The following is a 57671-nucleotide window of genomic DNA, read 5'->3' as shown; positions in this document are numbered from 1 at the left end:
CTCAAGTAGCCAGTGTTGATCCGGTCGGCTTAAGTGTATTGCGTGATAGAAACCAGCTATTTAAAACCAACAGCAATGGTGAAATTGAGAACACTTACACCTTGAAAGTCATCAACAAAACTCAGCAAACGCAAGAGTATAAGCTTGACGTGAAAGGGCTATCGGACGTCTCTTGGTATGGTAAACAAACCATTCAAGTCAAACCAGGAGAGGTATTGAACCTACCAACCAGCCTTGGCGTCGCTCCTGACAAACTCAGCTCTCCTATAGCGACGATTCAGTTTATACTCACGGACAGTAACCAATTCACGATAGAAGTTGAGAGTCGGTTTATTAATAAACTCTAACTTCGTAACGAATGGAAAAGGGCTCAGTAATGGGCCCTTTTTAATCATGACCAAAGCTTCTTTCCATTTTGATGCACTCACCCCTGATACCATGTGGTATGCCTTAGAAAGCATCGGCATTCGTGCTGAATCAGGATTTCTGGCACTCAACAGTTACGAAAACCGCGTTTATCAATTCATCGATGAAGAACGCCAACGCTATGTGGTGAAATTCTATCGACCTCAGCGCTGGAGTGTTGAGCAAATTCAAGAGGAGCACGATTTCACACGCGAGCTGTACGCGGCGGAAATTCCGATTGCTGAGCCATTACTCATCAACGGGGCAACCTTACATCACTATCAGGGCTATCATTTCGCGCTGTTTAACAGTGTGGGTGGGCGGCAGTTTGAAGTGGACAATATGGACCAATTAGAAGGCGTGGGCCGATTTCTTGGACGCATTCATCACATCAGTGCCACTCGTACATTTGTTCATCGCCCGACCATCAGCTTAGATGAGTATCTTTATCAACCCAAACAGCTATTGGAAAATGCGTCCTTTATACCTCAGCACTTGCAAAATACCTTTTTCAGTGACTTATCGTTATTGATCAACAAAATTGAACAGCAATGGCCAGCAAAATCCGCGGCCATCCGCTTGCATGGTGATTGCCATCCAGGCAATATTTTGTGGCGAGATGGGCCCATGTTTGTCGATTTAGACGATGCTCGCAATGGACCAGCAGTACAGGATTTGTGGATGCTACTCAATGGCGAATTGCAAGATAAGCGAATGCAGTTGGACATTATCTTAGAGTCGTATCAAGAGTTTCACGATTTTAATCCAGCCGAATTGAAACTAATTGAACCGTTACGCGGTCTACGAATGGTGCATTACATGGCATGGTTGGCCAAACGATGGCAGGACCCTGCTTTTCCACTCGCCTTCCCTTGGTTTAATGACCCTAAATATTGGGAAAGCCAAGTGCTTGCGTTTAAAGAACAAATAGCAGCATTAGACGAGCCTACGCTCTCACTAATGCCACAATGGTAAGTCACCTTGAAGCAATAAATGGAGTACACAATGAAGAAGCTGTTTGCACTGGTTGCAACCTTACTGCTGAGCTTATCGGCTCATGCGGCCCAATTTAAAGAAGGTGAGCATTATAAAGTGCTTGATCTTGAACCCTCTAAAAATCCAACCGTGACGGAGTTTTTCTCCTTTTACTGCCCACACTGCAATACCTTTGAGCCGATCATCGCCCAACTGAAAAAGCAGCTCCCACAAGGGGTTACTCTGCAGAAAAACCATGTTTCTTTTATGGGTGGCTCTATGGGTAAATCAATGAGTAAAGCTTACGCCACCATGCTTGCCCTCAAAGTTGAAGACAAAATGGTGCCCGTGATGTTTAACCGCATCCACACGATGCGTAAACCACCAAGAGATGATGCGGATCTACGTCAAATCTTCCTAGACGAAGGTATTGATGCGGCAAAATTTGATGCCGCCTTTAATGGTTTTGCCGTCGATTCAATGGTGCGCCGCTTTGACAAACAGTTCCAAGAAAGCGGCCTTTCAGGTGTGCCTGCTGTCGTGGTTAACAATCATTATTTGGTGCAGGGACAAGGTGTTAAATCGACCAATGAATACTTCGAACTGGTCAATTACCTACTGACCAAGTAATCATTCAAAAATGAGGAGCAACGGCTCCTCATTTTTACTTAATCAAGTTCAACCTTGCAGCGCTTTCTCATACAACCAATATTGAAACACAAGCCATCGCAGCACAAAACTGTGTATGCTTAAGACAAAGCTCACCCTTCATTCATAAAACGGTCAGATTAGTTTTATCGTGTCGTCATCCAAGTTTATTCATATACTTAACCACTATTGAATCAAAGTATGGAAACTCCTAATGAATAAATACCTGTCCATGACGCTTGTTAGCGCTCTGGCTTTTCATGTATCTGCCGAACTGGCTCCAGAAACAGGTTTAAGTGGTGAGATTGCCATTAATACTATTTTTGCATCTTCTCAATCTCAATTTGATACGAACGGTGATGAACGTATTACATCACTCGAAACAAAGAGTAGCACGCAGTCAAACTTTGCCGTTGGGCCTTTGGGTAACCTTGCTTACACCTTCGGGGACAAACGTCAACAACAGGTTTATCTAGGCACCTCACGTGATGATATTGCCGTCGGCACTTTAGCGCTTCAGTTGGGGTATCAATATGAGATGGAGACAGGCACCGTGGTTGATGTGGCTTTTTTGCCGACCGTGATGTCTGGAAAAACCTGGGCCAATCCTTACCAACTCAACAGTCAGCGCCAAGAAACCGATGAGTCAGGAAATGCCTACCGATTAACATTCAATAGTATTCAAGGCAGCCCATGGACTATCGATGTCGCTTACGCGACCAAAGAGATCGACAACGATCAGTTTCCAAGCCCTGAACTGGCTCGTGATGGTAAAAGTTACTACCTAAAAGGGCAGTACCGTTACTCTCTGAGCCCAACCAGTTTGTTACAGCCCTCCATCACTTATATCAACCACCAAGCGGATGGCGACGCCAATACTCATCACTCTTACGCCGCCGATCTCTCCTACTTCACGTTTATCAATCGCCATAAACTGGCGCTGACCGCTGGTTATACCAAGCGCGACTATCAAGGTGGAAATTCACTGTTTAATCACACTGTGCGTAATGACGATGAACTGAGCCTATTCTTCGCGTACGAATACAGTCAATTTATGGATTGGGATGATTGGTCATTAATCGCTTTAGCCGGTTATAACCAATCGAGCTCAAACCTCTCGTTTTACGACGAATCGTCTCTCTTTACAGCGCTAGGGTTAAATTACCAATTTTAAGTTCATTACACCGCTTGTGCGGTCAGTTGTTTCAACAAGCGGTCCATCGCTCGATAGCCGAGTGCTTCCGCTAGATGGGGCTTAGCAATCTGCTCGGCCCCTTCTAAATCCGCAATCGTACGCGCCACTTTGATAATGCGATGATACGCGCGGATGGAGAGCCCTAGGCGGTGCAGTGCATTTTCCAAAAATTCGGCGTCAGCCTTAGTTAAAGGGCAATACTGTTCAATTTCTCGGCTCCCCAACAAAGCATTAACCTTGCCATTACGAATCACCATCCGTTCACGAGCAATCAACACTCTTTCTTTAACCACAGCCGTTGCTTCACCTCTTTCGCCGCCATTTGCCAGCATTCCTTTGGGAAGCGAGGGGATTTCTATCGACATGTCAAAGCGATCAAGCAGTGGCCCCGATAAGCGTCCCAAATAGCGCAAAATACTCTGCGGGTTGGCTCTGGCTTGCGTGCCTTCGTAATAACCAGTTGGGCTGGGGTTCAACGCCCCCACTAATTGAAAGCGAGCTGGAAAACGAGTTTTGCCTTGCGCTCTTGAAATAATAATTTCACCTGACTCTAATGGCTCACGCAATGAGTCGAGCACTTTTCGTTCAAATTCCGGCATTTCATCAAGAAACAATAACCCATTGTGTGCCAAAGAAATTTCCCCCGGCCTCGGAATAGAACCGCCACCGACCAGCGCCGCCATTGAACTGGAATGATGAGGCGAGCGAAATGGCCTTTGCTTCCAGTTGTGCTGGTTGATGTCTTGTGGAGTCAGAGAAGCAACCGAAGCAGTTTCCATCGCTTCATCTTCATTCATTTCTGGTAATAAATCACACAACCGAGAGGCAAGCATGGTTTTACCCGTTCCGGGTGGACCGAGAAAAAGCAGGTTATGGTTGCCCGCAGCTGCGATTTCTAACGCTCGCTTTCCTTGCTGTTGACCAATGATATCTTGCAGATCGCGAGTATTTTTCGCTCGGCATGGTTTAGGTTCGGTTTGAAAAAGAGAGAGGATTTGCTGGCCACACAAATCAGCACACACCTCAAGCAGTGTTTGCGCCGATTTATGCTGATCCTTTGCCACTAACGCAGCTTGATCACCATTACCATGAGGCACAACCAAACAGCGCTTGGCTCGATTCGCAGCTAAAGCGGCGGGTAATACACCTTTAACAGGACGCAACTCACCAGATAAGGCTAATTCACCAATAAACTCATACCCATCTAACTTCGTTAGCGCTATCTGCTGTGAGGCCGCCAAAATACCCAACGCGATCGGTAAATCAAATCGACCGCCCTCTTTGGGGAGATCCGCAGGGGCTAGATTGACCGTGATACGCTTGGCGGGAAACTCAAAGCGGGAATTAATGATAGCGCTGCGCACGCGATCACGAGACTCTTTAACCGTCGTTTCTGGCAAGCCGACCAACGTAAAACCGGGCATACCATTGCTAATATGTACTTCAACTGTCACTGTCGGTGCTTGCACGCCAACACTGGCTCGGCTGTGAATAATTGCGAGTCCCATTTCATTCCTTTGTGGTTGTTTAAAAAGTGTTCGTTCTGTTTCTGCGCCCTTATTTGCACACGAGAGATTGTTATATAGCTTGTTGTGATGCTGAAAGAATGTGAAAAAAGAATGAGTTTTTGCTTGTCATTTAACGGAATTGTGTGTTACCACTAGAGACGCAAACAATTTCGTAAGATATTACGCCAACTATTTTAAGAATTAAGTGATGAATTTGAACGCTCACATTAACCTACTGCTAAGCCTGATTATCGTGGTCATTATTGATTCCGCGCGGGGGCTAGTGGGCGCAAAATAACCACCAGATTCAAAAGACCCCCGCACTGAAAAGTCCGGGGGTTTTTTTACAACTATTAAACTAAAAAGTTCATACTGGTTGGCGATTATCCAACCCGATATGACAGGAAGAATGGGAGCGCACATGAAGTGCAAACACAACATGGTTTACTGTGCCATACACAGTTTGGGAGGGTTACGATGACAGGAGCACAACTGGTTGTAGCCGCATTAAAGCAGCAGGGAATCAAAACCGTTTTTGGTTATCCCGGCGGCGCTATTATGCCAATCTATGATGCATTATACGATGGCGGTGTAGAACACATTCTCTGTCGCCACGAACAAGGTGCAGCCATGGCGGCGATTGGCATGGCGCGCTCGACACAAGATGTCGCGGTGTGCATGGCCACCTCAGGACCCGGAGCGACCAATTTGGTCACCGGTCTTGCCGATGCATTTCTTGACTCAATCCCCCTCGTCGCCATCACCGGCCAAGTCGCAAGCTCACACATTGGTACCGATGCTTTTCAAGAGATGGACGTGATTGGTATGTCACTCTCTTGCACCAAACACAGCTACCTCGTTACCGATATCCACGATCTCGCACCCACCCTTGCCGAAGCCTTTGAAGTAGCGAAAGCGGGTCGCCCCGGCCCGGTGATTGTGGATATCGCCAAAGATGTACAACTGGCAAAAACCCCCGTGACTGAGCTACCTGCGTTCACTGCGCCAGCCATGCCAGTTGCCAGCCAAGAGCAGCTTCACGCAGCGCAACAACTGCTTTCACAAAGCTCTCGTCCTGTATTGTATGTTGGCGGTGGCGTTCAATTGGCCAAAGCGACCGATTCCGTACGCGAGTTTTTACGCCTCAATCCGATGCCATCAGTAAGCACCTTAAAAGGCTTGGGCACGATTGAGCGTCATGATCCGCATTACCTTGGCATGCTTGGTATGCACGGGACTAAGGCGGCAAACTTGGTCGTTCAAGAGTGTGATTTGTTGATTGTGGTTGGAGCGCGCTTTGATGACCGAGTAACGGGAAAACTGGATACTTTTGCACCACACGCCAAAGTGATTCATATCGATATCGATGCGGCCGAGTTTAATAAACTCCGTATCGCCAATGCGTCACTACGTGGTGACATCAATCTCATTCTTCCACAACTGGAACTGACGCGTGATATCGCACCGTGGGTTCACCACAGTGAAAGTTTGCGCAGTGGCTTTAAGTGGCGCTATGACCACCCGGGCGATCTCATTTTTGCACCATTGTTACTCAAACAACTGTCCGACATGATGCCCGATTCAGCCATCGTCTCAACCGACGTTGGCCAACATCAAATGTGGGCCGCGCAGCACATTCAGCCGCGTGCTCCACAGAACTTCATCACCTCAGCTGGCCTTGGAACTATGGGCTTTGGGTTGCCCGCCTCAATGGGTGCTGCCGTTGCTCGCCCAGATGATCAATCCATTCTCATTTCCGGGGATGGCTCGTTCATGATGAATGTTCAAGAACTTGGTACGCTCAAGCGCCGCCAAATCCCGGTCAAGATGGTACTACTGAACAACCATCGTTTGGGTATGGTGCGCCAATGGCAATCGCTGTTCTTTGATGGCCGCCATAGTGAAACGATTTTGGATGACAACCCAGATTTCGTGATGCTAGCTAAGGCGTTCGATATTCCTGGCAAAACCATCACCAAAAAAGAAGAAGTTGAACCAGCACTTAAAGAAATGCTGGCCAGCAAAACAGCTTATCTGCTTCACGTTTTGATTGATGAAGAAGAAAACGTATGGCCGCTTGTACCACCGGGCGCCTCAAATAGTGATATGTTGGAGAACACCTAATGGATAGATACCTATTAGACATCAAAGCCGATGATAAACCGGTGCTATTAGAGCGTGTTCTGCGCGTGATTCGCCATCGTGGATTTGTGATAAAACAAGTGGCCGCAACGCAAAACCACGCCAGCAAAGTCGCCAGTGTTGAAATCATTGTTGATAGTGATCGCCCCATCAGCACACTGATCAATCAAATTGAAAAATTATGGGATATTCGCAGTGTCGATGTCACCCCAATAAAAAATAACGAACTACCGAATAACAATTTACAACAAAAGATTTGTGCATAAGGAAGGCAATAAATGGCAACAAAAACTGCAGATTACATTTGGTTCAACGGTGAAATGGTTCCGTGGGCAAATGCAAACGTTCATGTACTGACACACGCAATGCACTACGGCACCTCGGTGTTTGAAGGTGTGCGTTGTTATAACACTCCTAAAGGTCCAATCGTCTTCCGTCATAAAGAGCACGCTCAACGCCTGAAAGATTCAGCAAAAATTTACCGTTTCCCTATCCCCTATACGATAGAAGAGATCATGGAAGCGACACGTGAAACATTGCGCGTCAATAAACTGGATTCAGCCTACATTCGCCCACTTGGCTTTGTTGGCAACGTCGGCCTTGGCGTTTGCCCCCCAGTGAACACTGAAATGGAGTTAATCATTGCCGCCTTCCCTTGGGGTGCTTACTTAGGTGATGAAGCGCTAGAAAATGGTGTGGATGCGATGGTTTCTAGCTGGCATCGCGCTGCGCCAAACACCATTCCAACCGCAGCCAAAGCGGGTGGTAACTATTTATCGTCTCTGCTTGTCGGTGGTGAAGCTCGTCGTCATGGCTATGCCGAAGGTATCGCCTTAAGCGTGGATGGTTATTTATCTGAAGGTGCAGGCGAAAACATTTTCGTCATCAAAAACGGTGTGCTGCTCACGCCACCAACCACCAGCTCCATCTTGCCGGGTATCACGCGTGATTCGATCATGACGCTGGCTAAAGAGATGGGTTACAAAGTGCGTGAAGTAAACATTGCGCGTGAAGCTCTCTACCTTGCTGACGAAATTTTTATGACTGGCACCGCCGCCGAAATCGTCCCAGTACGGAGCGTAGACCAAATTACGGTTGGAGAGGGCAAACGTGGGCCAATCACGAAAGTGATGCAAGAAGCTTACTTTGGCCTATTTAACGGCACCACTGAAGACAAATGGGGCTGGTTGGATTACGTGTACCCACAACCGAAGTAATAGAGGACGATAGACAATGCCAAAGTATAGATCCGCAACGACGACACACGGACGTAATATGGCTGGAGCGCGCGCATTATGGCGCGCCACTGGCGTCAAAGATGAAGATTTCGGTAAGCCGATTATTGCGGTGGTTAACTCGTTCACTCAATTCGTACCGGGCCACGTGCACCTCAAAGATATGGGGCAATTGGTTGCGGGTGAAATCGAAAAAGCCGGCGGCATCGCCAAAGAATTTAATACCATCGCGGTAGATGATGGTATCGCCATGGGACATGGCGGCATGCTGTACTCACTGCCCTCACGCGAGTTGATCGCAGACTCTGTCGAGTACATGGTTAATGCGCACTGCGCTGACGCGATGGTCTGCATTTCCAACTGCGACAAAATCACCCCTGGGATGATGATGGCGGCACTGCGCATTAATATTCCCGTCATCTTTGTTTCTGGCGGGCCAATGGAAGCGGGTAAAACCAAGCTTTCTGATCAAATCATCAAACTCGATTTAGTCGATGCGATGATCCAAGGCGCTGACCCAAAAGTCTCCGATGCACAAAGTGAACAAATTGAACGCTCGGCCTGCCCAACCTGTGGTTCTTGTTCTGGCATGTTTACCGCCAACTCAATGAACTGTCTCACCGAAGCGTTGGGACTTTCTCAACCGGGTAATGGTTCGATGTTGGCCACGCATGCCGATCGTGAAGCGCTCTTCATCAACGCAGGTAAACGCATAGTTGAATTAACCAAGCGTTACTACGAGCAAGATGATGCATCCGCCTTACCGCGTAATATTGCCAACAAAGCCGCATTCGAAAATGCGATGGCGCTCGATATTGCCATGGGCGGCTCAACCAACACCGTATTGCACCTATTAGCAGGCGCTCAAGAAGGTGAAATCGATTTTGACATGGGTGATATCGACCGCATGTCACGCCGCGTACCTCATCTGTGTAAAGTCGCGCCATCGACTCAAAAATATCACATGGAAGATGTGCACCGCGCGGGTGGTGTGATGGCGATTCTTGGTGAATTGGATCGCGCAGGCCTCATCAATAATCAAACTCACACCGTGTTGGGTTTATCGATGAAAGAGCAGTTGGCTCAATACGACATCATGCAAACCCAAGATGAAGACGTCTTAACCTTTTTCCGTGCCGGTCCTGCGGGTATTCGTACCACTAAAGCCTTCTCGCAACAGTGCCGATGGGATCGCCTCGATGACGATCGCAAAGAAGGCTGTATTCGTACCAAAGAACATGCTTTTAGCCAAGATGGTGGCCTAGCCGTTCTATCAGGCAACATTGCCGTTGATGGCTGTATTGTAAAAACAGCAGGGGTTGATGAAGGTAGTCTGATATTTGAAGGCCCAGCCGTGGTCTTTGAAAGCCAAGAAAGTGCCGTTGAAGGTATTTTAGGCGGTAAAGTGAAGGCCGGTGATGTTGTCGTCATCCGCTATGAAGGCCCGAAAGGCGGCCCGGGTATGCAAGAAATGCTTTACCCAACCACCTACCTCAAATCAATGGGGCTAGGCAAAGAGTGCGCGCTACTGACTGACGGTCGTTTCTCTGGCGGGACTTCCGGTTTATCAATTGGTCACGTTTCTCCAGAAGCTGCCAACGGCGGAACGATAGGTTTGGTGAACTCTGGGGATATTATCGCCATCGATATTCCAAACCGCTCGATTACGCTCAACGTTTCAGAAGCTGAACTGGCTGAGCGCCGCGTAAAACAAGACCAGCTCGGTTGGAAACCTGTCAATCGCCAGCGTGAAGTCTCTTTGGCATTGAAAGCCTACGCAAGTATGGCAACCAGCGCTGATAAAGGGGCTGTTCGAGACAAATCTAAGCTCGAGGGCTAGCGGATGAGCGACTCAGGTAACGCAACTCAAACTGGCGCAGATTATCTGCGCCAAATCCTGCGCGCTCCCGTTTATGACGTCGCAACGGTAACGCCACTACAGGATATGCCCCGTTTGTCAGCGCGCATTAAAAATCGCGTTCAGCTCAAGCGTGAAGATCGCCAGCCTGTACACTCTTTTAAATTACGCGGCGCTTATAATATGGTGTCGAGTTTATCTGAAGCGCAAAAGCAAGCAGGGGTGATTGCCGCGTCAGCAGGCAACCACGCGCAGGGAATGGCTCTATCGGGAACAAAATTAGGCATTAAAACCACCATTGTGATGCCTAAAACTACCCCTGATATCAAAGTCGAAGCGGTGCGCGGTTTTGGCGGTTTGGTGATTTTGCATGGCAACAACTTTGATGAAGCCAAAGCCGAAGCGGAACGCTTGGCTCACGAGCAAGGTTATACGTTTGTCCCACCGTTCGATCACCCACTGGTCATTGCAGGGCAAGGCACGATTGGCATGGAAATGCTGCAACAAAATGGCCACCTTGATTACATTTTTGTACCAGTCGGCGGTGGCGGTTTAGCCGCTGGGGTCGCGGTGCTGATCAAACAGCTGATGCCAGAAATCAAAGTCATTGCGGTTGAACCTGAAGATTCTGCTTGTTTAAAAGCAGCACTCGAGGCAGGTAAACCCGTGGTGCTTGACCAAGTCAGCATGTTTGCCGACGGTGTCGCGGTAAAACGTATTGGTGATGAAACCTTCCGTTTGTGTCAGCAATACATTGATGGCCACATCACGGTATCAAGCGATGAAATCTGCTCGGCGGTTAAAGATATCTTCGAAGACACGCGTGCGATTGCCGAACCTTCTGGAGCGCTTGCTCTGGCTGGTCTGAAGAAATTCGCGGAAAAACATAAGCTGGTGGATAAACAGTTAGGCACCGTACTTTCAGGGGCTAACACCAATTTCCACGGCTTGCGTTACGTGTCGGAGCGATGTGAGCTAGGCGAAAAACGTGAAGGGCTTTTGGCGGTGACCATACCTGAACGCCAAGGCGCGTTTTTTGAGTTTTGTAATATCATTGGCGGTCGCGCGGTCACCGAGTTCAACTATCGCTATAACGATGACAAGCTGGCCAACATTTTCGTCGGTGTACGCCTGTTAAGTGGGCAAGAAGAGCTCGACAACATCATTCACGATTTACGCCATGGTGGCTACCCTGTGGTGGATCTATCGGATGATGAAATGGCCAAACTGCATGTCCGTTATATGATTGGAGGCAAACCCTCTAAGCCGCTAAAAGAGCGATTATATAGCTTCGAATTTCCGGAATATCCGGGCGCTCTGCTGAAATTTCTCAGCACGCTTGGCACACACTGGAACATTAGCTTGTTTAATTACCGCAATCATGGCGCCGATTATGGGCGCGTATTGTGTGGTTTTGAACTCGAAGAGAGCGATTTAAACCGCTTCTCCGCTCACCTTAGAGAATTGGGTTACCAATGCAAAGATGAGACAGACAATCCTTCATACCAGTTCTTCTTATCCTAAAGCTCAATGCCAGTCCCACGACTGGCATTTTTTATGAGTGATGCATAATACGCATAGAACCAATGCTAAAGTTTCATTTTAGTCATAGTTAATTCAGTACTACACTTAGCGACATCTTATGCTTGCTGTGCCAATCTGGAGATCCGAATGTTTAAAGCGTTAATCCTTAATCAACAAGAAAAAAACACAGTTGCCACCATTGAACAAATCGACGAATCACAATTACCGCAAGGTGAAGTTTTAGTCGCGGTCGATTACTCATCATTGAATTACAAAGATGGTTTAGCCATTACAGGTAAAGGCAAAATCATTCGCAATTTCCCTATGGTACCGGGCATTGATCTTGCGGGAACCGTACTTGAATCCCAAGATACTCGCTACCAAAGCGGTGATAAAGTTGTACTAACCGGTTGGGGAGTGGGTGAAAACCATTGGGGTGGTATGGCGCAAAAAGCACGCTTGAAAGCCGATTGGTTAGTACCACTCGCGCACGGCCTTGATAGCAAAAAAGCGATGATGATTGGCACTGCTGGCTTTACTGCCATGCTTTGCGTGCAAGCCATTTTAGATGCGGGTATTCAACCGGAAAAGGGTGAAATATTGGTGACGGGTGCCAGTGGCGGCGTGGGTTCAGTTGCTGTAACACTATTAGCTAAGCTAGGTTATACAGTTGCTGCGGTAACGGGTCGTGTTGAACAAAATGGTCCACTGCTAGAAAAACTAGGAGCAAGCCGCATTATTGATCGCAGCGAATTTGAAGAGCCAGCTCGTCCGCTGGAAAAACAGATTTGGGCTGGCGCGGTCGATACAGTAGGCAGCAAAATGTTAGCCAAAGTGTTAGCCCAAATGGACTACAACAGCACAGTTGCCGCGTGTGGTTTAGCGGGTGGTTTTGATTTACCCACCACCGTCATGCCGTTCATTTTGCGCAATGTACGCCTGCAAGGTGTCGACTCCGTCTCTTGCCCGCTAGAAAAACGCATGGCAGCATGGGAAAGCTTAGCGAAACTGCTACCTGCAAGCTACTTTGAGCAAGCGTGTGAAGAAATCACCCTCGAACAAACAGCGCAGTACGCTGAAACGATCACCAATGGTCAAGTAACTGGTCGCGTGGTGATTAAGCTTTAAAACATTCATTCATCAAGCTTTGGTCTTACTCAAAGCTTGATGATTTTTATCCCTCTAACTGCATCTCTTCAATACGCTTAGCAATCAACCGGCTGCACTCTTGTTTGACGATCTGCCTTAACCATTCTTGGGCAGGAGAATGCTCACATCGCGAGTGCCAAATCATAGAGTAGTCAAACGGCGTAAACTGAAACGGTAACGGCTTCACCACCAATGCGTAACGCTCTGCCACTAAATAGGCCAGATCCGCAGGCACCGTAATAATCAATGGCATGGTATCAACAATCGCTAGCGCAGCTTCTAAATGATAGGCTCTGAGCACCATTTTCCGTTTAGGCTGCCCACTTAATGCTTGTTCAATTAAGGCATTAACACCATCACTGATCGCAATCATCGCATGCGGGTATGTCAGGTAATCCGCTAAAGAGATTTGCCGATTCGCCAACGGATGGTGTTGGGAGAGCAAACAAAGCACACCGACTCGCCCAAGCACCTCACTCATCAATGGTGCTACTGGCGACGTTGGGCGACAAATCGCTAAATCAGCCCCTTCATAAGTCAGTTGATCGGCCAACCTATCATGCTGCAAAGGTAAAAACTCAAACGACACGTTTGGTGCCTCTTGATATATCCTTGGTAAAGCAAACGGTAAGATGGTCTGCATTGCGTAATCTGTCGTGGCAATGGTGAAGGTTTGTTCACATTGCTGGGGGTCAAATTCAATAGGTGAAAGGATTTGACGTAGAGACTCCAATGGCTCGCCTAAGGCGCGATTAAGCTCCAGCGCTTTTTCAGTCGGAATGAGATGCTGACCTTGACGCGTAAAAAGAGGATCATTGAGCAGATCACGTAACCGGCCTAATACACGGCTCATGGCTGACTGGCTAAGATTTAAACGCTGGGCCGCTTTACTGACACTGCTCTCTTCTATCAACACTCTCAGTGCAATCAATAAATTCAGATCGCGACGATAGATATCTTCCAACTCCATGCAATAACCCCACTTTTGTCATTGGTAAATAGGCTCAGTGTACGCGTTAGGCAAAAAAAATCCCGCCTTTCAGCGGGGAAGCCCAAGAAAATGGGGATAGTGTCGGAATGTGTTACGTGTCGTATTAGTGCAATGCGTTGATCAATATGTGATGGATTAGTGATTCTGCTCTTCTGAGATGCCTTTCCAAAGATGCATCTCAAGCCAGATCCCAACCAGTGACGCACTGACACCAAAAAGTGGCATCCATGACGTTTCTGCAGGCGTTCGCATCACTAAGGCACAAAATGAGATAAAGCAGAGAACCGAATAAATGGTTAACCTATCAAGCGCTGTTAACATAAGTGCCTCACCAAATTGTTATCAACTTGTTAAGTAAGTTAAAACAAAAAGATCACTTTGCCAAGTGGTTATTGAATATTTTTTCCTCGCCAGTATTATCTACGCCTTGCGATAACATCGATTAGGTTTGAATATGACATTTGATCCGGCACTTGCCACACAAATACTCGAAGCCGAAGGATTGCGCTGTCCCGAGCCTGTAATGATGGTCAGAAAAACCATTCGAACCATGCAAGATGGCGAAATTTTACTAGTGAAAGCCGATGACCCGTCAACCACTCGAGACATTCCCAGTTTTTGCCGCTTTATGGATCATCAGTTAATTGCGGAGAAAGTGGACACATTGCCCTATCTCTATTTGATTAAGAAAGGATTGAGTTAAGCCTCGATCTAAGTGATGCGTACGCAAAAGAAAAGGCGACCTCAAAAAGGCCGCCTTTTGCTATTGATTCATTGCGCTGCACACTACTCATTAAACTCGATGGTGCGGATCTCTGATTGCAGTTTTGTGATCTGCTTTTGCAGGGTTCGAATTTCATCGTGCATCGGGATAATGTGCGCGACTCGGATCCAAGATTCCACCATTAAGCCACACAATATGATTGCGCCGGCCACCATGGGTAGCCACATTTCCGTCAACGCCATACCCAACAACGTCAGCACAAAACCGAACGTAAACAAGTAACTTTGGCTCTTGGCGGTCATTCCCATATAACGTGTCAGCATATGCATTCCCTCTTAGACTTGCATCATCTAGCACTACAGTAACATGACCAGTATGGCATAAATTTGTCACTCATCACTCATCACGCAACCGTAGACGTTGGGCGACAAGTTGAGTAATAAATTGTGTCACGCTCACTCGCCCAATCATCTAATCGATTGGAATTACCAAATCGCCGCGCCGATCGCTAATATCAAAAAGAGTACCGCCGTGATTTTACGAATAAGTCCTAGCGGCATTTTATCGGCGGATAATTTACCAATCAGCACCACAGGTACGTTAGCCAGCAACATACCAATCGTCGTTCCGAGCACCACCCACAGTAGAGCATCCGCATATTGCGCACCAAGAATAGACGTTGCTATTTGGGTTTTATCGCCAATTTCAGCGACAAAAAAAGCGATGAAGCTAGCGACAAAAGGACCTCGATTGGTAATCTTTTCATCACCGTCGAGTTTGTCTGGAATTAACACCCAACCCGCCATGGCAAGGAAGCTGGCGACCAACACCCATTTAAGGATTTCTGGTGACAGGTAATCGGCAACGACCACGCCCAGCCAAGCAGCGAGTGCATGGTTAACCATCGTTGCGACAAAAATGGCGGCAATAATAGGCAAAGGTTTACGATAACGACTGGCTAGCAGCAGAGAAAGCAGTTGGGTTTTATCGCCAATTTCAGCTAAGGCGACGGTAGTAATTGAAATAGCTAATACGCTCACGACAGGCTCAATGGGGCGGGATAATTATAATAACCATAGACAAACGCCACTCCCCGCCCCGGTTTGTGATGTTTGTCTAAGGTCTTGCTAAGCTAAAATGACTTTAGCCTCGAACGCCACGGTGATTTGGCACCAATTATGTTGACGAACGAACCATTAAGATAAGAAATCTCACTGGTAAGCTACTCCCCAAAGACGGCGCAATTCTAATCAGGCCGAGTGAAAATCTCAAGTTAGAAATAAGTCAAAATCGTTCATGTGCAGGAATTTGGCACAATCGATGCGATAAATTCGACCAAAACGGATTTTCGACCATTAATTAAGCAAGATTACCCCTACTCGCTGAGCGAATATCTGGGTATACTTGTTCGTTATTTTCATCCATTCAGACAGAAGAATCGCGCGAACCTGACTATGCAAAAATACGATATCAAAACCTTTCAGGGTATGATCCTCGCGCTGCAGGATTATTGGGCCCAACAAGGCTGTACCATTGTTCAACCATTAGACATGGAAGTTGGTGCAGGAACCTCTCACCCAATGACATGCCTGCGAGCTTTAGGCCCAGAGCCCATTGCAACGGCGTATGTTCAACCCTCTCGTCGCCCAACGGACGGTCGTTATGGTGAAAACCCAAACCGCCTGCAACACTATTACCAATTCCAAGTCATCATCAAACCTTCACCAGACAACATTCAAGAGTTGTATCTGGGGTCTTTAGAGGTGCTCGGTGTTGACCCACTAGTACACGATATTCGTTTCGTGGAAGATAACTGGGAAAACCCAACCTTAGGTGCTTGGGGTCTTGGCTGGGAAGTGTGGCTAAACGGCATGGAAGTAACTCAATTTACTTACTTCCAACAAGTCGGTGGCCTTGAGTGCAAGCCTGTCACCGGCGAAATAACTTACGGTATTGAACGTCTTGCCATGTATATTCAAGGCGTGGATTCAGTGTATGACTTAGTCTGGACAGATGGCCCATTAGGTAAAGTCACCTATGGTGACATTTACCATCAAAATGAAGTCGAACAATCCACTTACAACTTCGAACACGCGGATGTCGATTTTCTTTTCACTTTCTTCGACCAGTGCGAAAAAGAGTGTAAGCATCTACTTGAGCTAGAAAAACCGCTGCCACTTCCTGCCTATGAGCGTATTTTGAAAGCGGGCCATGCCTTTAACCTATTGGACGCGCGTAAAGCGATTTCGGTGACAGAACGTCAACGTTACATCCTACGCATCCGTAACCTGACCAAAGCGGTTGCAGAAGCGTACTACGCATCTCGTGAAGCACTCGGCTTCCCTATGTGTAAAAAGGGTGAGGACAAATAAGATGGCAAAAGAATTTCTAATTGAATTAGGCACAGAAGAGCTACCACCAAAACAACTTCGCACTTTGGCTGAAGCGTTTGCGGCTAACTTTGCCGCAGAATTGAAAACCGCTGAACTGGCACACGAAGGCATCAAATGGTTTGCAACCCCTCGCCGTTTAGCACTGAAAGTGACCAACTTGGCCCAAGGTCAAGCGGATAAAGTGGTCGAAAAACGTGGCCCCGCTATTTCTGTTGCTTTTGATGCCGATGGCAATCCAACCAAAGCAGCACAAGGCTGGGCGCGTGGTAACGGCATTACTGTTGAGCAAGCGGATCGCCTAACAACAGAACAAGGTGAATGGCTACTGTTCAAACAGGAAGTCAAAGGCCAAGATGCCAAAGCCATTGTGGTTGAACTTGCCGCCAAAGCGTTAGCAAACTTGCCTATCGCCAAACCCATGCGCTGGGGTGATAAAGAAACACAATTTATCCGCCCAGTAAAAACTCTGACTATTTTGATGGGTGATGAACTGATCGAAGGTGAGATCTTAGGCGTAGCTTCTGCGCGCACCATTCGTGGCCACCGCTTTATGGGCGAAAAAGAGTTCACCATCGATTCAGCAGAGCAATACCCAGCGATTTTAGAACAGCGCGGTAAAGTAATCGCCGATTACGATGCACGTAAAGCAATAATTATTGCGGATGCACAAAAAGCAGCGCTACAGGTTGGCGGTGTTGCCGATCTTGACGATGACTTGGTTGAAGAAGTGACCTCACTGGTTGAATGGCCAGTGGTGCTGACGGCGAAATTTGAAGAAAAATTCCTTAAAGTACCGTCAGAAGCTTTGGTTTACACCATGAAAGGTGACCAAAAATACTTCCCGGTTTATTCTCATCAGATGAGCGATGCGAATAAGCAATTGCTGCCTAACTTTATTTTCGTCTCTAACATCGAGTCGAAAGAGCCTCGCCATGTTATCGAAGGCAACGAGAAAGTCGTTCGTCCACGCTTAGCGGACGCGGAATTCTTCTTTAATACCGATCTCAAAAGCAAATTAGTCGATCGTCTACCACGACTAGAAACCGCGATTTTCCAACAGCAGTTGGGTACGATTAAAGATAAAACTGACCGTATTACTGAACTGGCTGGTTACATTGCAGAACAGATTGGCGCGGATGTAGAAAAATCAAAACGTGCGGGCTTACTGGCTAAATGCGATTTGATGACCTCAATGGTGTTTGAATTTACCGACACGCAAGGCGTGATGGGTATGCATTATGCTCGCCATGACGGAGAAGCAGAAGAAGTCGCCGTTGCACTAAACGAACAGTACATGCCACGCTTTGCTGGCGATGCTCTGCCAACCAATGGCGTTTCCGCCGCTGTGGCAATCGCAGACAAGCTAGACACCATAGTCGGCATCTTCGGTATTGGCCAAGCACCAAAAGGCTCGGATCCCTTTGCTCTGCGTCGCGCATCACTGGGTGTACTGCGCATCATCGTTGAATACGGCTATAACTTGGACTTAGTTGACCTCGTAGCAAAAGCGAAATCGCTGTTTGGTGATCGCCTTACCAACGACAACGTTGAGCACGATGTAATTGAGTTTATGCTTGGCCGTTTCCGTGCTTGGTATCAAGATGAAGGTTTTAGCGTCGACATCATCCAAGCGGTACTTGCTCGTCGTCCAACCAAACCCGCTGATTTTGACAAACGTGTTAAAGCAGTTTCCCACTTCCGTGAACTGGACGCGGCTGAAGCCCTAGCGGCGGCAAACAAGCGTGTCGGTAACATTTTAGCGAAATTTGACGGTGAACTGGCTGCAGAAATCAGCCTAACACTTCTTCAAGAAGCGGCCGAAAAAGCCTTAGCGGAAGAAGTGGAAGTGATGACCGAAGCACTAGAACCTGCTTTCGCTACCGGTGATTACCAACAAGCACTGAGCAAGCTGGCAGCACTACGTGAACCTGTTGATGCTTTCTTTGATAATGTCATGGTGATGGCAGACGATGAAGCATTAAAACAAAACCGTTTAACGCTGCTCAACAACTTGCGTAATCTGTTCCTACAAATTGCTGATATTTCACTGCTGCAAAAGTAGTCGCTGATATTTCGGCACACAAATTAATCTATCAAAGCCCAGCGGCCATCCGCTGGGCTTTTTGTTTTATCTGACCGCAGTGTGTTATTTGGCGAAAAATAGTGCTTTGACTCGCAAAAACATTGGGGTATGTTCAAGGATTACTCGATGGGCATGGCATCGTTTCATGCCCCTTTATGCAAGCAAATACAAGAATGAATTAGGCAGTCAGCAATGCAGTTTTCGAAATTTGGTGAAAAATTTAATCAGTATTCCGGTATTACCCAGTTAATGGACGATCTCAATGATGGCCTGCGCACCGCCGGAGCCATTATGCTCGGCGGTGGTAACCCAGCCGCCATTCCCGCCATGATTGACTACTTTCATCAAACCAGTGCTGACATGCTTAGCAGTGGTGAACTGATCGCTGCCCTCGCCAACTATGATGGCCCACAAGGTAAAGATCTGTTCGTTAAATCTCTCGCAAAACTGCTCAAAGAAACCTATGGCTGGGAAATCAGTGAAAAGAACATTAGCTTAACCAATGGCAGCCAGAGTGGATTTTTCTATCTATTTAATCTATTTGCTGGCCAGCAAGCTGATGGTTCACATAAGAAAATTTTACTGCCATTAGCGCCTGAATATATTGGTTATGGTGATGCCGGGATAGATGAAGATATTTTTGTCTCCTATCGCCCAGAAATAGAACTACTCGACAATGGCTTATTCAAATACCACGTGGATTTCGAAACCTTGAGCGTGGATTCGTCGGTAGCCGCCATTTGTGCTTCCCGTCCAACCAATCCGACGGGAAATGTGCTCACAGAACAAGAGATCCACAAGCTCGATAAGCTGGCTAGAGAGAACAATATCCCACTGATTATCGACAATGCATACGGCGTTCCATTTCCCAATATCATTTTTGAAGAGATTGAACCCTTTTGGAATGACAACACCATTTTATGCATGAGCCTTTCGAAACTGGGTTTACCCGGTGTGCGCTGCGGTATCGTCATTGCCAACGAAACCATTACCCAAGCATTAACCAACATGAATGGCATCATTAGCTTAGCGCCAGGCAGCATCGGCCCAGCCATTGCTCATCATATGATTGAAAAAGGCGATCTATTAAGGCTCAGTCGCGATGTGATCAAGCCCTTTTACCAGCAGAAATCACAAAGGGCAGTCGAGTTACTCAAGCAAGCCATTAGCGACCCGCGCTTTCGTATCCATAAACCAGAAGGGGCGATCTTTTTATGGCTCTGGTTTGATGAGCTCCCGATCACCACGATGGAACTTTACCAACGTCTAAAAGCCAGAGGAGTATTGATTGTACCGGGTGAATATTTCTTTATTGGTCAACAAGACGATTGGCAACACGCGCATCAGTGTCTGCGCATGAACTACGTGCAAGATGATGAAGCCATGCAAAAGGGCATTCAAATTATTGCTCAAGAAGTGGCATTAGCGTATCAACAGTAATTCATCCTTTCTGCCATGAAAAAGAGCGCCAAAAGGCGCTCTTTCACTACTTTAATGTGGCCAGTAACTTAATTGTTCTCAATTAAGTTTTTACCATTAATCGCAATTTTACGTGGTTGCATCGCTTCAGGTGTTTCACGTTCAAGATCCACGTGTAGCAAGCCATTTTCCATTGTGGCTCCGAGTACTTTGACATAGTCGGCCAATTGGAATTTACGTTCAAAATCGCGCTCAGCAATACCTTGGTAGACGTAGTTTTTATTCTCTTCGGGTTTACGTTCGCCACGCACAATCAGCGTATTTTCTTGTTGAGTAATCTCAATCTGCTCTTCAGAAAAACCAGCTACCGCCATCGTGATGCGATATTTATCGTCGTCTTGCTGTTCAATATTGTACGGAGGGTAACCCGCAGAGCTATTCTTCGCTGAACTGGATTCCATCATGTTTAATAGACGGTCAAAACCAATTGCGTTGCGGTATAAAGGAGTGAAATCTACTGTTCTCATCATACTATCCTCATCATAAGCAATAGCCTTAGCGCATAGACGCTAAGCCGTTAGCAGCCATTCTTTCAACATGGAGCTAACAACACATTTAATAATCACAACACAAGGCTCCTCTTAAGAGAGCAAACCTGTGTCGCCATTCCAGAGGTCCTTACGGCATCCTCTTCATTGATAGATATAGGGGCACTAAAATTCTTTTCAAGGATTTTTTGAAAAATTTTTTAGTTCCCGCTAAAGCGAACAGAAACTAGAAAGAGGACATCGAATCAAACTGATACTCCGTAGAGTTACAAAGCCTTCATTAGCAGGATATAGAGTCAATACAGAGACATAAAAAAGCCTAACGATATCATTAGGCTTTATTTTGCACTTTAACCGATGAAAACTTATTTTATTTTCCACGTTTTTTCCTTTCTTTAATTACACTGCTTTCTTCCATTTTTTCTTGCTTTAATTTCCGCTTTTCTTTTAGGCTAAGTTGCGCTTTTTTCATATCTTTCTTACTCATAGTAATCTCCTTATTTTAACGAAGAAATTTAATTTACACACGTTAGTGACTTTTCAGGAAGAATATTAACCACTTTATATTCTCGCTCTTTTCCTAAAATATATAATTTAAAACACTCTTGTTCACGTAATCCAAAAATAGAAGCGCCTAAATAAGAGTAAAGTGATACGAGACCATCATTAGGGTTGTTCCGCTCACCAAGCACTATAATAATTTGATAAGGTTGACACTTTTCTGTATCAACAAAGCTGACCCTATCTCCAACGTTGACTCGGCGCTCTGCCGTAGAATATCTGGCCAATGATTCTGCTTCTATTCTCTCGAAAAGAGTCAGTAAAATCAGTGGAGACTGATAGGTAACAAATAAGCTTGTTATTATTTTACTTTTAAAAAAACAAGCCAACGCTTAAATAAGTTGATATTTATTACTCCTTACAATAATTCCAAAAATAGATTAGATAATATCCGAAAGTTAGACCTTCGGATTTATTACTGTAAGATAAATAACAAACCCACATCTCCTAAAAAGTAATTAATGAATACTATATCGGCCAAAAAATATAATTCAAGCTTATAAAAACCTCTAAAAACATGGAATAAAATAAAATAGTAGATACTTTTTTTTATTGAGAGAAAATCCCAATAAAAAAACGTTTATGACCTTTTATCCTTGAAGACAACCTAAGATAAGTAGAAAGTGTTGATACTAAAAATGGTTGCTCCCACGTTGGGTGACTTTGTATTGACCATAAAAAAACACCGCTCTTGCGAAACGGTGTTTTTGGGATTTGCTTTATAGCAACGACTTAGACATCGAGGTTGGCAACTTTTAAGGCGTTCTCTTCGATGAATGCGCGACGCGGCTCAACTTGATCACCCATCAAGGTGGTAAACAGTTCATCAGCACCAACAGCATCTTCAATCGTGACTTGCAGCATACGGCGAGATTCAGGATCCATCGTCGTTTCCCACAACTGATCTGGGTTCATTTCACCTAGACCTTTGTAGCGTTGTAGGCTTAGGCCACGACGAGACTCTTTAATTAACCAGTTCAACGCATCAACAAAGTTATCGACAGGTTGAATACGCTCGCCACGTTGAATGTAAGCCCCTTCTTCAACTAAGCCATAAAGTGCTTCAGAAAGGTCAGCCAGCTTGCTGTACTCTTTCGAATTGAGCAAATCAGCACTTAATAGATGTTGGTGCGTTACACCATGAGTGCGCACTACAATCTTAGGCTGATAAATACCAAGCTCTGCATTGTGCTCAGTTTCAATGCTGTATTGGCTTGCGCCAACTTCTTTCGCATTTAACTGCTCCACCAGCTGTTTGCCCCACGCTTCTACTACTGCAGAATCAGCGCATTGATCAACAATGATACGCGGCATATAGATGAATTCATGGATCAAGGCGTAAGGGTAGCGGCGGCTCATGCGCTCCACCAGCTTAATGGCGACATTGTATTGCTTAACCAAGGTTTCTAACGCTTCGCCTGCTAATGCTGGCGCTTGAGGGTTAACATGCAATGAGGCACCATCCAATGCCAAAGCAACTTGGTATTGGTTCATCGCATCTTCATCTTTGATGTACTGCTCTTGCTTGCCTTTTTTCACTTTATACAAAGGCGGTTGAGCAATGTAGATGTAGCCACGCTCAATCAGCTCAGGCATTTGACGATAGAAGAAGGTCAACAGTAGCGTACGGATGTGCGAACCATCGACGTCCGCATCGGTCATGATGATGATGTTGTGATAACGCAGTTTGTCTGGGTTATATTCATCACGGCCAATGCCACAGCCTAATGCGGTGATAAGCGTTGCTACTTCTTGCGAAGAAAGCATTTTGTCGAAACGTGCTTTTTCAACGTTAAGAATTTTACCTTTCAGTGGCAAAATCGCTTGGTTTTTACGGTTGCGTCCCTGCTTGGCAGAACCGCCAGCAGAGTCCCCTTCCACTATGTACAGTTCAGATAGTGCAGGATCTTTTTCTTGGCAATCGGCGAGTTTACCCGGCAAACCGGCAAGATCTAACGCACCTTTACGACGTGTCATTTCACGCGCTTTACGCGCCGCTTCACGAGCACGAGCCGCATCAATGATTTTTGAACAGACCATTTTGGCTTCACTTGGGTTTTCAGCCAAAAACTCCGCCAATTTCTCACCCATTGCCGACTCAACCGCAGATTTCACCTCGGATGAAACCAATTTATCTTTAGTTTGGCTAGAGAACTTAGGATCCGGCACTTTCACTGAAACCACCGCGGTTAAACCTTCACGAGCATCATCACCCGAGGTCGCCGCTTGCGCTTTTTTCGAGAAGCCTTCTTTATCCATGAAGGTGTTTAGGGTACGAGTTAACGCCCCACGGAAACCCGCTAAGTGGGCACCACCATCACGTTGAGGAATGTTGTTGGTAAAGCAGTAAATGTTTTCTTGGAAACCATCGTTCCACTGCATCGCCACTTCCACGGTAATCCCATCGTCACGCTCAGAGCTGAAATGGAATACTTTTTCATGGATCGGCGTTTTATTGCGGTTTAAATGGCCAACAAACGCTTTAATACCACCTTCATATCTGAAGTGGTCTTTTTTGTCTTCTTCGCGTTCATCAAACAGTTTGATGGATACACCAGAGTTTAGGAAAGAGAGCTCACGCAGACGCTTAGCTAAAATATCGTAATGGAATTCAATGTTGGTAAAGGTTTCAGCACTTGGCCAAAAACGCAGGGTTGTCCCTGTTTTATCGGTTTCACCCACCACAGCCAACGGCGCTTGTGGCACACCGTGACAATAAGTTTGTGTGTGGATAGCGCCGTTACGATAGATAGTCAGTAGCACTTTTTCAGACAGCGCGTTGACGACGGACACACCGACACCATGCAGACCACCCGAAACCTTGTATGAGTTGTCATCAAATTTACCGCCCGCATGCAGAACCGTCATAATAACTTCCGCGGCAGAAACTTGTTCTTCTTCGTGAAGGTCGGTAGGAATACCACGGCCATCATCGCTAACTGAAACTGAATTGTCTTCGTGAATAGTCACTACGATGTCTTTACAGTGACCTGCCAACGCTTCATCAATTGAGTTATCCACCACCTCAAAAACCATGTGGTGCAGACCGGTGCCATCATCCGTGTCGCCGATGTACATTCCTGGACGTTTACGAACCGCGTCCAGACCCTTCAGTACCTTAATACTCGATGAATCGTAATTATTCGACATGAGTTACTCTCTCACTATTTTATCCGTGCTCTATTGTGCCATGTTCCACATGAAACATCTTGCTGTTTGACTCAATCATGTCTGCAACTTGGCCTTGCGTAATAGAACTTACAAAAACTTGTGCCCCCGTCGATTTTAAGCAATCCGCTAAACGCTTACGACGATGGCTATCTAATTCGGAAGCAAAGTCATCAATTAAATAGATGCATTGCTTACCTGTCAGCTCGGTTAAGTGTTGTCCTTGTGCGACGCGCAGTGCACACACCATTAATTTAAGCTGACCGCGTGATAGAACATCTTCAACCGGTGTTCCATTGACCTTTATTTTTAAATCCGCTTTGTTCGGGCCACTGAATGTGTAGCCTAGCGATTGATCGCGTTCGAAGTTTTTCTCGAGGATTTGTTGATAGGGCGTCTCTTTTTCCCAACCACGATAATACTTCATTTGCACATCAAATTCTGGCAAAAAACTGCGACACAACGCCTCGGCAACACACTTCATTTGCGTCACATAATGTGTGCGCCATGCATCGATTTGTTCAGCCAAGCGCGCCATCTCCTGATCCCAATAACTGAGTTCACGATAATGGGTTGCCGTTTTTAACAACGCATTGCGCTGCTTATTGAGGCGCTTAAAACGCCCCCATGCATCATAAAAGGCAGGTTCACTATGAAATACCCCCCAATCAATAAATGCACGTCGTTGTTTTGGTCCATCGGTGAGCAGATCAAACCCTTCCGGATGAATTAGTTGCAAAGGTAAAACTTGTGCCAGTTGCGCCAGTTTTTGCCCAGATTGACCGCCTATTTTAACCTCTGTTGAACCGTCACGCTGCTTATTAATGCCAATCGGTAGCTCAAATTGATCCGAGGTCAAAAAACGCCCATGCACAAACAGCTCCTGACACTCATTTTGTATGACGCGTCCGGTTAAGGCGCTTTTGAACGAGCGACCATGACCCAGCAGGTAAATCGCTTCCAATACACTGGTTTTGCCGCTGCCATTAGGGCCAATAAGAAAGTTAAAGCCTGATGATAATGGGATATCACAGGCTTTAATATTGCGAAATTGTTGGACGATTAAACGAGTCAGCGGCATTGCGCAAACTTAAAGTCGGATCGGCATGACGACATACATCGCGCTGTCGTCATCGCGATTTTCAATCAGCGCGCTGGCGTTGGCGTCAGACATCGATACACGAACCTGTTCACAACGTAATGTATTCAGTACATCGAGTACATAGCTGACGTTAAAACCGATTTCGATGGCGTCGCCTTCAAAGGTGACATCCAACAACTCTTCCGCTTCTTCTTGCTCTGGGTTGTTGGCGGTAATACGCATTTCATTATCCGCAAGATTAACCCGTACCCCGCGAAACTTTTCATTTGAGAGAATCGCGGCACGAGAAAATGCCTGACGTAACTCATCACAGCCCGTTTCTAAGGTTTTGGTCGTTTGCTGTGGCATAACGCGGCGATAATCAGGGAAGCGGCCATCAACCAGCTTAGAAGTGAAGATGAAATTATTCACTTGGGCGCGCAAATTTGAGCTACCAATTTGCAGCACAACCGCCTGTTCTGGCGCATCAAGTAACTTGACCAGTTCCTGTACCCCTTTACGCGGCACGATGATCTGTTTATTGGCAAAATCCGCGCTGAGTGCCGTTTGCGAAACCGCCATACGGTGTCCATCGGTTGCCACAGAGCGCAAGGTTGAACCGTCGATTTCAAATAGCATACCGTTCAGGTAATAACGCACATCTTGGTTAGCCATCGAAAACTGGGTTTTCTCAATTAAACTACGCAGTTCTGCCTGAGTGAGCGACACTTCCACTTCACTTTGCCAATCTTCAATATTAGGAAAGTCACTGGCAGGTAAGGTTGCCAGAGAGAAACGGCTACGGCCAGAACGCATCTGAATGCGATCGCCTTCCAATACCACGGTGATCACGGCGCTATCGGGCAAGCCGCGACAAATATCTAAAAATTTACGCGCAGGGACAGTGATGCTTCCTGCTTCGCACTCACCTTCAAGTGTCACACGGCTAATCAGTTCGACTTCAAGATCGGTCGCCGTCATCGACAGCTCGTTCTCTTCCACTTTGAGCAACAAATTACCAAGAATTGGCAAAGTCGCACGTCCGCCTAATGTTCCAGATACTTGCTGAAGTGGCTTAATGAAGTGGCTACGTTCAATAGTAAATTTCATAGTTAGCTCTTACGATGTTATCGGGCAACCCTAAATGTGAGGGTTAAAATAGCTGATATAAGAAGGTTGTGCATCAAGAAGACAGGGTACGAATTAAATTCGAATAGTCTTCTTTGATGTCGTGGCTCTCTTCACGTAGCTGCTGGATTTTACGGCAAGCGTGCAGCACTGTCGTATGATCTCGGCCACCAAACGCATCACCAATTTCAGGCAAGCTGTGGTTAGTCAGCTCTTTAGCTAGTGCCATCGCCAACTGGCGTGGACGAGCAACCGAACGAGAGCGACGTTTAGAAAGCAAATCCGCCACTTTAATTTTGTAGTATTCCGCCACGGTCTTTTGAATGTTATCAATGGTGACCAATTTTTCTTGCAAAGCTAATAAGTCACGCAGCGCTTCACGCACAAAATCGATGGTGATCGGACGGCCAGTAAAGTTAGCGTTGGCGATAACACGGTTTAGTGCGCCTTCCAATTCACGCACGTTGGAACGTAAGCGTTTGGCAATAAAAAAGGCAACTTCATCGGCAAGATGAATTTGGTGATCTTCTGCCTTCTTCATTAAAATCGCGACACGCGTTTCAAGCTCTGGTGGCTCAATCGCAACCGTCAAACCCCAACCAAAACGAGATTTAAGGCGATCTTCCACCCCATTGATCTCTTTCGGATAGCGGTCGGAAGTCAAAATGATTTGTTGGTTACCTTCAAGCAGTGCGTTAAAGGTATGAAAGAACTCTTCTTGCGAACGCTCTTTATTGGCAAAGAATTGAATATCATCGATCAAGAGTGCATCAACACTGCGGTAATAGCGTTTGAACTCTTCAATCGCATTATTTTGCAGCGCTTTCACCATATCTTGCACGAAACGCTCTGAGTGCATGTAAATCACTTTCGCATTCGGGTTGTTATCAACAATCGCATTACCAACGGCGTGCAATAAATGTGTTTTACCTAGCCCTGTACCACCGTATAAGAAGAGTGGGTTATAGGCCGCGCCAGGGTTATCGGAAACTTGACGCGCTGCAGCCAAACCGAGTTGGTTCGATTTACCTTCAACGAAGTTATTGAACTTATGTTTAGGGTTAACGTTTGATCTGTGATTAATGTCTGCCACAACCGTGTCGTTTTCCCACGTACGATGTACTGGTTTACGCGCTTGTAACTGTGCAGGAGCTGAAGATTCAGCCGCGACATCCGCTTGAGTACGAACGGGAGCAGCTTTAGGCGCGCTGACCCGGCGACTACCCACTTCAAAACGCAGGTTCGGGGTATCGTGGCCACAATGCTCTTGCAGTAGTCGGTTGATGCTGTTGATGTATTTATCGCGCACCCAATCAAGCACAAATCGGTTTGGGGCGAATAAAGTGAGAGTATTGTCATTGAGCTCCGCTTGTAACGGACGTACCCACATGCTGAATTCCGCTGCTGGTAACTCTTCTTGAAGCTGTTGCAAACATTGCAACCAAAGCGAAGATGACACGGTTGCCCTCACCCTAAGTAAATGATCGAAAAGACTGGCGATTTTACCTGTTGATAACCAAGATCGCCAGCGATTGATCCGTGATCCAGTGAATAAGATCGAAGTTATTCACACAATTTGCGCTTGATTTTTGTCGATCTTCACAATTAGCACCACTTTACCCACACGATGATCCACATATACAAGGATCCTCTATACTTATCCCCAATTGTGTCACTATGTTCGGTTATGGTTAATAACTACTGGTTATTTATTCTATTGAGTGCTTTACCAGTAACATCCCTCTCTATAAATATAAGGAGTTTCAAGATGAAAAACTGGGTTAAAGTCGCCATTACTGCAATTGCACTATCCGCTGCAAGCGTACACGCGGCAACGGAAATAAAAGTCGGCATGTCAGGGCGCTATTTTCCATTCACTTTTGTCAAACAAGACAAGCTGCAAGGCTTTGAAGTGGATGTTTGGGATGAGATAGGTAAACGCAATGATTACGACGTAAAATATGTTACGGCTAATTTCTCCGGTCTCTTTGGCCTGCTTGAAACTGGCCGAATTGATACCATTTCAAACCAAATCACCGTCACAGAAGCACGTAAAGCGAAATACTTATTTGCTGACCCGTATGTCATCGACGGTGCACAAATTACCGTTCGCAAAGGTAATGACAGCATTAAAGGGATTGACGATCTTGCCGGCAAAACCGTCGCGGTCAATTTAGGCTCAAACTTCGAGCAGCTACTGCGCAGCTTTGACAAAGACAATAAAATCATCATCAAAACTTACGATACTGGCATTGAACATGACGTTGCTCTTGGCCGTGTTGATGCGTTTGTGATGGATCGCCTTTCGGCTCTGGAATTGATTAAAACAACGGGCTTACCGTTGCAATTGGCTGGTCACCCTTTTGAAACCATTGAAAACGCTTGGCCGTTTGTTAACAACGAGCAAGGCCAAAAACTGCAAGCTGAAGTGAATCAAGCGTTAGCCTCGATGCGCGCTGATGGCACACTGAGTGCGATTTCTGAAAAATGGTTTGCTGCCGATATCACCAATAAGTAAATTCCCCTATTATCAAAAGATAGGATTGAGGTGGAACCACACATTCCACCTTTTTTGTTTTAAAAAGGTAAGCCGATGGGATTTGATTTTCACTATATGCTTGAGCTGATGCCAATACTGCTCAGGTATTTAGGCACCACCATGGAGATGGCGACTTGGGGCTTAGTGTTTGCTTTGATCCTGTCGGTCATTTTAGCCAATATTCGTGTGTTCAAAGTGCCCATTTTGGATCCGCTAAGCCAGCTGTACATCAGCTTTTTCCGCGGTACTCCCCTGCTGGTACAACTATTTCTACTCTACTATGGTCTGCCGCAAGTGTTACCGTGGATGGTCGGTTTAAATGCATTTAGCGCCGCGGTGATCGGGCTAACTCTTCACTTCGCCGCTTATATGGCAGAAAGTATTCGCGCCGCCATTTTGGGTATTGATCGCAGCCAAATGGAAGCGAGTTTGTCTGTGGGTATGACCACAAGCCAAGCAATGCGCCGCATTATTTTGCCGCAAGCCACTCGTATCGCGTTGCCATCATTAATGAATTACTTCATTGATATGATCAAATCGACCTCATTAGCTTTTACATTAGGAGTCGCTGAGATCATGGCTAGAGCGCAGATGGAAGCTTCGTCAAGCTTTCGCTTCTTTGAAGCTTTCCTCGCCGTTGCATTAATTTACTGGGCCGTAGTGGTGGTACTGACTCGGGTACAAATTTGGGCTGAAGAGAGACTCAATAAGGCGTATGTACGATGATTAAACTCGATAATATTCATAAGCGCTTTGGCGATACTGAAGTGCTCAAAGGCATCAGCTTAGCAATAGAAAAAGGTGAAATCATCGTCATTATTGGCTCAAGCGGTACAGGTAAATCGACCTTACTGCGCTGCGTCAACTTCCTAGAACGCGCAGACCAAGGCTCCATTACTATTGATGATGTCACCGTCGACACCCAGCAACAGACCAAAGCAGATGTATTAGCACTGCGCAGAAAAACAGGCTTTGTTTTTCAAAACTACGCGCTGTTTGCTCATATGACGGCGAGGCAAAATGTCGCCGAAGGGCTCATTACGGTGCACGGTTGGAAAAAAGATCTCGCCCTGACCCGTGCGCAGCAGATTTTGGATGACATCGGTCTTGGGGATAAAGGAGAGAGTTATCCCGCAGCGCTTTCTGGTGGCCAGCAGCAGCGCGTTGGGATCGGCCGTGCGATGGCGCTACAACCAGAATTGCTGCTATTTGATGAACCTACGTCAGCACTCGATCCTGAATGGGTTGGCGAAGTGCTTGCTTTAATGAAGAAATTAGCCACTCATCACCAAACAATGCTGGTGGTTACCCATGAGATGCAGTTTGCAAAGGAGGTAGCCGATCGCGTGATCTTCATGGCCGATGGGCAAATTGTAGAGCAAGGCTCTCCACAGGATATCTTTGGTAATCCACAGGATCCTAAGCTCAAGAAATTTTTAAATCAGGTGGGGATCGACGAAGGATCCTTGTGATTTAAAGGAGACTGCGTATAATCCCCCGACCGGAATTTTAGTGAACCCAATCGTTGACACTTATTGTGACAGTGATTACAATTCCGCCTCTTTGTTGAGAGGCGTCGGATTCCTTTCTTTCTATTAAAGAAGCGAAAATATACCCACGCCGGGTTTATTTGAACCTAAAAACTACTGATCAGTAAGGTAATTACACATGTCTAAACGCACTTTTCAACCTACCGTTCTAAAGCGCAAGCGTACTCACGGTTTCCGTGCACGCATGGCAACTAAGAATGGCCGTAAGGTTATTAATGCACGTCGTGCTAAAGGCCGCGCGCGCCTGTCAAAATAATTCGCGATTATTTTGAATACGTACGCGTTCAATCGGGAGTTACGTTTGTTAACTCCCGAACATTATAAAAAAGTCTTCCAGCAAGCGCACAGCGCAGGCTCTCCCCATTTCACTATCATTGCTCGCGAAAACGCTCTTACCCACCCAAGGTTAGGGTTGGCCGTCCCCAAAAAACAGATCAAAACTGCTGTTGGCCGTAATCGCTTCAAACGCCTCGCTCGCGAAAGCTTCCGTAATAAACAGCATCAACTTCCTAACAAAGATTTTGTTGTGATTGCGAAAAAGAGCGCGCAAGATTTAAGCAATGAAGAAATGTTCAAACTATTTGAAAAATTATGGCATCGCCTGTCTCGCCCTTCGCGTGGTTAGCAATCGGATTCGTCCGTTTTTACCAAGGAATCATCAGTCCTCTGCTTGGACCACGCTGTCGTTTTACTCCAACCTGTTCAAACTATGCGATAGAAGCGTTGAAAGCTCACGGTTTTGTAAAAGGGTGTTGGTTATCAGGCAAACGTCTATTAAAATGCCACCCTTTGAACGAAGGGGGTTTTGACCCCGTTCCGCCACCAGTCCAAAAACAAGACAGAGATAATTAACGATGGATTCTCAACGTAATATCCTGTTAATCGCCTTGGCACTCGTTTCTTTTTTACTTTTCCAGCAATGGCAAGTAGCAAAGAACCCAGCACCTCAAGCGGTTGAGCAGGCACAAAATAGCAGCACTTTAACTGCACCATCTATGGCTGATGAGTTAGACCCAGCACCAGCAGTAACCAATGCGTCTGCAAAAACCATCACCGTCAAGACTGATGTACTGACTCTGTCAATTGACACGGTAGGTGGTGATGTAGTGAAGGCCGAGCTGAATAAGTACGATGCTGAACTCAATTCAGAAGACCCATTTGTGCTACTTAAAGACATTCCTGGTCACCAGTTTATCGCGCAAAGTGGTTTAGTGGGACCGCAAGGGATCGATTTAAGCAGCAACAATCGTCCAAACTATACTGTTAGCGCCGACACCTTTGCTCTAGCAGATGGTCAAGACGAACTGCGCATTCCCATGACTTATCAAGCCAATGGCCTTGAATACACCAAAACCTTCATCCTTAAACGTGGCAGCTACGCCTTGGATGTTGAATTTGATGTAGTCAACCAATCTGGTAATAACGCGACACTGGGTATGTATGCACACCTACGCCAAAATTTATTGGACGCTGGTGGCAGCTTGGCTATGCCAACTTACCGTGGCGGTGCTTACTCAACACAAGATACACGTTATAAGAAATACAGTTTCGATGATATGCAAGATCGTAACTTGTCACTGCCTTTAGTTAACGGTGAAGGTTGGGCGGCGATGATCCAACACTACTTTGCCAGCGCGTGGATCCCACGTGATGCAGCAGGGTCAAACTTATACACTCGCGTGATTGGCAACTTAGGTGATATTGGTGTTCGCATGCCAAATAAAACCATCGCCAACGGTGAAAAAGCAACATTCTTAGCCACACTTTGGGTCGGTCCAAAACTGCAAGATGAGATGGCTGCTGTTGCGCCAAATCTTGATCTAGTTGTCGACTACGGCTGGTTATGGTTTATTGCAAAACCACTGCACATGTTGCTTTCATTCATTCAAAGCTTCGTTAGCAACTGGGGTGTAGCAATCATCTGCTTAACCTTCATTGTTCGTGGTGCTATGTACCCACTGACCAAAGCACAATACACCTCTATGGCAAAAATGCGCATGCTGCAACCTAAGCTGCAAGCAATGCGTGAGCGCATCGGCGATGACCGCCAACGCATGAGCCAAGAAATGATGGAGCTGTATAAGAAAGAGAAAGTAAACCCACTCGGTGGTTGTTTACCTATCTTCCTGCAAATGCCTATCTTCATTGCGCTTTACTGGTCATTAATGGAATCGGTTGAACTGCGTCATTCACCTTTCTTTGGTTGGATTCATGACCTTTCAGCACAAGACCCATACTACATCTTGCCACTGCTGATGGGTGTGAGTATGTTTATGATCCAGAAAATGAGCCCGACGACAGTCACTGACCCGATGCAACAGAAGATCATGACCTTTATGCCGGTTATGTTTACATTCTTCTTCTTGTTCTTCCCATCAGGTTTAGTGATTTACTGGTTGGTATCGAACATCGTTACCTTGATCCAGCAAACCTTGATTTACAAAGCGCTGGAGAAAAAAGGCTTACACTCTAAGTAGCCACTTCAGCAAGAAGTCACACTGACAAGTGAAACAAAGGCGACCAAAAGGTCGCCTTTTTGTTTTTGGCTGATTACAATTGCGCTCATACACCCCTATGTTAGGTACCCTTATGTCTACAGACACCATTGTTGCTCAAGCAACCGCTCCAGGCCGAGGTGGCGTGGGGATTATTCGCGTCTCAGGCCCGAAAGCCGCTCAAGTCGCGCTTGAAGTAACCGGGAAAACGCTAAAACCCCGTTATGCGGAATACTTGCCTTTTAAGCATCAAGATGGCACCGAACTTGACCAAGGCATCGCGATCTATTTTCCTAACCCTCACTCCTTTACCGGCGAAGATGTGCTCGAACTACAAGGACACGGCGGCCCGGTCGTCATGGATATGCTGATCAAACGCATTTTGGCTATCAGTGGCTTGCGCGCAGCGCGCCCGGGTGAATTTTCTGAGCGTGCGTTTTTAAACGACAAAATGGATTTAACCCAAGCGGAAGCGATTGCCGATTTGATTGATGCCAGCTCTGAAGAAGCGGCCAAATCCGCCCTGCATTCATTGCAAGGTCAATTTTCCAAACGCATTCACACCTTGGTCGATTCCCTAATCCACCTGCGAATTTACGTTGAAGCAGCGATTGATTTTCCTGAAGAGGAGATCGATTTTCTTGCCGATGGTAAAGTTGCCGCAGATCTGCAAAATATCATCGACAACTTAGACGCCGTGCGCAAAGAGGCCAATCAAGGGGCCATTTTACGCGAAGGGATGAAAGTGGTGATAGCAGGGCGTCCTAACGCGGGCAAATCGAGTCTATTGAATGCGCTTTCAGGCAAAGATTCAGCCATCGTTACAGACATCGCAGGAACCACACGTGACGTGCTGCGAGAGCACATCCACATCGATGGCATGCCACTGCATATCATCGATACCGCAGGCCTACGTGATGCCAATGACGAAGTCGAAAGAATAGGTATTGAGCGTGCTTGGGATGAAATAGCAAAAGCAGATCGTGTGCTCTTTATGGTTGATGGCACCACCACCGATGCCACCGATCCGAAAGAAATCTGGCCAGATTTTGTCGATCGATTGCCTGAAAACATCGGCATGACGGTGATCCGCAACAAAGTCGATCAAACCAAAGAATCGCTCGGTATCTGTCATGTTAATTCTCCAACCTTAATCCGCCTGTCGGCAAAAACTGGAGAGGGAGTTGATGCTCTGCGTACTCATCTCAAAGAGTGCATGGGCTTTGCTGGGGGCAATGAAGGCGGCTTTATGGCCAGACGACGCCATTTGGACGCGCTAGAGCGCGCCGCACAGCACCTCATGATTGGTCAGCAGCAGCTCGAAGGCTACATGGCCGGTGAAATCTTAGCGGAAGAACTGCGTTTATCGCAGCAACATCTAAACGAGATAACGGGCGAATTTAGCTCCGATGACTTGTTAGGGCGCATCTTTTCGTCGTTCTGTATCGGCAAATGATCGCAGTGAGAAGCTTGATCACTCTTAATTATAGGAATATCTCATGATCCATATCATCACTGGCAGCACCTTAGGAGGCGCTGAATATGTCGCCGATCATCTCAACGATCTACTGCAAGAGCAAGGTTATACTACGACTATCCACAACCAACCCAACTTAAGTGATATACCCTCACAAGGGACTTGGCTCATTGTCACCTCCACGCATGGAGCGGGTGACTACCCAGACAATATCCAACCTTTTATCGCTTCTTTGCAATCAACACCACCGAATACGAGCGAGTTAAAATATGCCGTGGTAGCACTTGGCGATTCAAGCTATGACACGTTTTGCGCAGCAGGTAAGCATGCATATCAACTGCTTGAGGATATAGGTGCAACGCCAATTAGCGACTGTTTCACCATAGATATATTAGAATATTCCGTTCCTGAAGATGCCGCTGAAGTATGGCTCAAACAGCACATCGAACAATTCTAGCGAATGGCATAAAGTCACCAAGCGGCCTGTGAGCCGCTTTTTTTGTACCCTTAAGCTCTGTGTATAACTGTCTCAATACTCGCCATAGAAAAGTTAAGCCCATTTTAAATATTTTAATGTGTATAACTATGCTGTTATTCGGTGATTAACCTATAGTTATCCAATTAATAACTTATGCATTTTACGACCCTGTGCATAACTAGCCTTTTTGATCCCAGCTAATACACGATTAGATCATGTCAGGATCACAGCTTGTGATCCTCTTAAAAACCATGATCTTGTTGATCATTTATCGGTTATCCACAGATATGCTCGATCCTAATAATAGATCTAATAAAAGATCTCTATATAGATCTTATATATTATTAACTTACCAAGCTCAGATTAAAAAAGCAGAAAAGCGATTTTCTAGCCAGTGGAAAGCAGGTAGAATACGCCTCTTTTGTCAGTCCATGCTTCATTGAATACCTGAGGTCGGTTCATGCTTTATCACGAAAAATTTGACGTCATTGTGGTCGGTGGTGGCCATGCTGGAACGGAAGCCGCTCTCGCTGCAGCTCGTACTGGTCAAAGTACGCTATTGCTTACCCATAACATTGAGACTCTAGGACAGATGTCGTGCAATCCTGCGATCGGCGGAATTGGTAAAGGACATCTGGTTAAAGAAGTCGATGCCATGGGCGGTCTAATGGCACAAGCGATTGATCATGCAGGTATTCAATTTAGAACACTCAATGCCTCAAAAGGGCCAGCGGTTCGAGCGACTCGAGCCCAAGCAGATCGTGCGCTTTACAAATCGTATGTGCGTGATGTGCTTGAAAACACGCCAAACTTAACTTTGTTCCAACAAGCGGTCGATGATCTTATCGTTGAAAATGATCGTGTAATGGGCGTTGTGACTCAAATGGGCCTCAAATTCCACGCCAAAGCGGTGGTATTGACGGTAGGCACCTTCCTTGGTGGAAAGATCCACATTGGTCTTGAAAACTTCTCAGGAGGCCGCGCAGGAGATCCTCCATCGATCGCATTAGCGCAACGTTTACGTGAACTGCCGTTTCGAGTCGATCGTTTAAAAACGGGTACGCCACCAAGGATCGATGCGCGCAGCGTGGACTTCTCAGTGTTAGAAACACAACACGGTGATAACCCAACGCCTGTTTTTTCCTTCATGGGACAACGTGAACAGCATCCACGTCAAATACCATGCTACATCACGCATACCAACGATAAAACGCATGATGTGATCCGTGCCAATCTTGATCGTAGTCCGATGTACGCAGGTGTCATCGAAGGTATCGGCCCACGCTACTGCCCATCGATCGAAGACAAAGTCATGCGTTTTGCCGACAAAAATAGCCATCAAATTTTTATCGAGCCTGAAGGTTTGACCACGACAGAACTCTACCCTAACGGTATTTCCACCAGCTTACCGTTTGATGTACAAGTGCAGATCGTTCGCTCAATGAAAGGGTTTGAAAACGCACATATTGTTCGTCCGGGTTACGCCATCGAGTACGATTTTTTCAATCCACAAGATTTAAAACAAACCTATGAAACCAAATTCATCAGTGGTTTGTTCTTTGCTGGTCAAATCAACGGCACCACCGGATACGAAGAAGCGGCAGCGCAAGGGTTAATGGCTGGTTTGAATGCAAGCTTATTTAGCCAAGAAAAAGAAGGCTGGAGTCCACGCCGTGATCAAGCTTACATGGGCGTGTTGATCGATGATCTTTCCACTATGGGTACCAAAGAACCTTATCGCATGTTTACCTCTCGCGCTGAATATCGCTTACTGCTACGCGAAGATAACGCCGATTTGCGTTTAACCGAAAAAGCCAGAGAGTTAGGTTTAGTCGATGATGCGCGCTGGGCGCGTTTTAATCAAAAAATGGAAAACATGGAAATCGAGCGTCAACGTTTGAAACAAACGTGGATGAACCCGAACTCCGTTGGTGTTGATGCACTGAATGCGTTGCTCAAAACACCCATGTCTCGTGAAGCGAGTGGTGAAGATTTATTGCGTCGACCTGAAATCACCTATCAACAGCTCACGTCGCTTGAGTCATTTGCACCAGCATTGAACGATAGTGAAGCGGCTGAGCAAGTTGAAATTCAAATCAAATACGATGGTTATATTCAGCGTCAGCAAGATGAGATCGACAAATCATTGCGCCATGAACACACTAAATTGCCGCTGGATCTTGACTATAAACAGGTCAAAGGCTTGTCCAACGAAGTGATCCTTAAGCTTAACAATGCCAAGCCTGAAACGGTTGGTATTGCCTCTCGTATTTCCGGTGTTACACCAGCTGCTATTTCTATCTTATTGGTTTATTTGAAAAAGCAAGGTGTACTAAAGAAAGGGGAAGACGCCGCATGAGCGAGTTAAGAACGCGTCTCGATGATTTAATTGGTCAAACCGATCTCGAGGTCAATGAGCAGCAACGTAGCCAATTAGTCGGTTACGTGGAACTGCTGAATAAATGGAACAAAGCCTACAATCTCACCTCAGTGCGCGATCCTATGGATATGTTGGTGAAACATATTTTAGATAGTATAGTGGTAAGTCCTCACTTACAGGGTGAGCGTTTTATCGACGTTGGTACTGGGCCTGGTTTACCTGGAATACCTCTCGCTATCATGAATCCTGATAAAACCTTTTACTTACTCGATAGTTTAGGTAAGCGCATTCGTTTTATTAAACAAGTTCTGCATGAGCTTGGTATTAAAAATGTGACCACGATTCAAAGTCGAGTCGAAGAGTTTCAGCCTGAAGTAAAATTTGATGGCGTACTGAGCCGTGCGTTTGCTTCAATGCTCGATATGGTGGAATGGTGTCACCATTTACCAAAAGAAACATCGGGCCGATTTTTAGCCCTGAAAGGACAACGACCAGATGAGGAAATAGCCACACTACCTGAGTGGTGTTCTGTGACTGATGTCAAAGCTTTGAAAGTTCCTGAGTTGGAAGGTGACCGTCATCTTGTAATCTTATCTCGCAAGGGATAACAGCGAGGCATACCGTGGGCAAAATCGTAGCAATCGCCAACCAGAAAGGTGGCGTAGGAAAAACAACAACGTGCATTAACTTAGCGGCCTCTATGGCGGCGACTAAGCGTAAAGTTTTAGTGATCGATCTCGACCCACAAGGCAATGCAACGATGGCCAGTGGTGTTGATAAGTATCAAGTAGATGCAACCGCGTACGAATTGTTGGTCGAAGACACTCCTTTTGATGAAGTCGTATGTCGCAAAACAACGGGACACTACGATTTGATTGCGGCGAACGGAGACGTGACAGCCGCTGAAATCAAATTAATGGAAGTCTTTGCTCGCGAAGTGCGTTTGAAAAATGCCCTCGCGCCAGTTCGTGATAACTATGATTTCATCTTTATTGATTGTCCTCCTTCTTTAAATCTTCTTACAATCAACGCCATGGCCGCAGCGGATTCTGTGTTAGTGCCAATGCAATGTGAGTATTTTGCATTAGAAGGTTTAACGGCGTTAATGGATACCATCAGCAAGTTAGCCGCGGTAGTCAACGAAAACCTGAAAATCGAAGGGTTACTTCGAACGATGTACGATCCGCGTAATCGCCTAGCCAATGAAGTATCCGATCAACTGAAAAAGCACTTTGGAAACAAAGTCTATCGCACCGTTATTCCTCGTAATGTCCGTCTTGCTGAAGCGCCAAGTTATGGCAAGCCAGCAATGTACTACGACAAGTATTCAGCTGGGGCAAAAGCGTATCTCGCCTTAGCTGGCGAAATGCTTCGTCGAGAAGAAATACCCGCATAATCTCAACTAAAGGAATTCGTCTACATGACTAAACGTGGTTTAGGAAAAGGATTGGATGCATTGCTCGCAACCAGTTCTCTTGCTCGTGAAAAGGAGCAAGCCGCCTCACATAGCCAAGCACTCTCTTCTGATGGCGAATTAATGGATATCGCGGTATCAAATTTGAAACCTGGCATGTATCAACCACGTAAAGATATGTCGGCAGAAGCGTTGGAAGAGCTATCTGCGTCTATCCAATCGCAAGGTATTATCCAGCCGATCGTGGTAAGACGTTTAGAACTTGGCGGCTATGAAATTATTGCAGGTGAACGCCGTTGGCGCGCTGCAAAACAAGCAGGTTTAAAGCAAGTGCCCTGTTTGATCAAAAATGTCCAAGATCGCGCTGCGATTGCGATGGCACTGATAGAAAATATTCAACGCGAAGATTTGAATGCGATTGAAGAAGCACAAGCTTTAGAGCGGTTGCAAGACGAATTTAAGCTCACTCACCAACAGGTGGCTGATGTGATTGGTAAATCACGCACTACCGTGAGTAACTTATTACGCTTAAATCAATTGGCGGATGGCGTGAAGCGTTTAGTGGAAACCAAGCAGCTTGAAATGGGCCATGCACGAGCATTATTGATGCTCGAAGGCGATCAACAAATTGAAATTGCACAACGTGTGGCCGCAAAACAGCTGACCGTGAGACAAACTGAGCAATTAGTGAAAAAGTGTCTAACACAGCCTTCTGAGGACGGATCGGCATCGGAAGACTTAGATGCACAACAAATGTCACAAAGATTGAGTGAAATGTTAGGGGCTAAAGTGTCGATCATTCGTTCAAAAGGTGGCAAAGCCAAAATGACGATTAGTCTTGATGAGCCTCACAAATTAGAGCAACTAATTGCCAAGCTAGAAAGCTAAATGAGATAATTGATTTAAGTCAATTATGCAAAAAACGTTTTTTTATTTGAAAGTTGTCGGTTTGTAAACAAAATTGTAACTTTTTGCTGTCTTTCAATTGCAATCAGTTCGACTCACCGTATAATTTTCGCCAATTTCCCAGCCCTATGTTGTAGATGAGCTGAGGATATTACTAGAGGTACGAATACATGGTAGCTGCGTTGGCTAGACCAGGACGAGAGCTTGCTAAGCGATTGTTAATGATCCAGTCTGGCGCGGTTATTTTTGTGGCGGCAGGGATGGCGGTAGCTGTAAATGCTGAATGGGGCTTTTCTGCGCTGATTGGGGGTGGCATCTTTGTCATTGCCAATGCGGTTTTTGCGCTGTGTGCTTTTATGTTTAGTGGAGCTCGTGCTGCGAAGCAAGTCGCGGCCTCTTTCTACACTGGCGAAGTACTCAAGATCCTCATCACAGTTGCACTGTTCTGTGTTGCCTACATGTATATGCAGGTGGAACTCGTTCCCCTCAAACTAACCTATTTGCTGGCTCTAGGTATTAATATCTGTGCGCCAGTGCTATTCATTAACAACAAAAAATAGGATGAGTTATGGCTGCGCCAGGTGAAGCGCTAACATCGTCCGGATACATTGAACACCACTTGACGAACCTCTCTCTTGCGAAGATTTCTGAGCATTACGATTTGGGGCTGTCAATTAGTGAGACGAGTTTCTGGAACGTACATATCGATAGCCTGTTTTTTTCCTTGTTTACTGGCTTAATATTCCTATGGATATTTCGCTCTGTAGCAAAGAAAGCAACAGCGGGTGTACCCGGTAAGCTGCAGTGTTTTGTTGAAATATTGGTAGAATTTGTCGATCAAAACGTCAAAGACACCTTTCATGGACGCAATCCACTTATAGCACCGCTGGCACTGACTATCTTTTGTTGGGTATTGTTAATGAACATCATGGACTTAGTGCCCATCGATTTCTTACCGTATCCAGCACAACATTGGCTTGGTATCCCTTATCTAAAAGTGGTTCCGTCAGCTGATGTGAATATCACCATGGCTATGGCTCTAGGCGTATTTGCTCTGATGATTTACTACAGCATCAAAGTGAAAGGCCTAGGTGGTTTTGCGAAAGAATTAGCTCTACATCCATTCAATCACTGGACCATGATTCCGTTTAACCTACTTATTGAAGTGGTATCGTTACTTGCGAAACCTCTCTCACTCGGTATGCGTCTATTCGGTAACATGTTCGCAGGTGAGGTGGTATTTATTCTTATCGCAGCGATGCTACCATGGTGGCTACAATGGATGGGTTCACTACCGTGGGCGATTTTCCATATTCTGGTAATTCTGATTCAATCTTTCGTGTTCATGATGCTGACTATTGTTTATCTATCAATGGCACACGAAGATAGTGATCATTAATTTTTTAAAGCTTTTTATTTGGGCACATAAGCCAACAACTATAAATTGGAGATAGTAATGGAAACTTTACTGAGCTTTTCTGCAATCGCCGTAGGTATTATCGTCGGTCTTGCTTCTCTTGGTACAGCGATTGGTTTCGCACTTCTAGGCGGTAAATTCCTTGAAGGTGCTGCTCGTCAACCAGAAATGGCTCCTATGCTACAAGTTAAGATGTTTATCATCGCGGGTCTACTTGATGCGGTTCCTATGATCGGTATCGTAATTGCGCTTCTATTCACTTTCGCGAACCCATTTGTTGGTCAACTAGGTTAATCAACCGATCACACAAATTGATGATTTGTCGTTGATTAATACTTTTCGTTGGTGAACAAATAGAGGGGTAGCTGTTGTGAATATGAACGCAACTCTGCTAGGTCAAGCAATCGCGTTTGCACTGTTTGTGTGGTTCTGCATGAAATATGTATGGCCGCCAATCATGAATGCGATCGAAGAGCGTCAGAAGAAAATTGCTGACGGTCTTTCAGCCGCTGAGCGTGCTGCTAAAAACTTGGATCTAGCACAAGCCAACGCTTCTGAACAAATGAAAGAAGCGAAGCGCACTGCAACTGAGGTCATCGAACAGGCAAATAAACGTAAAGCTCAAATTTTAGACGAAGCACGTGAGGAAGCTCAGGCAGAACGCCAGAAAATCCTTGCTCAAGCGGAAGCTGAACTTGAATCTGAACGTAACCGTGCCCGCGATGAGCTGCGTAAACAAGTTGCAACTCTGGCTGTAGCTGGTGCTGAGAAAATCCTTGAGCGTTCTATCGATAAAGATGCGCACAAAGATATTCTCGACAACATTACTGCAAGACTTTAAGGATGGGGGCGCTTTATGTCTGATTTGACTACAATTGCACGCCCCTATGCTAAAGCAGCATTCGATTTTGCGGTAGAGAAAAAGCAACTTGACCAATGGGGTCAGATGTTAGCTTTTGCTGCCGAGGTCGCAAAGAACGAGCAAATGAAAGAGCTACTAACGGGCTCTGTTTCGGCTGAGAAATTAGCGGAAATTTTCATCGCAATTTGTGGCGAACAGTTTGATGTTTATGGCCAGAACCTGTTAAAGGTGATGGCTGAGAATGGCCGATTAAAGGCTCTTCCTGATGTTAGTGAACAGTTCTTTGCTCTGAAACAAGAGCATGAGAAGCAGATGGATGTTGAAGTGATTTCAGCAACTGAGCTTTCTGATGAACAGCTTGTCAATATCAGCACCAAACTTGAGCAGCGTCTTGAACGCAAAGTTCAGCTGAATTGCAGTATAGATGAGACCCTACTTGGTGGGGTTATAATTCGAGCCGGAGACCTTGTCATCGATAACTCAGCCCGCGGTCGTTTAAACCGCCTGAGCGATGCATTACAGTCTTGATGGGGATTGGAGCATGCAACTTAATTCCACGGAAATTAGCGATCTAATTAAACAACGTATCGAATCTTTCGACGTTGTTAGTGAAGCTCGCAATGAAGGTACTATCGTATCGGTAAGCGATGGTATCATTCGCATTCACGGCCTAGCGGACGTGATGCAAGGTGAAATGATTGAATTACCGAGTGGCCGTTATGCACTTGCACTTAACCTTGAGCGTGACTCGGTTGGTGCGGTTGTCATGGGCCCATATGCTGACCTTAAGGAAGGCATGAAAGTAACAGGTTCTGGTCGTATTCTTGAAGTGCCAGTTGGTCCTGAATTGTTAGGTCGCGTAGTGAATACACTCGGTCAGCCTATCGATGGTAAAGGTCCTATCGAAGCGAAATTGTCTTCACCTGTTGAAATGATTGCACCTGGTGTAATCGACCGTAAATCAGTCGATCAACCAGTACAAACCGGCTATAAGTCAGTTGACTCTATGATCCCAATCGGTCGTGGCCAACGTGAACTTATCATCGGTGACCGTCAAACTGGTAAAACAGCAATGGCGATCGACGCAATTATTAACCAAAAAGATTCAGGTATTTACTCTATCTATGTTGCGATTGGCCAAAAAGCCTCAACTATCGCTAACGTAGTACGCAAATTAGAAGAGCACGGCGCGCTTGCAAACACAGTTGTGGTTGTTGCATCGGCTTCTGAATCCGCGGCATTGCAATACCTTGCGCCATATGCAGGTTGTGCAATGGGTGAATACTTCCGCGATCGCGGTGAAGATGCACTGATTGTTTATGATGACTTATCTAAACAAGCGGTTGCTTACCGTCAGATCTCACTACTACTCAAACGCCCACCAGGCCGTGAAGCATTCCCAGGTGACGTTTTCTATCTCCACTCTCGTCTACTTGAGCGTGCTGCTCGTGTTAGCGAAGAGTATGTAGAACGTTTCACTAAGGGTGAAGTGAAAGGTAAAACCGGTTCTTTAACCGCTCTACCTATCATTGAAACACAAGCGGGTGACGTTTCAGCATTCGTACCGACTAACGTAATCTCGATTACCGATGGTCAGATCTTCCTACAAACTGAACTATTCAACGCGGGTGTTCGCCCAGCCGTTGACCCTGGTATTTCAGTATCTCGTGTAGGTGGTGCCGCTCAGACGAAAATCATCAAGAAACTGTCAGGTGGTATCCGTACCGCGCTTGCACAGTACCGTGAACTTGCTGCATTTGCTCAGTTCTCGTCAGATCTTGATGAAGCGACGAAGAGACAGCTAAACCATGGTCAGAAAGTAACAGAGCTGATGAAGCAGAAACAATATGCTCCGATGTCTGTGTTTGACCAAGCGTTGGTTATCTTTGCGGCAGAGCGTGGTTATTTAAATGATGTTGCGTTGAATAAACTGGCTGATTTTGAATCTGCTCTACTGTCGTATGCTCGTGGTCAATATGTTGATCTTGTAAAAGATATCGACAAATCGGGTGCTTATAACGATGAAATCGAAGCTCAGTTCAAGAAACTGGTTGATGATTTCAAGGCAACCCAGACCTGGTAATTGGTGGGTGACCTTAGGGTCACCACTGACCAATAACGGATTACCTTAAAAGAGAGTAAAACGATGGCCGGCGCAAAAGAGATACGTAATAAAATCGGTAGTGTTAAAAGCACGCAGAAAATTACGAAAGCGATGGAAATGGTAGCAGCTTCAAAAATGCGTCGTTCGCAAGACGGCATGGAAGCTTCTCGTCCATACGCTGAAACAATGCGTAAAGTGATCGGTCATGTGGCGAGTGCTAATCTAGAATATCGTCATCCTTATCTAGAAGAGCGCGAAGCCAAACGTGTTGGTTACATCATTATTTCAACAGACCGTGGTTTGTGTGGTGGTTTGAACGTGAACTTGTTCAAAAAAGCTCTACATGACATGAAAGATTGGTCGGAGAAAGGTGCTGAGGTTGAGCTGGCAATTGTGGGCTCAAAGGCAACGGCTTTCTTTAGAAACAGTGGCGCTAAAGTCGCTGCTCAAGTCTCTGGTTTGGGCGATAGCCCAACCTTGGAAGATTTGATCGGTTCCGTTGGTGTTATGCTGAAGAAATATGATGCAGGTGAGTTGGATCGCCTATACGTAGTGTTCAACAAATTTGTGAATACTATGGTTCAAGAACCAACGATCGATCAATTACTACCTTTGCCTAGATCGAATAGCGAAGAGATGAAACGCGAACATTCTTGGGACTACATCTATGAGCCTGAACCAAAGCCTCTACTCGATGCACTATTGCTGCGTTATGTAGAGTCTCAGGTTTATCAGGGTGTGGTTGAGAATCTTGCTTGTGAGCAAGCTGCTCGAATGATTGCGATGAAAGCAGCTACCGATAACGCAAGCAACTTGATTGATGATTTACAGCTTGTGTATAACAAAGCCCGTCAGGCGGCGATTACACAAGAACTATCGGAAATCGTTTCTGGTGCAGCAGCGGTTTAAGCTTAGGTAAAACAAACAGTTTAGAGGATTAACGATGGCTACAGGTAAGATCGTACAGATCATCGGTGCGGTAGTCGACGTAGAGTTCCCACAGGGCGAAGTACCAAGTGTTTACGATGCTCTGAATGTTGTGGATTCAAAAGAACGTCTCGTTCTTGAAGTTCAACAGCAGCTTGGCGGTGGCGTGATTCGCGCAATCGTAATGGGTAGCTCTGATGGTTTACGTCGTGGTTTGGTAGTTGAAAATACTGGCGCTCCAATTTCAGTACCAGTCGGTATTAAGACTTTAGGTCGTATCATGAACGTGCTTGGTGATGCGATTGATGAGCGTGGTGAAATCGGTGCGGAAGAGCTTTACTCTATCCACCGTCCAGCTCCAAGCTATGAAGAGCAATCAAACGAAACTGCTCTTCTTGAAACCGGTGTAAAAGTAATCGATTTGGTTTGTCCATTCTCTAAGGGTGGTAAAATCGGTCTATTTGGTGGTGCAGGTGTAGGTAAGACCGTTAACATGATGGAACTTATCAACAACATCGCACTGCAACACTCAGGTCTTTCAGTATTTGCGGGTGTTGGTGAACGTACTCGTGAAGGTAACGATTTCTACTATGAGATGCAGGAAGCAGGTGTTGTAAACATCGAAGAGCCTGAAAAATCAAAAGTAGCGATGGTTTACGGACAGATGAACGAGCCACCAGGCAACCGTCTACGTGTTGCACTGACGGGTTTGACAATGGCAGAACGTTTCCGTGACGAAGGTCGTGACGTACTTCTGTTCATCGATAACATCTACCGTTACACGCTTGCCGGTACGGAAGTATCAGCACTGCTAGGTCGTATGCCTTCAGCGGTAGGTTACCAACCTACTCTTGCAGAAGAAATGGGTGTGCTTCAGGAGCGTATTACGTCAACTAAGCAAGGTTCTATCACGTCTGTACAGGCGGTATATGTACCAGCAGATGACTTGACGGACCCGTCTCCAGCCACAACGTTCGCGCACTTGGATGCAACGGTTGTACTTAACCGTAACATCGCAGCAATGGGCCTATACCCAGCGATCGACCCACTCGATTCAACGTCTCGTCAGCTAGACCCACTCGTCGTAGGTCAAGAGCACTACGACATCGCTCGTGGCGTTCAGCAGACGCTTCAGCGCTACAAAGAGCTGAAAGACATCATTGCGATCTTGGGTATGGACGAGTTGTCTGAATCGGATAAGCAAGTTGTATCACGTGCACGTAAGATTGAACGTTTTCTAACTCAGCCTTATCACGTAGCTGAAGTATTTACAGGTGACCCTGGTGTTTACGTACCTCTAAAAGAGACGCTACGTGGCTTCAAAGGTCTTCTATCTGGTGAATACGATGACATTCCAGAGCAAGCGTTTATGTACTGCGGTACTATCGACGATGCGATTGAGAATGCTAAGAAGCTATAAGGCTAACTAGGAGGCGATATGGCAGCAATAACCTTTCACCTAGACGTCGTCAGTGCAGAGAAGAAAATCTTCTCTGGCCAAGTCGAAACGTTTCAGGTGACCGGTAGCGAAGGTGAACTGGGAATTTTCCATGGTCACACACCGCTGCTGACCGCTATTAAGCCTGGTATGGTGCGTATCGTTAAGCTACACGGCCACGAAGAAATTATTTATGTTTCGGGTGGTATTGTCGAAGTGCAACCGGGTACTGCTACAGTACTGGCTGATACGGCAATTCGTGGTGAAGAACTAGACGCAGCTAAGGCAGAAGAAGCCAAACGCAAAGCTGAAGAGAATATTTCAAATCAGCATGGCGATATGAACTTCGCACAAGCGGCCAGTGAACTGGCTAAAGCCATGGCTCAGTTACGAGTTATCGAGCTGACCAAAAAACGTCGTTAATGTGTTTTATAATTAAGACGTGATGTAAAAAGGCGACCTATAGGTCGCCTTTTTGCTTATTTTTTAACAGAAAATTATTTAGTTAAATTAACTATCTCTTTAATTACCGCTAAAATGCGGCTTAACTTTTTTTAACGTCAATAGGTTGTCAATGAAATTTAGCGCAGTGATCCTCGCAGCAGGTAAAGGTACTCGAATGTATTCTAATATGCCTAAAGTGCTGCACACACTGGCGGGTAAGCCAATGGTGAAACACGTAATTGATACGTGCAATAGCTTAGGTGCCCAAAATATCCACTTGGTTTATGGTCATGGTGGTGAGCAAATGCAGCAAGCGCTTGCCGAAGAGTCGGTTAACTGGGTGCTGCAAGCGGATCAATTAGGAACTGGCCATGCCGTTGATCAAGCCTCGCCTCATTTCCAAGACGATGAGAAGATCCTCGTGTTGTACGGTGATGTTCCATTGATCTCGGAAGAAACCGTGGAAAGCTTGTTAGATGCACAGCCTAATGATGGGATAGCATTGCTGACTGTGGTACTGGATAACCCAACCGGTTATGGCCGTATCGTACGTAAGCATGGCCCAGTTGTGGCGATTGTTGAACAAAAAGATGCCACCGATGAGCAAAAGTTAATTAAAGAGATCAATACGGGCGTGATGGTGGCAACGGGGCGCGATCTCAAGCGCTGGTTGTCAGGCTTAAGTAATGAGAACGCACAAGGCGAATATTATCTGACAGATGTTATTGCTGCAGCGCACAATGAAGGCCGCGCAGTTGAGGCTGTTCATCCTGCCAGCTCTATTGAAGTGGAAGGGGTAAATGATCGCGCTCAACTGGCTCGTTTAGAGCGTGCTTATCAAGCAACACAAGCGAAAAAGCTATTAGAACAAGGTGTGATGCTACGTGATCCTACGCGTTTTGATCTGCGTGGTGAATTACAGTGTGGGATGGATGTTGAGATTGATGCAAACGTCATCATCGAAGGAAATGTCTCTTTGGGTGATAACGTGATTATCGGCATGGGTTGCGTGCTTAAAGATTGCGAAATTGATGACAACACAGTGATCCGCCCATACAGCGTCATTGAAGGGGCAACCGTTGCAGAAAACTGTACCGTTGGGCCTTTTACCCGTTTACGTCCTGGTGCTGAACTGCGTAATGATGCGCACGTGGGTAATTTCGTGGAAGTAAAAAATACTCGTTTGGGTGAAGGTTCAAAAGCCAATCACTTAACTTATCTTGGTGATGCCGAAATTGGCCAGCGTGTTAATGTCGGAGCTGGCGTTATCACTTGTAATTACGATGGTGTCAATAAATTCAAAACCACAATTGGTGATGATGTGTTTGTCGGTTCAGACAGCCAGTTGATTGCTCCTGTAACGATCGCCAATGGTGCAACGATTGGTGCTGGCACTACGCTAAGCAGTAACGTTGCTGAAGGTGAGTTAGTCATCACTCGCGCGAAAGAGCGCAAAATCAATGGTTGGAAGCGTCCTGTTAAGCGTAGCTAACAAATGAACGATTAAAAAGCCGCTTATAATGAGCGGCTTTTTATCAGTTCTTATTAAAAGACTTACTCTTCATCGCTGACTACGCGTGCATTATCTGGTGCGGTGAAGTGTTGAGAAAGTTCGCGGTTCGAGACGATATAACCAATCCATAGCCCGCCCATACAAATCATAATTGCAATACCCGTCACCATTTGTGCTTGGCTGGCCAACGTTGCGACCAATGCGCTGGCTAAACTACTAACGCAGATTTGTAAGCTATTTTGTAAACCCGCTGCAGTTGCTGGGCTTTGTTTGGCACTCGATAGTGCGCGGTTCACCACGATAGGGTAAAGCGCTCCGTTGGCAACTGCTATTAAGCAAAACGGTGCCAAAATTGGCCAAATTGAGGTCAGTTGCCACTGTGAGGCAATGAATACTAATAAAGTGGCAACGCTGAAGAGGCCAATCAACTGCTTGAGCACTTTTTCGTCACCAAATTTATTCACTCCCACCTTACCTAAGTAGCCACCAACCATGAAAGCGATCGTTTGAGGAATAAAACTCAAACCGATATCTTTAGCGGCATAACCAAGGCGTGCCATAATCTCTGGCATCCCAGTCAAGTAAGCAAAGAAGGCCGCAGAAGCGCAAGCAAACATCATCACATTACCCAAGTAGGTTTTAGTGCTGAGCAGAGCTTTGATATCTTGCTTAATTGAGGTTTGTTTGGGTTGTGATTGTTCATTTTTTTGAGCAAAAGTACAGGCTACAAGCGCAACGCCCATCAATGTCAATGTCACAAAAATACTGTGCCAACCAAAGTTATCGGCCAGTAAGACGCCTAATTGAGGTGCAAGCGCGGGTGAAAGCGCGACCAAAGGCATAATGGTGGCGAAAATTTGCTGGCTTGTTTTAGCTGGGTAGCGTTGAATTACCATTGCTTGCCAGATCACTGCGGGAGCACACACCCCTAAAGCTTGCACAAAGCGCAACGCTAATAATTGCCACACCTGCTCGCTAAAAGCTAAACCAAATGATGCCAATGTGAAGAGAACTAGGCCAGCCGCTAAAGTGTTACGGTGACCATATTTATCGGAAGCTAAGCCCCACACCAGTTGACCTAATGCCATACCGACCAGAAAAACGGTGAGAGACAAGGCTATTTGCTCTGGCCCTGTGGCAAAGTCCATTTCCATCGCTTTAAAGGCAGGGAGGTACATGTCTGTGGCAATGAAGCCAAGCATAGAGAGCGCGGCTAAGTACAGCAACTGTAATTTTGATGCTTTCATTTTTATTACCATTCAAAAAAATTAATCAATATTTGGCCAGCATTAATCTATGCCAACCTTAATTTATCTACTCATCTATTCTATTTTTCGTTTAATATTAAATGAAACGCTAAATTTGTTGGTTATTCATCAAAAAAATTGAAGGCTTATGTTTTCTAAATCCTCATTAGAAATGCTTGATACTGTCGCACGGTTGGGTAGTTTTACCGCCGCTGCGGAGGTTTTGCATAAAGTGCCGTCAGCGATCAGCTACGGCGTTCGCCAAGTCGAACAAGATTTGGATGTGCTGCTGTTTCGCCGTTTACCTAGAAAGGTGGAACTGACGCCCGCTGGTGAGCTGTTTATGGTGGAGGCTCGCCAATTGCTTAGGCAGATGGAAGAGATTCGTTCACAAACTAAACGCGCGGCGCATGGTTGGCAGAAAACGCTAAAATTGACGCTTGATAACGTGGTCAAACTCGACAAAATGAAACCGCTGGTGGAAGATTTTTATCGCACGTTTGAGTTTGCTGAGCTGCAAATCAACATGGAAGTATTTAATGGCTCATGGGAAGCTATTGCGCAAGGTCGAGCTGACATTGTGATTGGTGCAACCTCTGCGATTCCGGTCGGTGGTGATTTTGAAGTGCGTAACATGGGCGTGTTGGATTGGGCATTTGTGATGTCTCCTCATCACCCTTGTGCTCAAGAGCTCTATTTAAACGAAGATTTTGTCAGTCAGTTCCCGGCGATTTGTTTGGATGACACGTCAAGTGTATTACCCAAGCGACATACGGATCACTACCCGCAGCAACGGCGCTTACTTTTACCGAATTGGTATAGTGCGATTGAATGCTTAAAAAATGAAGTCGGTGTGGGCTACATGCCAAGACACATTGCACAACCTTTGATTGTTGATGGTGGGTTGGTTGAACGGGTTCTCACCGTTGATAAACTGCTTAGTCAATGCTGTTTAGTATGGCGCAAAGATGATAATCATAAATTGATCGAGTGGATGGTAAATTATCTGGGCAGTAGCGATCAACTTTATCGTGATTGGCTTCAAGCTAAATAACCTAATAAGAAGAGCCAGCAGTGCTGGCTCTTAAAAGACTCTTCAGTGAGAAGAAAAACAGAATGGTTATGGGCGCTCAAAAATAGTCGCAATGCCCTGGCCTAAACCAATGCACATCGTTGCTAGACCATATTTGGCGTCTTTCGCTTCCATCAAGTTAATCAATGTGGTTGAGATGCGCGTGCCAGAACACCCGAGAGGATGACCCAGCGCGATCGCCCCTCCGTTTAGGTTAACCTTCTCATCCACTACATCGAGCAAACCGAGATCTTTCGCGCAAGGTAGAGATTGAGCTGCAAACGCTTCGTTTAACTCAATCACATCCATATCTTGCATGGTGAGGCCTGCACGCTGTAGCGCTTTATGAGTAGCCGGAACTGGCCCGTAACCCATAATTGAAGGATCGCAACCAGCGACGGCCATTGATTTCACACGCGCGCGAATCTTTAAGCCAAGCGCATTGGCTTTCTCTTCGCTCATGATCAACATTGCCGATGCGCCATCGGACAGAGCCGATGAGGTGCCAGCTGTTACAGTACCATTGGCTGGGTCAAAAACAGGACGTAACTGTGCTAGCCCTTCAACAGTGGTTTCCGGGCGGATCACTTCATCAAAATCCAGCGTGAACAGAGTACCATCTTCAGCATGAGCCTCGGTGGGAAGGATTTCATTTTTGAAGCGACCTTCAACGGTTGCTGCGTAAGCGCGTTGATGCGAACGAGCGGCAAAGGCATCTTGTTGCTCACGGCTAATGCCGTGCATTTTACCTAACATCTCAGCCGTTAACCCCATCATCCCCGCAGCTTTGGCAACGGTTTTTGACATGCCGGGATGGAAATCAACGCCATGGTTCATTGGTACGTGTCCCATATGCTCAACGCCGCCCACAAGGCAGATTTCAGCATCACCAACCATAATGGCGCGGGTGGCATCATGCAGTGCTTGCATTGATGAACCACATAAACGGTTAACGGTGACGGCACCAATTTCAATCGGCAAGCCAGCTAACAGTGCCGCATTACGCGCGACGTTAAAGCCTTGTTCTAAGGTTTGTTGCACGCAACCCCAGTAGATATCTTCGATCTCTTTTGGGTTGACTTGTGGATTACGGGCTAAAATGCCTTTCATCAGATGTGCAGATAAATCTTCCGCACGAGTATGACGAAATGCCCCACCTTTTGAACGACCCATCGGGGTGCGTAGGCAATCAACAATTACGACATTTCTCTTATGTGAAGTCATTTGGACATCTCTCCTTAGATAGAACTTGCTTGTTGAGCACCGTAGAAGGTCTCGCCTTTTTCTGCCATATCAAGCAGCAGTTGAGGTACATGATACATCGCGCCCAATGCTTGGTATTGGCTTGCCATTGCAACGTAGTTTTGTAAGCCAAGACTATCGAGATAGCGGAATACGCCGCCTCTAAAAGGAGGGAACCCCAAGCCGTACACCAACGCCATATCAGCTTCTTGGGGTGAGGCGATGATCTTCTCTTCTAAACAGAGTGCCACTTCATTGATCATCGGAATCATCATGCGTTCAATGATGGTTTGATCATCAAAAGTACGTTTATCACCACATTCTACGTTAAGAACAGTGAGAACCTCTTCAGAGAAAGTTTTCTTCGGTTTTCCTTTCTTATCTAAAGTGTATTGATAGAAACCGCTGCCATTTTTCTGGCCATATTTATTGGCGTCAAACAGTGCATCAATAGCATCGCGGCCCTGTTTGCCCATTCTTTCTGGGAATCCTTGTGCCATGACTGCCTGGGCATGGTGAGCGGTATCAATACCGACCACATCTAGAAGATAAGCTGGGCCCATTGGCCAACCAAACTTACGTTCCATCACTTTATCGATTTGAGTGAAATCAGCGCCATCGCGCAGTAATAAACTAAAGCCACCAAAGTAAGGGAAAAGTACGCGGTTTACGAAGAACCCAGGGCAGTCATTGACCACGATGGGGGATTTACCCATTTTGGCCGCGTAAGCGACAACTCGATTGATGGTTTCATCGGAAGTGTGTTCACCACGAATAATTTCCACCAATGGCATACGATGTACTGGGTTAAAAAAGTGCATACCACAGAAGTTTTCTGGACGTTTGAGTGATTTGGCCAGTAGGTTGATTGGAATGGTTGAGGTGTTCGAGGTGATAACCGCATCCTCACCAACATTGGCTTCGACTTCACTTAGTACCGCGGCTTTGATTTTCGGGTTTTCAACCACAGCTTCAACAATTACATCCGCTTGCTCAATCCCCGCATAATGCAGGCTAGGCGTAATCGATGCCAGCACACTTGCCATTTTAAAACCATCAATTTTTCCGCGCTCTAGCTGCTTGTTGAGTAACTTAGATGCCTCTGTCATACCTAAATTAAGGGACGATTGAGCAATATCTTTCATCAAAACAGGCACGCCCTTTACTGCCGATTGATAAGCAATGCCGCCGCCCATGATACCCGCACCAAGTACAGCCGCTCGTCCGGTTTCTTTATTGGCTGATTTAGCCGCTTTTTTTGCCAGTGCTTTAATATATTGGTCGTTGAGGAATAAACCGACCAAGGATTTCGCCGCTTCAGAATGAGCGAGCTTAACGAAGTGTCTACGCTCAATGGCCAATGCTTCATCACGGCTACAGCGCGCGGCTTCTTCTATTGCAATAACAGCGGTTATTGGCGCTGGATAATGAGGTCCGGCATGCTGTGCAACCAAGCCTTTGGCCATGGTGAAGCTCATCATGGCTTCTAATTTGCTGAGTGTCAGCGCGGACATTTTTTGCTGGCGACGCATTTTCCAATCAACGGTTTCATTGATGGCCGATGTGATGGTTTTGAGTGCTGACTCAAGCAGTTTGTCGCTATCAACAATCGCATCGAGCAGTCCAATTTTAAGGGCTTCCTCAGCACGACATGCTTTGCCTTGAGTGATCACTTCCATAGCATTGTCGGCACCAATTACACGAGGCAGACGCACACAGCCACCGAACCCCGGCATAATACCAAGCTTTGTTTCCGGTAATCCTATGCTGGTGGTCGCGTCACCAATACGGAAATCGGTAGCGAGTACACACTCACATCCACCGCCTAGCGCGTGCCCTGTTAAAGCGGCTAGTGTCGGAACGGGTAGATCTTCTAGTTTGTTGAAAATGCTATTGGCAAATTGCAGCCATTGGTCGAGTTCTTGCGCAGGTTTAGCAAAGAGACCTAAAAACTCAGTGATATCAGCCCCGACAATAAAAGATTCTTTATCGGAAGTAAGAATAAGGCCTTTCAGTCCTTGGTGGGCTTTTAGGGCATCAAGTGCATGGTTGAGCGATTCAAGAGTGGCAAGGTCAAGTTTGTTCACTGACTCCTTGGAGCAGAAACGCAACTCCGCAATACCATCTTGTAATTCCTTTACCTGTAGGGTGTTGGCTTGGTAAATCATTGTCTATCTCCGTGACATACAACCTTAAGATCGTGTGTGAGAGTTTTTGTTGTATTAATGGTTCTGGTTTGACCAGTCGGTTTAGTTTGACCTGAGGATTGTTTAATTTCAATACATTTTTTAAACAACTGTTTAACATTGAGTGCGAATGGAGATCAGCGCTGCTTTTTTAAGTGCACGTGTTACACTCTTGCCATCCGCTCGATCTATGATTTCACATGAACGAACAACCTTATTTAATTCCAGCGTTGCCCACCCAATTTGAAGAGGAAATCAAAAAAAGCCTCTTTATTACCTATTTGGCCCATACTCCGAGTGTAGATGCTGCCAAAGCCTTCGTTGCGCAAATAAAGACAAAACATAGCGACGCCAGACATAACTGCTGGGGCTTTGTTGCCGGACGACCGGAAGATTCGATGTTGTGGGGTTTTAGTGATGATGGTGAGCCATCAGGGACGGCGGGCAAACCGATATTGGCGCAGCTAGCCGGATCGAGTGTCGGGGAGTTAACGGCCGTCGTCACTCGTTATTATGGTGGGATTCGTCTTGGCACTGGTGGGTTAGTTAAAGCTTATGGTGGCGGAGTACAACAAGCACTCAAGCAGCTTCAAACTATTGAGAAAAAAATCACCACAAAATTATCCCTAACGTTAGACTACAGTTTTGTGCCGATTGCTCAATCCATCATCGCGCAGTATGAAGCATTAGAAGTCGAAGCCGATTATAAAGAACAGGTTAAATTTCTTGTTGAGATAGAATTGCGCCATCTTGATGCCTTTACTCAAACTATCATTAATAAAAGCGGTGCAAAAGCTGTAGTGACCGCCATAAAAAATAATTAGGAAGTCAGAAGCTTCGCTTCAGAAAAAGCAATGCAAATTCGATCTATTATTCGTATCGTCGGGCTTTTGCTCGCGCTATTTAGTGTCTCTATGCTTGCCCCTGCGCTGGTGGCTTTGCTGTACCGCGATGGTGCAGGTGTACCTTTTGTCACGACCTTTTTTGTATTGTTGATGTGTGGCGGTTTTTTTTGGTTTCCAAACCGCCGCTATCGACATGAATTGAAAGCCAGAGACGGTTTTTTGATCGTTGTACTGTTTTGGACGGTTATCGGTAGTGCGGGTTCATTACCATTTTGGTTAGCGGATAACCCTAATGTATCGGTGACGGATGCGTTTTTTGAATCGTTTTCAGCATTAACCACCACCGGAGCAACCGTCATTGTTGGGTTAGATGAATTACCTAAAGCGATTTTGTTCTATCGGCAGTTTTTACAATGGTTTGGTGGGATGGGGATCATCGTTCTAGCGGTGGCCATTTTGCCAGTATTGGGAATTGGGGGAATGCAGTTATATCGAGCAGAAATTCCAGGCCCGGTCAAAGATACTAAAGTCACTCCAAGAATCGCCGAAACCGCTAAAGCACTTTGGTACATCTATTTAAGCTTAACGATTGCCTGCGCGACTGCTTTTTGGGCAGCAGGGATGACCCTATTTGATGCGATTTGTCATAGCTTCTCTACGATCGCTATTGGTGGGTTTTCGACTCATGATGCAAGCATGGGGTATTTTGACAGTTATGCGATCAATTTAATTACGGTTGTTTTTTTGCTCATTTCAGCCTGTAATTTTACGCTCCATTACGCGGCGTTTGCGACAGGTGGTGTTCATCCAAAATATTACCTTAAAGATCCAGAGTTTAGAGCTTTTGCTCTTATACAAGTCATTTTGTTTGCGGTTTGCTTTTCGATTTTACTCAAACACCATTCTTACGACTCTTTTTATGACGCTTTTGATCAGGCGCTATTTCAAACGGTATCCATTTCGACGACGGCAGGCTTTACCACAACAGGTTTTGCAGATTGGCCGTTATTCTTACCTGTATTATTGCTGTTTTCTTCATTTATAGGTGGGTGTGCTGGCTCTACGGGCGGTGGCATGAAAGTGATCCGTATCTTATTGCTTACCTTACAAGGTGCTCGTGAGATGAAACGCCTTATCCACCCAAGAGCCGTGTATACGATTAAGGTGGGCGGAAGTGCTCTTTCACAGCGAGTGGTTGACGCGGTTTGGGGGTTTTTCTCAGCGTACGCACTGGTCTTCGTGGTGTGTATGTTGGCATTGATCGCAACAGGAATGGATGAACTGAGTGCATTTTCTGCCGTCGCGGCAACATTGAATAACTTAGGGCCTGGATTGGGTCAAGTCTCCGTACACTTTGCGGATGTTAATGACAGTGCAAAATGGGTATTGGTTGTTTCGATGCTCTTTGGTCGCTTAGAAATTTTTACACTATTAATACTGCTTACCCCTACGTTTTGGCGCAGTTAAGGATATCCCGTGCAAAAAGCTCTTTTTCTCTATTCTTCCCGTGAAGGTCAAACCAAGAAAATTCTTAACTATATAAAAGAGGAACTTTCTGAGTTTGATTGCGAACTTGCCGATTTACATCAAATTGAGGATATTGATTTAGCTCTTTACGATCGAGTCTTAATTGGTGCTTCTATTCGCTACGGACATTTAAATAAAAAGCTTTATCAATTTATAGAAAAACATGCCGAGCAATTAGCACTCGCTAAAGCGGCGTTCTTTTGTGTCAACTTAACTGCAAGAAAAGAAGCGCAGGGCAAAGATACTCCAGAAGGAAGTGTCTATATTAAAACGTTTCTCAGTAAATCAGCATGGCAACCCAAGCTAATCGGAGTTTTCGCTGGTGCTCTTTACTATCCACGTTATCACTTTTTCGATAAGGTGATGATTCGTTTCATCATGTCATTGACTGGCGGTGAAACTGACACCTCAAAAGAAGTTGAGTACACAAACTGGCAAAAAGTATCTCTTTTTAGTGATAACTTTAAAAAATTGTAAATAAAAAGTCGATTTTTAGCGTCTTTTGGCTTTTTTCTGTTCGAACAAATAGAAAATTAAAAAAAACAGCAAAAAGGGGTTGCCAACGTGACGGCGATCTCTATAATGCCGCCTCACTGACACGGCACAGCCAGTAAGGGTTCAAGCCCAATTAGCCAGCCAATCAGTAGGTCAAATCGATAAGACGAAATAATTTAATAAAGTGTTTGACACTTTTCATTATCTCGCTAGAATGGCCGCCTCTTCAAAGGAAGCCTCGGCAGGCCAGAGAAGAACGCTCTTTAACAATATAAACCTATCAATCTGTGTGGGCACTCGTTGATGATAATCAAAAAAGATTTATCAATGAACTGAGTGACCAATCAGAATCAAGTTTACTTGATTTTGGCACAGTCA

55 protein-coding genes (1 of these 55 running past the window's edge) are annotated in these 57671 nt (G+C 45.9%); 41 read left to right on the top strand and 14 right to left on the bottom strand.

The window, feature by feature from the left end; translation table 11 throughout:
* The 4 genes from ccoG to EXZ60_RS14675 all read left to right on the top strand — a co-directional run.
* Nucleotides 1–347: the 3' end of a cytochrome c oxidase accessory protein CcoG gene (gene ccoG, locus EXZ60_RS14690; RefSeq protein WP_017043675.1), read on the top strand. Its footprint begins 1072 nt before the window's first position; the window shows 347 of its 1419 coding nt (coding positions 1073–1419); the start codon falls outside the window, past its left edge; it ends in the stop codon at nt 345–347.
* Between the two features lie 46 nt (nt 348–393).
* Nucleotides 394–1380 carry a serine/threonine protein kinase gene (locus EXZ60_RS14685; RefSeq protein ID WP_026028515.1) on the top strand — a complete coding sequence of 329 codons (987 nt, stop codon included), beginning with the start codon at nt 394–396 and terminating at the stop codon, nt 1378–1380.
* A gap of 30 nt (nt 1381–1410) precedes the next feature.
* Nucleotides 1411–2010: a thiol:disulfide interchange protein DsbA/DsbL gene (locus EXZ60_RS14680; RefSeq protein ID WP_026028316.1), complete on the top strand. Its 600-nt coding sequence runs from the start codon at nt 1411–1413 to the stop codon at nt 2008–2010.
* Between the two features lie 232 nt (nt 2011–2242).
* Complete coding sequence (locus tag EXZ60_RS14675; protein ID WP_277435896.1) at nt 2243–3202, top strand: DUF2860 domain-containing protein; 960 nt, start codon at nt 2243–2245, stop codon at nt 3200–3202.
* Nucleotides 3203–3207: 5 nt separating this feature from the next.
* On the opposite strand, the gene EXZ60_RS14670 is transcribed toward EXZ60_RS14675, so the two are convergent.
* Nucleotides 3208–4731 carry a YifB family Mg chelatase-like AAA ATPase gene (locus EXZ60_RS14670; RefSeq protein WP_094146999.1) on the bottom strand — a complete coding sequence of 508 codons (1524 nt, stop codon included), beginning with the start codon at nt 4729–4731 and terminating at the stop codon, nt 3208–3210.
* Between the two features lie 477 nt (nt 4732–5208).
* Here EXZ60_RS14670 and ilvG point away from each other — a divergent pair, with 477 nt between their 5' ends.
* The 6 genes from ilvG (at nt 5209) to EXZ60_RS14640 (ending at nt 12618) form a co-directional block, all read left to right on the top strand.
* Entirely contained in the window at nt 5209–6855 is a 1647-nt protein-coding gene (gene ilvG / locus EXZ60_RS14665) for an acetolactate synthase 2 catalytic subunit (protein ID WP_017044151.1), read from the top strand.
* Entirely contained in the window at nt 6855–7139 is a 285-nt protein-coding gene (ilvM, locus tag EXZ60_RS14660; RefSeq protein ID WP_010319930.1) for an acetolactate synthase 2 small subunit, read from the top strand. Before ilvG ends, ilvM begins: the two co-directional genes overlap by 1 nt.
* A 12-nt stretch (nt 7140–7151) precedes the next feature.
* Nucleotides 7152–8090, top strand: coding sequence for a branched-chain-amino-acid transaminase (ilvE, locus tag EXZ60_RS14655; RefSeq protein ID WP_277435895.1), 939 nt, complete (start codon nt 7152–7154; stop codon nt 8088–8090).
* Nucleotides 8091–8106: 16 nt separating this feature from the next.
* A complete protein-coding gene (gene ilvD, locus EXZ60_RS14650; protein WP_017044150.1) occupies nt 8107–9948 on the top strand; it encodes a dihydroxy-acid dehydratase in 1842 nt (613 codons plus the stop codon).
* 3 nt (nt 9949–9951) lie between these two features.
* Nucleotides 9952–11490, top strand: coding sequence for a threonine ammonia-lyase, biosynthetic (ilvA, locus tag EXZ60_RS14645; RefSeq protein WP_088728513.1), 1539 nt, complete (start codon nt 9952–9954; stop codon nt 11488–11490).
* Between the two features lie 147 nt (nt 11491–11637).
* The gene (locus tag EXZ60_RS14640) at nt 11638–12618 is read left to right on the top strand and encodes an MDR family oxidoreductase (RefSeq protein ID WP_094166119.1); all 981 of its coding nucleotides are present in this window, start codon (nt 11638–11640) and stop codon (nt 12616–12618) included.
* Between the two features lie 46 nt (nt 12619–12664).
* Here the strand turns inward: EXZ60_RS14640 and EXZ60_RS14635 are convergent, their stop codons facing one another.
* Both EXZ60_RS14635 and EXZ60_RS14630 read right to left on the bottom strand, forming a co-directional pair.
* On the bottom strand, nt 12665–13609 hold the full coding sequence (locus tag EXZ60_RS14635; protein WP_088728511.1) for a LysR family transcriptional regulator: 945 nt from the start codon (nt 13607–13609) through the stop codon (nt 12665–12667).
* Nucleotides 13610–13765: 156 nt separating this feature from the next.
* Nucleotides 13766–13951 (bottom strand): hypothetical protein, encoded by a 186-nt coding sequence (locus tag EXZ60_RS14630; protein WP_010319936.1) that lies wholly within the window; start codon nt 13949–13951, stop codon nt 13766–13768.
* A gap of 133 nt (nt 13952–14084) precedes the next feature.
* Here EXZ60_RS14630 and tusA point away from each other — a divergent pair, with 133 nt between their 5' ends.
* On the top strand, nt 14085–14333 hold the full coding sequence (gene tusA, locus EXZ60_RS14625; protein WP_020977692.1) for a sulfurtransferase TusA: 249 nt from the start codon (nt 14085–14087) through the stop codon (nt 14331–14333).
* An 83-nt stretch (nt 14334–14416) separates the two neighbouring features.
* Here the strand turns inward: tusA and EXZ60_RS14620 are convergent, their stop codons facing one another.
* Complete coding sequence (locus EXZ60_RS14620) at nt 14417–14677, bottom strand: hypothetical protein (RefSeq protein WP_010319938.1); 261 nt, start codon at nt 14675–14677, stop codon at nt 14417–14419.
* A 162-nt stretch (nt 14678–14839) separates the two neighbouring features.
* Nucleotides 14840–15394 carry a TMEM165/GDT1 family protein gene (locus EXZ60_RS14615; RefSeq protein ID WP_017046363.1) on the bottom strand — a complete coding sequence of 185 codons (555 nt, stop codon included), beginning with the start codon at nt 15392–15394 and terminating at the stop codon, nt 14840–14842.
* Between the two features lie 414 nt (nt 15395–15808).
* Between EXZ60_RS14615 and glyQ the strand changes: the two genes are divergently transcribed.
* The 3 genes from glyQ (at nt 15809) to EXZ60_RS14600 (ending at nt 20270) form a co-directional block, all read left to right on the top strand.
* Nucleotides 15809–16726: a glycine--tRNA ligase subunit alpha gene (glyQ, locus tag EXZ60_RS14610; protein ID WP_013855568.1), complete on the top strand. Its 918-nt coding sequence runs from the start codon at nt 15809–15811 to the stop codon at nt 16724–16726.
* A gap of 1 nt (nt 16727) precedes the next feature.
* Nucleotides 16728–18809 carry a glycine--tRNA ligase subunit beta gene (gene glyS / locus EXZ60_RS14605; protein ID WP_277435894.1) on the top strand — a complete coding sequence of 694 codons (2082 nt, stop codon included), beginning with the start codon at nt 16728–16730 and terminating at the stop codon, nt 18807–18809.
* A gap of 213 nt (nt 18810–19022) precedes the next feature.
* On the top strand, nt 19023–20270 hold the full coding sequence (locus EXZ60_RS14600; RefSeq protein ID WP_115339413.1) for a valine--pyruvate transaminase: 1248 nt from the start codon (nt 19023–19025) through the stop codon (nt 20268–20270).
* Nucleotides 20271–20338: 68 nt separating this feature from the next.
* Here the strand turns inward: EXZ60_RS14600 and EXZ60_RS14595 are convergent, their stop codons facing one another.
* From EXZ60_RS14595 to dnaA, 6 genes are all read right to left on the bottom strand, one after another.
* Entirely contained in the window at nt 20339–20776 is a 438-nt protein-coding gene (locus EXZ60_RS14595; RefSeq protein ID WP_088731324.1) for an Hsp20 family protein, read from the bottom strand.
* Between the two features lie 536 nt (nt 20777–21312).
* Entirely contained in the window at nt 21313–21585 is a 273-nt protein-coding gene (locus EXZ60_RS14590; RefSeq protein ID WP_017046366.1) for a GreA/GreB family elongation factor, read from the bottom strand.
* A 505-nt stretch (nt 21586–22090) separates the two neighbouring features.
* Nucleotides 22091–24508, bottom strand: coding sequence for a DNA topoisomerase (ATP-hydrolyzing) subunit B (gene gyrB / locus EXZ60_RS14585; RefSeq protein WP_013855574.1), 2418 nt, complete (start codon nt 24506–24508; stop codon nt 22091–22093).
* A gap of 19 nt (nt 24509–24527) precedes the next feature.
* Nucleotides 24528–25607 carry a DNA replication/repair protein RecF gene (recF, locus tag EXZ60_RS14580; RefSeq protein WP_013855575.1) on the bottom strand — a complete coding sequence of 360 codons (1080 nt, stop codon included), beginning with the start codon at nt 25605–25607 and terminating at the stop codon, nt 24528–24530.
* Between the two features lie 9 nt (nt 25608–25616).
* Nucleotides 25617–26717, bottom strand: a complete 1101-nt coding sequence (dnaN, locus tag EXZ60_RS14575) for a DNA polymerase III subunit beta (protein WP_277435893.1) — start codon at nt 26715–26717, stop codon at nt 25617–25619.
* 73 nt (nt 26718–26790) lie between these two features.
* On the bottom strand, nt 26791–28194 hold the full coding sequence (dnaA, locus tag EXZ60_RS14570) for a chromosomal replication initiator protein DnaA (protein WP_010319947.1): 1404 nt from the start codon (nt 28192–28194) through the stop codon (nt 26791–26793).
* Nucleotides 28195–28503: 309 nt separating this feature from the next.
* Here dnaA and EXZ60_RS14565 point away from each other — a divergent pair, with 309 nt between their 5' ends.
* From EXZ60_RS14565 to glmU, 23 genes are all read left to right on the top strand, one after another.
* A complete protein-coding gene (locus tag EXZ60_RS14565; RefSeq protein WP_194663603.1) occupies nt 28504–29253 on the top strand; it encodes an amino acid ABC transporter substrate-binding protein in 750 nt (249 codons plus the stop codon).
* Between the two features lie 75 nt (nt 29254–29328).
* Nucleotides 29329–30000 carry an amino acid ABC transporter permease gene (locus tag EXZ60_RS14560; RefSeq protein WP_010319949.1) on the top strand — a complete coding sequence of 224 codons (672 nt, stop codon included), beginning with the start codon at nt 29329–29331 and terminating at the stop codon, nt 29998–30000.
* Complete coding sequence (locus EXZ60_RS14555) at nt 29997–30746, top strand: amino acid ABC transporter ATP-binding protein (RefSeq protein WP_013855580.1); 750 nt, start codon at nt 29997–29999, stop codon at nt 30744–30746. Before EXZ60_RS14560 ends, EXZ60_RS14555 begins: the two co-directional genes overlap by 4 nt.
* 196 nt (nt 30747–30942) lie before the next feature.
* Nucleotides 30943–31080, top strand: a complete 138-nt coding sequence (gene rpmH / locus EXZ60_RS14550) for a 50S ribosomal protein L34 (RefSeq protein WP_010319951.1) — start codon at nt 30943–30945, stop codon at nt 31078–31080.
* Between the two features lie 12 nt (nt 31081–31092).
* A complete protein-coding gene (gene rnpA, locus EXZ60_RS14545; protein WP_026027667.1) occupies nt 31093–31449 on the top strand; it encodes a ribonuclease P protein component in 357 nt (118 codons plus the stop codon).
* A complete protein-coding gene (yidD, locus tag EXZ60_RS14540; RefSeq protein WP_081265547.1) occupies nt 31416–31676 on the top strand; it encodes a membrane protein insertion efficiency factor YidD in 261 nt (86 codons plus the stop codon). Before rnpA ends, yidD begins: the two co-directional genes overlap by 34 nt.
* Nucleotides 31677–31678: 2 nt before the next feature.
* Entirely contained in the window at nt 31679–33301 is a 1623-nt protein-coding gene (yidC, locus tag EXZ60_RS14535; protein WP_017046370.1) for a membrane protein insertase YidC, read from the top strand.
* 112 nt (nt 33302–33413) lie between these two features.
* Nucleotides 33414–34775 carry a tRNA uridine-5-carboxymethylaminomethyl(34) synthesis GTPase MnmE gene (mnmE, locus tag EXZ60_RS14530; RefSeq protein ID WP_029189865.1) on the top strand — a complete coding sequence of 454 codons (1362 nt, stop codon included), beginning with the start codon at nt 33414–33416 and terminating at the stop codon, nt 34773–34775.
* 43 nt (nt 34776–34818) lie between these two features.
* A complete protein-coding gene (mioC, locus tag EXZ60_RS14525) occupies nt 34819–35253 on the top strand; it encodes an FMN-binding protein MioC (protein ID WP_017044116.1) in 435 nt (144 codons plus the stop codon).
* A 481-nt stretch (nt 35254–35734) separates the two neighbouring features.
* The gene (gene mnmG, locus EXZ60_RS14520) at nt 35735–37633 is read left to right on the top strand and encodes a tRNA uridine-5-carboxymethylaminomethyl(34) synthesis enzyme MnmG (RefSeq protein WP_115339409.1); all 1899 of its coding nucleotides are present in this window, start codon (nt 35735–35737) and stop codon (nt 37631–37633) included.
* A complete protein-coding gene (gene rsmG / locus EXZ60_RS14515; protein WP_010319958.1) occupies nt 37630–38262 on the top strand; it encodes a 16S rRNA (guanine(527)-N(7))-methyltransferase RsmG in 633 nt (210 codons plus the stop codon). The genes mnmG and rsmG overlap by 4 nt, the downstream gene beginning before the upstream one ends.
* 14 nt (nt 38263–38276) lie before the next feature.
* Entirely contained in the window at nt 38277–39050 is a 774-nt protein-coding gene (locus tag EXZ60_RS14510; protein WP_013855586.1) for a ParA family protein, read from the top strand.
* Nucleotides 39051–39074: 24 nt separating this feature from the next.
* The gene (locus EXZ60_RS14505; protein ID WP_017044113.1) at nt 39075–39956 is read left to right on the top strand and encodes a ParB/RepB/Spo0J family partition protein; all 882 of its coding nucleotides are present in this window, start codon (nt 39075–39077) and stop codon (nt 39954–39956) included.
* A gap of 188 nt (nt 39957–40144) precedes the next feature.
* On the top strand, nt 40145–40534 hold the full coding sequence (locus EXZ60_RS14500) for a F0F1 ATP synthase subunit I (protein WP_013855588.1): 390 nt from the start codon (nt 40145–40147) through the stop codon (nt 40532–40534).
* A gap of 8 nt (nt 40535–40542) precedes the next feature.
* Nucleotides 40543–41373 (top strand): F0F1 ATP synthase subunit A, encoded by an 831-nt coding sequence (gene atpB / locus EXZ60_RS14495; protein ID WP_013855589.1) that lies wholly within the window; start codon nt 40543–40545, stop codon nt 41371–41373.
* Between the two features lie 57 nt (nt 41374–41430).
* Nucleotides 41431–41685 (top strand): F0F1 ATP synthase subunit C, encoded by a 255-nt coding sequence (atpE, locus tag EXZ60_RS14490; RefSeq protein ID WP_002540812.1) that lies wholly within the window; start codon nt 41431–41433, stop codon nt 41683–41685.
* A gap of 76 nt (nt 41686–41761) precedes the next feature.
* Nucleotides 41762–42232, top strand: coding sequence for a F0F1 ATP synthase subunit B (gene atpF / locus EXZ60_RS14485; protein WP_013855591.1), 471 nt, complete (start codon nt 41762–41764; stop codon nt 42230–42232).
* A 15-nt stretch (nt 42233–42247) separates the two neighbouring features.
* Nucleotides 42248–42781, top strand: a complete 534-nt coding sequence (gene atpH, locus EXZ60_RS14480; RefSeq protein ID WP_013855592.1) for a F0F1 ATP synthase subunit delta — start codon at nt 42248–42250, stop codon at nt 42779–42781.
* A gap of 13 nt (nt 42782–42794) precedes the next feature.
* The gene (gene atpA / locus EXZ60_RS14475; RefSeq protein ID WP_026027662.1) at nt 42795–44336 is read left to right on the top strand and encodes a F0F1 ATP synthase subunit alpha; all 1542 of its coding nucleotides are present in this window, start codon (nt 42795–42797) and stop codon (nt 44334–44336) included.
* A gap of 63 nt (nt 44337–44399) precedes the next feature.
* On the top strand, nt 44400–45266 hold the full coding sequence (gene atpG / locus EXZ60_RS14470; protein ID WP_013855594.1) for a F0F1 ATP synthase subunit gamma: 867 nt from the start codon (nt 44400–44402) through the stop codon (nt 45264–45266).
* Nucleotides 45267–45300: 34 nt separating this feature from the next.
* Nucleotides 45301–46704: a F0F1 ATP synthase subunit beta gene (gene atpD / locus EXZ60_RS14465; RefSeq protein WP_010319968.1), complete on the top strand. Its 1404-nt coding sequence runs from the start codon at nt 45301–45303 to the stop codon at nt 46702–46704.
* Nucleotides 46705–46722: 18 nt separating this feature from the next.
* Nucleotides 46723–47145, top strand: a complete 423-nt coding sequence (locus EXZ60_RS14460; protein ID WP_013855597.1) for a F0F1 ATP synthase subunit epsilon — start codon at nt 46723–46725, stop codon at nt 47143–47145.
* 151 nt (nt 47146–47296) lie between these two features.
* Nucleotides 47297–48658, top strand: coding sequence for a bifunctional UDP-N-acetylglucosamine diphosphorylase/glucosamine-1-phosphate N-acetyltransferase GlmU (gene glmU / locus EXZ60_RS14455; RefSeq protein WP_026029111.1), 1362 nt, complete (start codon nt 47297–47299; stop codon nt 48656–48658).
* 62 nt (nt 48659–48720) lie between these two features.
* On the opposite strand, the gene punC is transcribed toward glmU, so the two are convergent.
* Nucleotides 48721–49926 (bottom strand): purine nucleoside transporter PunC, encoded by a 1206-nt coding sequence (gene punC / locus EXZ60_RS14450; RefSeq protein ID WP_026027660.1) that lies wholly within the window; start codon nt 49924–49926, stop codon nt 48721–48723.
* A 148-nt stretch (nt 49927–50074) separates the two neighbouring features.
* Between punC and punR the strand changes: the two genes are divergently transcribed.
* Nucleotides 50075–50980, top strand: a complete 906-nt coding sequence (gene punR, locus EXZ60_RS14445) for a DNA-binding transcriptional activator PunR (RefSeq protein WP_277435892.1) — start codon at nt 50075–50077, stop codon at nt 50978–50980.
* A 66-nt stretch (nt 50981–51046) separates the two neighbouring features.
* Here the strand turns inward: punR and fadA are convergent, their stop codons facing one another.
* Both fadA and fadB read right to left on the bottom strand, forming a co-directional pair.
* Nucleotides 51047–52222, bottom strand: coding sequence for an acetyl-CoA C-acyltransferase FadA (gene fadA / locus EXZ60_RS14440; protein ID WP_017046375.1), 1176 nt, complete (start codon nt 52220–52222; stop codon nt 51047–51049).
* 14 nt (nt 52223–52236) lie between these two features.
* On the bottom strand, nt 52237–54408 hold the full coding sequence (fadB, locus tag EXZ60_RS14435; RefSeq protein ID WP_115339405.1) for a fatty acid oxidation complex subunit alpha FadB: 2172 nt from the start codon (nt 54406–54408) through the stop codon (nt 52237–52239).
* Nucleotides 54409–54626: 218 nt separating this feature from the next.
* On the opposite strand from fadB, the gene EXZ60_RS14430 reads away from it, so the two are divergent.
* From EXZ60_RS14430 to hemG, 3 genes are read left to right on the top strand one after another with little or no spacing between them, the layout of a single operon-like run.
* Nucleotides 54627–55250: a YigZ family protein gene (locus EXZ60_RS14430; protein ID WP_017044107.1), complete on the top strand. Its 624-nt coding sequence runs from the start codon at nt 54627–54629 to the stop codon at nt 55248–55250.
* Between the two features lie 30 nt (nt 55251–55280).
* Nucleotides 55281–56738, top strand: a complete 1458-nt coding sequence (locus EXZ60_RS14425) for a TrkH family potassium uptake protein (protein ID WP_115339403.1) — start codon at nt 55281–55283, stop codon at nt 56736–56738.
* A gap of 9 nt (nt 56739–56747) precedes the next feature.
* Nucleotides 56748–57275 (top strand): menaquinone-dependent protoporphyrinogen IX dehydrogenase, encoded by a 528-nt coding sequence (gene hemG, locus EXZ60_RS14420; protein WP_013855605.1) that lies wholly within the window; start codon nt 56748–56750, stop codon nt 57273–57275.
* Nucleotides 57276–57671: the final 396 nt, after the last annotated feature.

The sequence above is a fragment of the Vibrio sp. 1151_11 genome, assembly GCF_029478525.1.
GTDB lineage: Bacteria > Pseudomonadota > Gammaproteobacteria > Enterobacterales > Vibrionaceae > Vibrio > Vibrio anguillarum.
The sequence above is the reverse complement of the archived record's forward strand: the minus strand, read 5'-3'. Positions and strand labels throughout refer to the sequence as shown.

What these genes read in the sequence shown, in the direction of transcription:
- yidC (WP_017046370.1), top strand. Translation starts at nt 31,679, where the DNA reads ATGGATTCTCAACGTAATATCCTGTTAATCGCCTTGGCACTCGTTTCT.
- EXZ60_RS14640 (WP_094166119.1), top strand. Translation starts at nt 11,638, where the DNA reads ATGTTTAAAGCGTTAATCCTTAATCAACAAGAAAAAAACACAGTTGCC.
- EXZ60_RS14565 (WP_194663603.1), top strand. Translation starts at nt 28,504, where the DNA reads ATGAAAAACTGGGTTAAAGTCGCCATTACTGCAATTGCACTATCCGCT.
- EXZ60_RS14680 (WP_026028316.1), top strand. Translation starts at nt 1,411, where the DNA reads ATGAAGAAGCTGTTTGCACTGGTTGCAACCTTACTGCTGAGCTTATCG.
- glyQ (WP_013855568.1), top strand. Translation starts at nt 15,809, where the DNA reads ATGCAAAAATACGATATCAAAACCTTTCAGGGTATGATCCTCGCGCTG.
- punR (WP_277435892.1), top strand. Translation starts at nt 50,075, where the DNA reads ATGTTTTCTAAATCCTCATTAGAAATGCTTGATACTGTCGCACGGTTG.
- EXZ60_RS14685 (WP_026028515.1), top strand. Translation starts at nt 394, where the DNA reads ATGACCAAAGCTTCTTTCCATTTTGATGCACTCACCCCTGATACCATG.
- gyrB (WP_013855574.1), bottom strand. Translation starts at nt 24,508, where the DNA reads ATGTCGAATAATTACGATTCATCGAGTATTAAGGTACTGAAGGGTCTG.
- ilvE (WP_277435895.1), top strand. Translation starts at nt 7,152, where the DNA reads ATGGCAACAAAAACTGCAGATTACATTTGGTTCAACGGTGAAATGGTT.
- atpB (WP_013855589.1), top strand. Translation starts at nt 40,543, where the DNA reads ATGGCTGCGCCAGGTGAAGCGCTAACATCGTCCGGATACATTGAACAC.
- atpE (WP_002540812.1), top strand. Translation starts at nt 41,431, where the DNA reads ATGGAAACTTTACTGAGCTTTTCTGCAATCGCCGTAGGTATTATCGTC.
- mnmG (WP_115339409.1), top strand. Translation starts at nt 35,735, where the DNA reads ATGCTTTATCACGAAAAATTTGACGTCATTGTGGTCGGTGGTGGCCAT.
- EXZ60_RS14425 (WP_115339403.1), top strand. Translation starts at nt 55,281, where the DNA reads ATGCAAATTCGATCTATTATTCGTATCGTCGGGCTTTTGCTCGCGCTA.
- EXZ60_RS14600 (WP_115339413.1), top strand. Translation starts at nt 19,023, where the DNA reads ATGCAGTTTTCGAAATTTGGTGAAAAATTTAATCAGTATTCCGGTATT.
- rsmG (WP_010319958.1), top strand. Translation starts at nt 37,630, where the DNA reads ATGAGCGAGTTAAGAACGCGTCTCGATGATTTAATTGGTCAAACCGAT.
- EXZ60_RS14500 (WP_013855588.1), top strand. Translation starts at nt 40,145, where the DNA reads ATGGTAGCTGCGTTGGCTAGACCAGGACGAGAGCTTGCTAAGCGATTG.
- fadA (WP_017046375.1), bottom strand. Translation starts at nt 52,222, where the DNA reads ATGACTTCACATAAGAGAAATGTCGTAATTGTTGATTGCCTACGCACC.
- glmU (WP_026029111.1), top strand. Translation starts at nt 47,297, where the DNA reads ATGAAATTTAGCGCAGTGATCCTCGCAGCAGGTAAAGGTACTCGAATG.
- atpH (WP_013855592.1), top strand. Translation starts at nt 42,248, where the DNA reads ATGTCTGATTTGACTACAATTGCACGCCCCTATGCTAAAGCAGCATTC.
- EXZ60_RS14595 (WP_088731324.1), bottom strand. Translation starts at nt 20,776, where the DNA reads ATGAGAACAGTAGATTTCACTCCTTTATACCGCAACGCAATTGGTTTT.
- EXZ60_RS14670 (WP_094146999.1), bottom strand. Translation starts at nt 4,731, where the DNA reads ATGGGACTCGCAATTATTCACAGCCGAGCCAGTGTTGGCGTGCAAGCA.
- mnmE (WP_029189865.1), top strand. Translation starts at nt 33,414, where the DNA reads ATGTCTACAGACACCATTGTTGCTCAAGCAACCGCTCCAGGCCGAGGT.
- punC (WP_026027660.1), bottom strand. Translation starts at nt 49,926, where the DNA reads ATGAAAGCATCAAAATTACAGTTGCTGTACTTAGCCGCGCTCTCTATG.
- fadB (WP_115339405.1), bottom strand. Translation starts at nt 54,408, where the DNA reads ATGATTTACCAAGCCAACACCCTACAGGTAAAGGAATTACAAGATGGT.
- atpA (WP_026027662.1), top strand. Translation starts at nt 42,795, where the DNA reads ATGCAACTTAATTCCACGGAAATTAGCGATCTAATTAAACAACGTATC.
- atpG (WP_013855594.1), top strand. Translation starts at nt 44,400, where the DNA reads ATGGCCGGCGCAAAAGAGATACGTAATAAAATCGGTAGTGTTAAAAGC.
- EXZ60_RS14505 (WP_017044113.1), top strand. Translation starts at nt 39,075, where the DNA reads ATGACTAAACGTGGTTTAGGAAAAGGATTGGATGCATTGCTCGCAACC.
- ilvM (WP_010319930.1), top strand. Translation starts at nt 6,855, where the DNA reads ATGGATAGATACCTATTAGACATCAAAGCCGATGATAAACCGGTGCTA.
- tusA (WP_020977692.1), top strand. Translation starts at nt 14,085, where the DNA reads ATGACATTTGATCCGGCACTTGCCACACAAATACTCGAAGCCGAAGGA.
- EXZ60_RS14630 (WP_010319936.1), bottom strand. Translation starts at nt 13,951, where the DNA reads ATGTTAACAGCGCTTGATAGGTTAACCATTTATTCGGTTCTCTGCTTT.
- atpD (WP_010319968.1), top strand. Translation starts at nt 45,301, where the DNA reads ATGGCTACAGGTAAGATCGTACAGATCATCGGTGCGGTAGTCGACGTA.
- glyS (WP_277435894.1), top strand. Translation starts at nt 16,728, where the DNA reads ATGGCAAAAGAATTTCTAATTGAATTAGGCACAGAAGAGCTACCACCA.
- rpmH (WP_010319951.1), top strand. Translation starts at nt 30,943, where the DNA reads ATGTCTAAACGCACTTTTCAACCTACCGTTCTAAAGCGCAAGCGTACT.
- EXZ60_RS14675 (WP_277435896.1), top strand. Translation starts at nt 2,243, where the DNA reads ATGAATAAATACCTGTCCATGACGCTTGTTAGCGCTCTGGCTTTTCAT.
- yidD (WP_081265547.1), top strand. Translation starts at nt 31,416, where the DNA reads ATGGCATCGCCTGTCTCGCCCTTCGCGTGGTTAGCAATCGGATTCGTC.
- ilvA (WP_088728513.1), top strand. Translation starts at nt 9,952, where the DNA reads ATGAGCGACTCAGGTAACGCAACTCAAACTGGCGCAGATTATCTGCGC.
- EXZ60_RS14620 (WP_010319938.1), bottom strand. Translation starts at nt 14,677, where the DNA reads ATGCTGACACGTTATATGGGAATGACCGCCAAGAGCCAAAGTTACTTG.
- EXZ60_RS14635 (WP_088728511.1), bottom strand. Translation starts at nt 13,609, where the DNA reads ATGGAGTTGGAAGATATCTATCGTCGCGATCTGAATTTATTGATTGCA.
- mioC (WP_017044116.1), top strand. Translation starts at nt 34,819, where the DNA reads ATGATCCATATCATCACTGGCAGCACCTTAGGAGGCGCTGAATATGTC.
- EXZ60_RS14430 (WP_017044107.1), top strand. Translation starts at nt 54,627, where the DNA reads ATGAACGAACAACCTTATTTAATTCCAGCGTTGCCCACCCAATTTGAA.
- EXZ60_RS14460 (WP_013855597.1), top strand. Translation starts at nt 46,723, where the DNA reads ATGGCAGCAATAACCTTTCACCTAGACGTCGTCAGTGCAGAGAAGAAA.
- recF (WP_013855575.1), bottom strand. Translation starts at nt 25,607, where the DNA reads ATGCCGCTGACTCGTTTAATCGTCCAACAATTTCGCAATATTAAAGCC.
- EXZ60_RS14560 (WP_010319949.1), top strand. Translation starts at nt 29,329, where the DNA reads ATGGGATTTGATTTTCACTATATGCTTGAGCTGATGCCAATACTGCTC.
- ilvG (WP_017044151.1), top strand. Translation starts at nt 5,209, where the DNA reads ATGACAGGAGCACAACTGGTTGTAGCCGCATTAAAGCAGCAGGGAATC.
- ilvD (WP_017044150.1), top strand. Translation starts at nt 8,107, where the DNA reads ATGCCAAAGTATAGATCCGCAACGACGACACACGGACGTAATATGGCT.
- EXZ60_RS14555 (WP_013855580.1), top strand. Translation starts at nt 29,997, where the DNA reads ATGATTAAACTCGATAATATTCATAAGCGCTTTGGCGATACTGAAGTG.
- dnaN (WP_277435893.1), bottom strand. Translation starts at nt 26,717, where the DNA reads ATGAAATTTACTATTGAACGTAGCCACTTCATTAAGCCACTTCAGCAA.